This is a genomic window from Streptomyces sp. HB132, assembly GCF_016909575.1.
GTDB lineage: Bacteria > Actinomycetota > Actinomycetes > Streptomycetales > Streptomycetaceae > Streptomyces.
Genome location: NZ_JAFBGA010000025.1, coordinates 1 through 57,671 on the forward strand (window position 1 = coordinate 1; position 57,671 = coordinate 57,671).

The following is a 57,671-nucleotide window of genomic DNA, read 5'->3' on the forward strand; positions in this document are numbered from 1 at the left end:
GGGGGCGGTTTTCGGGCTGTCGGACCCCACCCCCCCCGGGGGCTGGTGTCGGCCCCCCCCGCCCGCCCCCTGCGCCCCCCCCCGCCCCCCCCCCCCCCCCCCCCCCCCCCCGAAAGACCCTAGGGCTGCGGATCGTGCGCGTCGTACCGTGCGAAGCCGCGCCAGCGCAGCCCCAGGAGGGTCACCACCAGTACGCATGCGATGCCGCCGCCGGTCACCGCCACGGCCGGTGACGTCAGGTCGGCGACGGAGCCGGCCACGAGGTCGCCGAGCCGTGGGCCGCCTGCCACGACGACGATGAACACGCCCTGCAGCCGGCCCCGCATGTCGTCCGGCACCGCCGCCTGGAGCATGGTGTTGCGGAAGACCATCGAGATCGAGTCCGCGCACCCGGCGACCGCGAGCAGCACCAGTCCCGGCCAGAGCTGCCGGGTGAGCCCGAACACGGCGATGGCCCCGCCCCAGCAGACCACGGCGATCAGCACCGCGAGTCCGTGCCGCCGGATCCGGCCCAGCCACCCGGAGAACACGCTGCCGAGCAGGGCTCCCAGCGCGATGGCGGCGACCAGGAGCCCGGTGGTCGTGGCGTCGCCGCCGAACCAGACCACCGCGACCACCGGGAAGAGGGCGCGCGGATGGGCCAGCACCATGGCACTCAGATCGGTGAAGAAGGTCATCCGCAGATTGGGCCTGGTCCCGAGGAAACGCAGCCCGTCCAGGACGGACGCCCGCCCGGCGCCCTTCTCCCCCGCCGCCCGTTCGGGCAGCATCGAGGGCAGCCGCCACATCGCGTACAGCGAGGCGGTGAAGGTGACGGCGTCGACTGCGTACGCCGCCCGGTAGCCCCACCAGCCGACGATCAGACCTCCGAGCATCGGCCCGACCAGGCTGCCGGTGGTGGACGTCATGGCGTTGAGCGCATTGGCCGCCGGCAGCTGTTCGGCCGGGAGCAGTCGCGCGATCATCGAGCTCCGGGCCGGGGAGTTGAGCGCGAAGCACACGGCCTGGAGGGCGACGACGGCGTAGAGCAGCCCCAGGTGTTCGACCCCGGCGAAGGTCACCGCGGCCAGCACCACGGAGAGCACGAACGATCCGGCCGCGCTGAGGAGCCCCAGCTTGCGCCGGTCCACGGTGTCGGCGATCGCCCCGCTGTACAGGCCGAGGAGCACCAGGGGGACGAACGAGCAGAGACCGATCAGCCCGACGGAGAACGCCGACCCGGTGATGTCGTAGACCTGGAGCGAGACGGCCAGCGCCGTCATGCCCTGCCCGATCCAGGAGACGGTGTTACCGAACCAGAGCCGCCGGTAGTCGGGGGAGGAGCGCAGCGGCGTCAGGTCGGCGAGTATGCGCGTGCGGGGTACACCTTGTTCGGCTGTTTCGGTCACACGGGATGGTAACGACCCGGCCCGAGGACGCGGGAGACGACCTCACGGCCTCACGGGCCACGGCCGTGAGGGCCTCGGGAACGAGGGTGTCGCATGACGACCGGTAGGCGTCGGGAGCGGCCACCTCGCGGTCCAGGGTCGGCGTTGTCGGACGGCGACACCTCAGGTCCCGGTCCGCCACAGCCCGGACCCTCCCCCTCGGACGGTGCGTGACCTGCGGTGTCGCGGTGTGAAGTAGGGTGACGAGCCGTACGGAGGGGGCGTCCACGTTGGCAGTTCGGGTCACCATGGCCGATGTCGCCCGAGCCGCCGGGGTGTCGACGGCGACCGTGTCCTACGTCCTCTCCGGCAAGCGAGCCGTCGCGGAGGAGACCCGGCGGGTGGTCGAGGCGGCCATCGCCCAGCTGGGATTCTCCGTCAACACGGTGGCGCGGAGCCTGCGGACCGGCCGTTCGAGCATCGTGGCGCTGATCGTGCCCGACCTGTCCAACCCCTTCTACGCCCAGCTCGCGGCCTCCCTCCAGGAAGAGCTTCGGACGCTGGGTCTCCACGTGATGGTCTGCGACACGAAGGCGGACCGGGACGAGGAGCGGGCGTACCTGCGGGAGGCCGTCCAGCAGCGGTTCGCGGGGGTCGTGATCACTCCGTTCCGGCTGGTGGCGAAGGACTTCCTGACCCTGTCGGAGGCGGGCATCCCGGCGGTCGTCAGCGCCGACCTGCCCTTCGGGGAGACGGACCTGGTGACACCGGACGCGCGGGCCGCCACGCGCGCGGCGCTGACCGCGGTGACCGAGGCGGGGCGCCGGCGCATCGCCATGATCGCGGGCCCCCGGGACGCCACCGGCGGCGACCCCCGGCTGGAACTGCTGCGAGCGCTGGCCGTCCAGTTCGGCATCACGCTCCCGGGTCGGCTGGTCGTTCGTGGCGAGCACACCCGGGAGGCGGGAGCGGCGGGCTTCGAGCACCTGATGGGGATGAAGTACCGGCCGGACGCGGTCTTCTGCGCGAACGACGCCGTCGCGATCGGCGCGATGGACAAGGCGGAGGAACTCGGCGTCGGCATCCCGGGCGATGTGGCGCTGATCGGCCATGACGACGCGTCGTTCGCCTCGTTGGTCCGTCCGCGTCTGACCACGGTCAGATACCCGGCCGCCGACGTGGGAAAGGCCGCGGCACGGCTTCTCATCGAGCGGCTCGACGGACGCGTTCCACGTAAGACCGTGCGCGTCAAGGCTGAGTTCGTCTCGCGCGGGACCGTCTGAGCCGACTCCCGCGGCACACCGGTCCGCCGCCCCTGTCCCCCGGTCTCCCGCCCCGGCCCATCCGCCCAGGCCCCGTCCGCCCACTCGCGAGCCGCACGGGGGCAGTGCTCCCCCACCCCTTTCGACGGCGGGTTCAGGGTCGCGACGAGCCCATTGCGTAATCGATTACGTCATCTTCCTCAATCGGACCGCCCCAGAGGTCGTCGGCAGCATATTCGCAGGTCAAAGAGCTTTCCAGGCCGGCGAGTCCCCCGCCTCCCCGCATCACGAAACGGCCGCATTACGTCTTGGACTTCACCAGAACTGTTGACTTTCGTTGATCTCTGTTGTGAAGGTAGCCGCCGTCGCCCTACTCGGACGTGACGCCCCCGGCTCAAAGGAGAGCAACCTCATGGCAGTTCGCAAGCGGGATTCGGTCACCCGGCGCGGTTCCGTCGTCCGGCGCGGCTTGGCCGGGAGCGTGGTTCTCACCCTCACGGCGCTGACCGCGTGCGGTGGCGGCTCGGACGACACGGACGACTCGGCCGCGAGCTCCGCCTGCGAGCCGGCCTCGGGCAAGGTCACGCTCGACTACTGGTCGTGGGTGCCCGGCATGCAGAAGGCCGTCGACGTCTGGAACAGCGAGAACCCCGACGTCCAGGTCAAGCTCAAGACGACGCCGTCCGGGAACGCCGGCACGTACCAGAACCTGTCCAACGCGCTGAAGGCGGACAAGGCACCCGACCTCGGGCAGATCGAGTACGACTCACTCGCCAGCTTCCGGCTCAAGGGCGGACTCACCGACATCGCGAAGTGCGACGGGGTCGAGGAAGCCGGCTCGAAGTTCGTCGACTGGACCTGGTCGCAGGTGGACTTCGGCGCCGGGGGCGAGGACGGCGTGTGGGCCGTGCCCCAGGACACCGGCCCGATGGCGCTCTTCTACCGCAAGGACGTCTTCGACAAGCTCGGCCTGGCCGCGCCGACGACCTGGGAGGAGTACGAGGCCGCAGCCCGGAAGATCAAGGCGGCGAAGAAGGGGCAGTACATCACCCACTTCTCGCAGACCGACCCGAACTGGTTCACCGGGCTGCTGTGGCAGAACAAGGCTCCCATGTTCGAACGCGACGCCGACAAGTGGAAGGTCACCGTCGACCGGCCCGAGAGCCGCCAGGTGGCCGACTACTGGCAGAAGCTCATCGACGACAAGCTGGTCGCCACCGACCTCCAGGGCTTCTCTCCCGCCCTGTACAAGTCGTGGAACGACGGCGAGGTCGTCACCTGGATCAGCGCGGCCTGGGGTTACAGCACCATCCGGGACAACGCCAAGGCCACCGCCGGCAAGTGGGCCGTCGCCCCCATGCCGCAGTGGGAGAAGGGCCGGCAGCAGGCGGGCAACTGGGGCGGTTCGACCACCGCCGTCCTCAAGGGGAGCGAGCACCCGGCCGAGGCCGCGAAGTTCGCGCTGTGGCTGAACACCGACGCGAAGGCGCTGGAGATCCTCAACAAGGAGGGCGGCCTCTACCCCGCTGCCCAGGCCGGTCTGGAACTGCCCGCGCTGAAGCAGCCGGTCGACTTCTACGGCAAGCAGCCGATCTTCGACGTGTTCGCGCAGGCGTCGGCGAACGTGGACACCGACTTCACCTGGGGTCCGACCATGACCGACACCTACCGCTACCTCAGCGACGGCACCGCCAGGGCCACCGGCGGCGGCAGCACGCTGGGCGACGTGCTGAAGGACACCGACGCGCAGAGCGCCGAGTCGCTGCGCAAGCAGTCGCTGGACGTGACGGACTGACACCCACGGCCGGTCTTCTCCCGCCCCGCCCCGTCGGCGGGACCCAACCCGAAAGCCACCCGTGACGACCACCCGCACCCCGGTGGCGGCGGCCTCCCGCCGCCACCGCACCCTCGCGCCGTTCGCGTTCCTCGCCCCCTTCCTGATCCCCTTCGTCCTGTTCACCCTGGTGCCGGTCGGCTACGCGTTCTGGCAGAGCCTGCACACGACCGAGCGCAAGGGCGGCACCTTCGGCCGCACGGAGACGGTCTTCGCCGGATTCCAGCAGTACGCCGACGTGATGTCCGAGCCGTTCTTCACGGACAGTCTGCTGCGCGTAGCGCTCTTCGCCCTGGTGCAGATACCCGTGATGCTGGCCCTCGCGCTGGCCCTCGCACTGCTGCTCGACTCCGCGGTGGCCCGTCTCAAGCGGTTCTTCCGCCTGGTGTACTTCGTGCCGTACGGCATCCCGGGCGTCGTGGCCGCCCTCATGTGGGCGTTCCTGTACGACCCGCGGCTGTCCCCCGTCGTCGAACTGCTCCGCTCGGTGAACGTCGACGTCGACCTCCTCGGCCCCGACGCCATCCTGTGGTCGATCGGCAACGTCGTCACCTGGACGTACACCGGCTACAACATGCTGATCATGTACGCGGCGCTGCAGGCCGTACCCGCGGACCTCGGCGAGGCCGCCCGGGTCGACGGGGCGGGAGCGTGGACGATCGCCCTGCGCATCAAGGTGCCCGTCATCCGCCCGGCGCTCGTGCTGACCGGTGTCTTCTCCCTGATCGGCACCTTCCAGCTGTTCACCGAGCCGCAGGTTTTCCGTGCCATCTCCACCAGCGTGACGAGCACGTACACACCCAATCTCGCCGCCTACTCACTCGCGGCGGGTGATCACTACAACGAGGCCGCCGCCCTGTCGGTACTCCTCGCGGTGGCCACCTTCCTGCTGTCCTTCCTGTTCCTCCGCTTCACTGCCAGGAGGCAGGGATGACCCTCCTCACCCGCACCGAGGGCGCCCACGCGCCCACTCACCCGCGTCGCGGGCCCGCCCTGTCGAGCGTGCCCGTACTCCTGTTCATGGCTCTGGTCGCCGCCTACATGCTGCTGCCCGTCTACTGGCTGCTGATCTCGGCGACCAAGAGCCAGAGCGACCTGGTCACCACGCCCGGTCTGCTTCCCGCCGACTGGCACCTGGGTGAGAACCTCACGGCGCTCCTCACCCAGCAGGACGGGGTCTACCTGCGCTGGCTCGGCAACAGCCTCGCCTACGCCGGAGCCGGCGCGGCGGTCGGCACGCTGCTCGCCGCGATGGCGGGATACGCCCTGGCCGTCTACCGGTTCAAGGGCCGGGAGGCGGTCTTCTCGGTGATCCTGGGAGGCGTCCTGGTGCCCGCCACCGCCCTCGCGCTGCCCCTGTTCCTGCTCTTCGCCGAGGTGGACGCCACCAACACCTTCTGGTCGGTCTTCCTGCCCAGCGTCGTCAGCCCGTTCGGCGTCTACCTGTCCCGGATCTTCGCCGCAGCGTCCATCCCCGACGAGGTCATCGAGGCGGCCCGCATCGACGGGGCAGGCGAGTGGACGATCTTCCGCACCATCGCGCTGCGCCTGATGTCCCCGGCCCTGGTCACCGTCTTCCTCTTCCAGTTCGTCGTGATCTGGAACAACTTCCTGCTCCCCCTGATCATGCTTCAGGACGAGCGGCTCTACCCGGTCACCCTGGGTCTGTTCACCTGGCAGTCCCAGACCAGCCGGGCGCCGGAGCTGCAGACACTGACGCTGGTCGGCGCGCTCGTCTCGGTCGTCCCCATCGTGATCACCTTCCTCCTCCTGCAGCGCTACTGGCGCGCGGGCCTGGCCGCCGGGGCGGTGAAGTCGTGAAGGACCCGATGCTCGCCCTCACGGGACGGCTCGGGGGAATCGCCTACGGGGGCGACTACAACCCCGAGCAGTGGCCCGAGGACGTCTGGCACGAGGACGTACGCCTCATGGGCGAGGCGGGGGTCAACCTCGTCACCGTCGGGGTGTTCTCCTGGTCCCGCCTCGAACCCCGCCCCGGCGTGTACGACTGGTCGCTGCTCGACACCGTCCTCGACCTGCTGCACACCGCCGGCATCGCCGTCGACCTGGCCACCCCCACCGCCGCCCCGCCGCCCTGGTTCAGCAAGGCCCACCCCGGCTCGCTCCCGCTCACCGCGTCGGGCACCCGGCTGACGCACGGCAGCAGGCAGGCGTTCTGCCCCAGCAGTCCGGACTACGCCCGGGCCGCCGACGCCATGGTGCGGGAACTGGCGAGACGGTACGCGGACCACCCCGCCGTCGTCATGTGGCACGTGCACAACGAGTGGGGCAACCACAACGCCCTCTGCTACTGCGACACGAGCGGCGCGGCCTTCCGCACCTGGCTGCGCGACCGGTACACCACGCCGGACCGGGTCAACGACGTCTGGGGGACCGACTTCTGGGGGCAGCGCTACGGCGACTGGGAGGAGATCGACCCACCCGGCGACACCACCGCCTTCCGCAACCCCGGCCAGGATCTCGACTACCGCCGCTTCTCCTCCGACGCCCTGCTCGCACGGCACCGGGCGGAGAGCGCGCTGCTGCGCGAGGCCGCCCCCGGTGTCCCGATCACGACGAACCTGCTCGGCACCCTGGAGAAGAAGGTCGACGGGCACGCCTTCGCCCGGCACTCCGACATCGTCTCCGTGGACCACTACCTGGTCGCGGCCGACCCGGGCAACCACGTCGACCTCGCCCTCAACGCCGACCTCGCGCGCGGTATGGCCGGCGGCCGCCCCTGGCTGCTCATGGAACACTCCACGTCCGCGGTCAACTGGCAGCCCGTCAACGTGCCCAAGGCGCCACGCGAGATGCGCCGCAACAGCCTGACCCACCTGGCCCGCGGCGCCGACGGCATCCTCTTCTTCCAGTGGCGGCAGTCCCGGGCGGGCGCGGAGAAGTGGCACTCCGCGATGCTTCCGCACGGCGGCACCGACACCCGCACCTGGAACGAGGTCACCGCCCTCGGCGCCGAACTCGCCGCCCTGTCCGAGGTACGCGGCACCCGCGTGCGGGCCGAGGTGGCACTGCTCTTCGACTGGCACGCCTGGTGGGCCCTGGAGCTGGAGGCCCGCCCCTCCGAACGGCTGCGGTACCTGGACACGGTCAGGGACTGGTACGGGGCCCTTTGGGACCTCGGTGTCACCTGTGACCTGGTCGCGCCCGACGCCGACCTGACCACGTACCGGGCCGTTCTCGCGCCCAGCCTGTACCTGGTGTCCGACGCGGACGCCGACGCCCTTCACGCCTACGTGCGGGGCGGAGGCCACGCCGTCCTCGGTCCCTTCAGCGGAGCCGTGGACGCCCACGACCGGGTGCGGACCGGAGGGCATCCCGGTGCGTTCCGCGACCTCCTCGGCCTGGTCGTGGACGAGTACCTCCCCCTGCGCGAGGGCGAATCGGCGCTGCTGTCGGACGGCTCCCACGCGCACCTGTGGACCGAGCGCGTCGAGGCGCGCGGCTGCTCCGCCTGGCTGCGGTTCGCGGACGGCCCCGAGGGCGGCCCGGCCCGTGGCGGCCCGGCGGTGACCCGGCACCCCTACGGCGACGGCGCCGGCTGGTACGCCGCCGCGACTCTGCCCGCGAGGTCCCTGCGCCATCTCCTCGACGCCGTGTGCCGGGAGGCCGGGGCCGCCCCGGCGGCGGCCGTACCCTCCGGGGTCGAGGCCGTACGCCGCAGCGCCGGCGACCGGTCCTACCTCTTCCTCGTCAACCACACGGACAGCGAGGTGAGCGTCCCCACCGACGGGCATACGCGGCTGGACGGCTCGGCGCTGCCGGGACACGCGAGCGTACCTGCGGGGGATGTCGTGGTCCTGCGGGAGCAGCCGGTATGTCAACGGGCACGACGACACGGGGAAGAGGACCGATGACGCACCTCGCCGAGACCGACCGCCCCTCGGGGACCGTACTCCTGCACGCGGGCGGCACCGCCTACGCGCTGCGGATCGACACGGCCGCCAACACCGTACGCCTGCTGCACTGGGGGGCGTCCCTCACGCTGGAGGACGCCCTCGCACTGGGGGAACCTGATCCGGAGGGGAGCAGCTTCCACAGTTCGCTCGACGGTACGGAAGAGCTGGCCGTCGACGGTCAGGTCCGCTTCGCACCGCCCGCCCTGGACGTACGCTACGCGGACGGCACCAGCGCGACCGAGCCCGTCGTGGACGGCTACGACCTCCGGGAGGACGGTGCCGGCGCCGAGCTGTCGGTGCGCCTCCACGACGCCGGCCGCGCCCTCGCCTGGCACCTGCACTACCGGGTGCGCAAGGACTGCCCCGTGATCGAACGCTGGACCGTGCTGCGGCACTCCGGGGCACGCGGGGATGCGCCGCTGTCGCTGCTCCGGCACTCGGCCGCGCAGTGGAACCTGCCCGTCCTCCGCGCGTACCGGATGAGCTCCGTCCACGGGCAGTGGTCGGGCGAGTTCCAGCTGCGGCGGACGCCGCTCGCCGTCGGCGAGACGACCCTCACCAGCAGGCGGGGCCACACCGGCCACCAGAGCAACCCCTGGCTGGCCCTCGACGCCGGGGACGCGACCGAGGAGAGCGGCGAGGTGTGGACCCTCGCCCTCGCCACTGCGGGCAGCTGGCGCATGACGGCCGTACGGTCCGCCGAGGGCAGGTGCAGCGTGCTGGGCGGCAGCGGTCACGAGGGGGTGGAGATCGCCCTCGCACCGGGCGAGACCTGGGTCACCCCCGTCAGCACCGGGCAGTACACGCCCGGCGGATTCGGTGAGGCCTCCAGGGCCTCCCACTCCTACATCCGGGACCACGTCCTGCCCGCGCCGGGGGAACCACGGCCGGTGCTCTACAACTCCTGGGAGGCGACGGCCTTCGACGTCACCTTCGACGGACAGCGGGAACTGGCCGAGCTGGCCGCGCGCGCCGGAGCCGAACTCTTCGTCGTCGACGACGGCTGGTTCGGAGCCCGTGACAGCGATCGGGCGGGCCTCGGCGACTGGGTCGCCCGGCCGGCCGCCTTCCCCGAGGGGCTCCGCCCGCTCTCCGACCATGTCCACGGGCTCGGCATGCGGTTCGGCCTGTGGGTCGAACCGGAGATGGTCAACCCGGACAGCGACCTGTTCCGCGAACATCCGCACTGGGTCCTGCACCTGCCCGACCGCACGGCGCACCCTCTGCGGAACCAGCTGGTGCTCGACTTCTCGCGGCCCGAGGTGACCGACTGGGCGCTCGGCTGGCTGCTCCGCACGGTCGACGCATACGGTGTGGACTTCCTCAAGTGGGACTTCAACCGGTCCTTCACGGAGGCGGGTTCCACCGGCTGCCGCCCTGACGGTCGCAGGGTCTTCGTCGAGCACGCCCTCGGGACCCACCGCGTTCTCGACCGGCTGCGCGCCGCACGGCCCGCCCTGCGCCTCGAAACCTGCTCGGGCGGCGGCGGAAGGGTGGACCTGGCGAGCCTGGCCCGTACCGACCAGGCGTGGACTTCGGACAACACGGACGCGGTCGACCGGCTGGACATCCAGTACGGCTTCTCCCAGCTCTACCCCGCCCAGGTGATGGGCGCCTGGGTCACCGACAGCCCGAACCCGTACACCCGGCGGGCCGTGCCCCTGCGGTTCCGCCTGCACAGCGCGATGGCCGGGGCACTCGGCATCGGCGGAGACCTGACGCGCTGGACGGAGGCGGAACTGCACGAGGCGGCTGCCTACGTCGCCCGCTACAAGGATGTGCGGTCCACGATCCAGAGCGGCGACCTGTACCGCCTGGGCTCCCCCGGGAACGGCTCCCACGCCGTGCAGTACGTGGCACGCGACGGCGGCGAGTGCGTGGTCCTCCAGTGGCGGGCGGGGCCGGCGGAACGCGCGGCGGTACCCCGGCTGCGACTGCGCGGGCTCGATCCGGAGGCGGTGTACGGCATCGACGACGACAGCGGGGTGCCGACGGCCGGGACCGAGCTCAGCGGCGCCGCACTGGCCGCCCACGGAGTGCCGGCGGCGCTGCCGCCCGGGGCCTACGCGAGCCGGATGCTGACGCTGCGCCGGGTGGGGTGAGCTGCCGTACCGCGTCGGCACGGAACGTACGGTGGGCCGGTGACGCACCCGGTGGCCATCGAGGTGACGCAGTCCGGCCCCCGCCTGCCGGGTCGGCCATGACCGTGAGGGGGAGGGCCACTTGGTCACCCTCCTCGCTCATGTCGCCGACGCGGCCCCACCCTTGGCCACGACTTTGCCCTCCCGCCGTCGAGCCCATCGGGAACAGCCCCCGTCGCGCGGAGCTGGAACACCGAGCCCTTCCCGGTGGGAGGACGGACGAGCCCTACCTCCCTGCCTCGGCCCCGAGTTCCGCCAGACGGGTCAGGGCGGGCAGAGCCGCGGCGATCGCCTGTCGTTCCGCGGGCGCCAGCCGGTCGATCAGCGGGATCAGGTAACGGCCCCGGTCCTCGTGCCGGGCCTGGCCGATCCTTCGGCCGCTGTCGGTGATGTGGACGAGGACGGCGCGCCCGTCCGCCGGGTCGGGGCGGCGCTCCACGAGACCGTCGCGCTCGAGCCGGGTGACCAGCTGAGTGAGTCCTGGCTGGCTGATCTGCTCGGTGCTGACGAGCGCGGTCAGCCGCTTCGGACCGCTGAAGGCCAGCGTGTCCAGCACGGACAGTGTGGTGAACGACAGCTTCTGCACCGCGGGAAGCCGGATGTAGTAACGGTTGAAGTTCTCGATCGCCCTGGTGAGATCGCCGACATCCAAGTCGGTGTTGCTGTCGCCACGCTGAGTAGAAGTCACCCTGGAAATCTATCGCAGACTTATATAAGCTCCTGATCGATCGCGTGCCGGCGCCTCGTCCAGGCGCACGGTCCGCATCGCACCTCGGCGCAACGGCGCGTCAACGGACTTGTTCGCAGAGCGCTAGGTGAGGAGCACACCAATGACTGTGCGCATCGGCATCAACGGCTTCGGACGCATCGGCCGCAACGTCTTCCGTGCGGCTGCCGCACGGGGTTCGGAGCTGGAGATCGTCGCCGTCAACGACCTCGGCGACGTGCCCACGATGGCCCACCTGCTCGCCTACGACTCGATCCTGGGGCGCTTCCCGGAGGAGATCACCGCCGAGCCGGGCGCGATCCGCGTGGGTGACCGGACGATCAAGGTCCTCGCCGAGCGTGACCCCGCCGCCCTGCCGTGGGGCGACCTGGGCGTGGACATCGTGATCGAGTCCACCGGCATCTTCACAGACGCCGCGAGGGCGCGCGCACACGTCGACGGCGGAGCCAAGAAGGTCGTCATCGCCGCTCCGGCCAGCGGTGAGGACATCACGGTGGTGATGGGCGTCAACGACGGTGACTACGACCCCGAGCACCACACCATCATCTCCAACGCCTCCTGCACCACCAACTGCCTCGCCGTTCTGGCCAAGGTGCTGCACGACGCCGTCGGCATCGACACCGGCATGATGACCACGGTCCACGCATACACCCAGGACCAGAACCTCCAGGACGCCCCGCACAAGGACCTGCGCCGGGCAAGGGCCGCGGGCCTGAACATCGTGCCCACCTCCAGCGGCGCCGCCAAGGCCATCGGCCTCGTCCTGCCGGAACTCGACGGCCGGATGGACGCCTTCGCCCTGCGGGTCCCCGTCCCCACCGGTTCGGTCACCGACCTCACGGTCACCACCCGCCGCGGCACCACCGTGGACGAGGTGAACGAGGCGTTCGCAGCGGCGGCCTCGGGGCCGTACAAGGGACTGCTGTCCTACGTGGACGCGCCGTTGGTCAGCACCGACATCGTGGGCGACCCGGCCTCCTGCGTCTTCGACGCCGGGCTCACCCGGATGTCGGGCTCGCAGGTCAAGGTCGTCGGCTGGTACGACAACGAGTGGGGCTACTCCAACCGCCTCATCGACCTGTCACTGCTCATCGGGTCGTCCTTGTAGTCACTCGCCGGCCCGGCGTCTGCACCACCCGCACGTCAGCAACGGTCGCCCGCGAAAGCGGCGGCCGCCGCTTCGGCGCGCCCGTGAACCGGCGCGCAGCGCTCCCGACGCGACCGATGCCGTCGGCGCGCACGGCTGCCCGACGAATCCCACGCGAGACGCCATGAGGACACACCAGATGAAAGAACTTCCGAGGTTACCGTTCGACAACCCAGACATACTCGGCATCGCACCCCGGATGCGCGCACTGCAGCGGGAGGGGCCGATCACCCGGGTGCGAACCGCCGGTGAGGATGCGTGGCTGGTCACCCGTTACGACGAGGTGAGGGCACTGCTCGCCGACCGCCGGCTCGGTCTCAGCAATCCCTATCCGGAGCGGTCGGTCAAGAGCGCGGCCAGAGGCTTCATGATGGCTCTGATGGCCGGCGACGACTACGACACCGAGGCCACCGGCCATCCACTGATGCGCGAGCTGCTCGTGCCACGGTTCTCCACGCGCCGGATGCGCCTGATGAAGACCCGGATCGAGCGCCATGTGGACGAGCTGCTCGACCAGTTGGCGAGCAGCACCGCGCCGGTCGACCTGCACCACGCGCTCTCGTTCCCGTTGCCGACCATGGTGGTCTGCGATCTACTCGGCGTGCCGCTGGCCGACCGGGAGCGGTTCGGGCAGTGGGCCAGAGGCACGTTCGACCAGAGCGACAACCAGCACTCGGCGAACACCTTTCAGCAGGTCGTCGACTACATGACGGAACTGGTGGCGCGCAAGCGAATCGAGCCGGGCGACGACATCCTGTCCGAGCTGATCGCCGAGAAGGGCGGCACGCTGTCCGACGCGGACATCGCCCAACTCGGCAACGCCGTACTGCTGTTCGGCTACGAGACCACCATTGTGCGCATCGACATGGGTGTCCTGCTGCTGCTGCGCAACCCGGTCCAGCGCGCCCTGCTGGCCGAGAGTCCCGAACTCGCCCCGGCCGCCGTCGAGGAGATCCTGCGCCTGAGCGTCGGCGGCAAGGGATCCAACGCGCTGATACCCCGCTACGCGCACAGCGACGTCACCGTGGGCGACACCGTGATCCGGACCGGAGACGCGGTGATGCTGGCCATCGGCGCGGCCAACATCGACGGCCGGGCGTTCCCCGACAGCGACCTGTTCGACCTGGCCCGGGTCAGGCCCAAGCCGCACTTGGCATTCGGGCACGGCACCCGGCACTGCATCGGCCGCGTGCTGGCCCGGATCGAGCTGACCGCGGTGTTCGAGCGGCTGTTCCGCAGACTGCCCGACCTGCGGCTCGCGGTCCCCGAGGAGTCGCTGCGCTGGCAGGAGCACCGGATCACCGGCGGGTTCGACGAGCTCCCCGTCACCTTCTGAACGGCAGTGCACGAGCGGAGACGCAGCCGCCCGCCGTCAGTGGTGACGGGTGGCACGTACCGCAGGAACGAAACCGTCGGCCCGCCCGGATGTTTGACGCTCCTTCCCCACGCACAGACGTCACGAGGACAAGGAACCATGACGGACACTTTCAGCGACTACGTCGACTGCACACCCCTTCTCGACGACCGTGAAGCCCTCGACCGGTTCTACGACGAGCACGGCTACCTCTTCCTGCGCGGCGCTCTGGACCGCGATCTGGTCCGGGCAGCCGCCGAGCAGATGCTCGAAGGCCTGATCGAGCTCGGCCACGCCGCCCCCGGCACCACACTCGACACCCTCACCATCGACTCCTTCGAGGCGGTCGACGAGGTGGCGATGCACGACTACGTCAGGTACGACGACCTGTGGAACCACCCCTCGACCCTCGAGGTCTGGGAGAAGGTCTTCGGGGAGCCCGTCTTCGTCTTCAAGTCGACGACGATCCGCTACTACCCCTCCGCCGCGGGCACCGAGGAGCCGAGCTTCCTGACGCCGCTGCACCAGGACGGCTTCTACATAGGCCCCAACAAGGACTTCCGCACCGCCTGGATACCGCTGCTCGCGACGACCCGCGGCACGGGCGGCGTCGCCGTCGCCGACGGCAGCCACAAGAAGGGCCCGCGCGAGCACGTGGTCACCGAGAACTTCCGCCGCTTCGGCCACGCCGTACGCGGCATCCCGGCGGAGGAGTTCGGCGCTGGGGAGCAGCTTCTCTTCTCGCCCATGGAGCCGGGTGACGTGATCATCTTCCACGCCTTCATGTGCCACAAGTCCATCCCCAACGTCTCGGTGGATCCGGCCGGCATGCGGATGTCGATGGACACCCGCATCCAGCCCGCCTCCTCGCACCGCGGGTTCAACTCCCTGACCCCCTGGCCGGAGTCCGCGAAGGACGCCTCCAAGGGAATCCTGTCGAAGATCACCGGCACCCCGACCACCACCGAGTGACGTTGTCACCCCGTCTCCGCCTCAACCGTCCCCCCACACACGCCCGGGCAGGCAGCGCATGACGAAGAGCGAGGGCCTCCCCCCTCTGAAGGAAACCGACGCGGCACCGGAGCCCTCGGCCGGTCCGGCACCGGCCGCCGCCGGGCTCAGCGGCATCGCCCTCATGGTGGTACTCACCGGATACGTCCTGTCCATCGTGGACGCCTCCATCGTCAACGTGGCGCTGAGTTCGATCAGTGACGACCTCCACGGCGGCGCCGCCGCACTGGAGCTGGTGGTGTCCGGCTACGGCCTCACCTACGCCCTCGGCCTGGTGCTGGGCGGACGGCTGGGTGACGCCTTCGGCCGACGGCGCCTGTACGCCTACGGGCTCGCCGCGTTCACCGTCACCTCGGCGCTGTGCGCACTCGCCCCGACCATCGAGTTCCTCGTCGCGGCACGGCTGTTGCAGGGCGCGGCCGCATCGATGCTCGTACCGCAGGTGCTGGCGACGATCCAGGCGGTCACCGAGGGCCAGGCGCGCGCCCGTGCGATCGGCATGTACGGGGCTACCGCAGGCGTCGGCATGGTCATCGGGCAGATCGTGGGCGGGCTGCTGGTCTCGCTGGACGTCGCCGGGATCGGCTGGCGGATGGTCTTCGTGATCAACGTGCCGATCGGCGTCGCCGCACTGCTGGCCGTCCGGCGCGTCCCCGCGACCAGGGCCGACACGAAGCCGGGCTTCGACCCGCTGGGCACCGTGCTGTTCGGCGTCACCATGGTCTGTGTTCTGGCCGTGGTCGTGGCGGGGCCCGACCTGGGCTGGCCCCTGTGGCTCTGGTCGTTGCTCGCGGTCGCCGCGGTCGGTGCGCTGGCGCTGACGCGGGTCGAACGCGGGCTGGAGGCACGAGGCGGCTCACCGCTGCTGTCCCCGTCGGTGCTGTCGCACACGGGGATGCGCAGAGGGCTGGCGGCGATGGTGCCGTTCTCGGCCGGCTTCGGCGCCTTCCTGTTCGTCTACGCGCTCATCGCGCAGGGTCACTTCGGATTCGGCGGGCTCGCCTCCGGCGGGGGGATGGCACCGTTCGCCGTGGCCTTCTTCGTGGTGGCGCAGTTCACCCCGAGGATCGCGGCGGCCCTGGGCGGCCGGATCGTCACCCTGGGAACCGTCGTCCAGGCCGCGAGCCTGCTGCTGCTGGCGCTGGTGCTCTGGGTGGGCTGGCCGCACCCCTCCCTGGCGCTCGTGCTCGTCGGGATCGGGTTCTTCGGAGCGGGCGCGGCGCTGATCGGCCCGACGCTGTTCCGGATGATCCTGGCAGACGTACCCCGCGCGCAGGCCGGCATGGGCAGCGGTGTGCTGGTGACCAGCCAGCAGATGGCGACCGCGCTGGGCGCGACCGTCGGCGGAACCCTCTATGTCTCCCTCGCCGGTTCGCTGTCGACGGTGTCGGCGGCCGTGCTCGTCCTGGCCATGCTGGTGTGTTCCTCGGTGATCGTCCTCGTCATCAGTCTCAAGCTCCCCGACCCCAGCTGACACCCGCGCCCCTCGCGCGGACCCGATCCGGACCTTCTCGCCGGCAACGGCGCGCCGTCCTCCGGCGTACCCGCGCACAGAATCGGAGACAGCCAAGTGCACTTACGGACAAGGACAGCCGTGGTGACCGGCGCGGCGAGCGGCATCGGCCTCGCCCTCAGCGCCCGCTTCGCACGGGCCGGCGCCGACGTGGTCATGGCGGACGTCGAGGGCGAAGCACTGCACCGCCGGGCCGCCGAACTCACCGCACCGGGCGTCCAGGTCACCGCCGTGACCGCTGACCTGACCGACCCGGACGCCGTAGAACGGCTCGCGGACACGGCGTTCGACGTGCTCGGCGACGTCGACGTGGTGTGCAACAACGCCGGGGTCCTCGGCCCGGTGGGGCAGCCCCTGTGGGAGGTGCCGCTGGAGCGGATGCGGCAGGTCTTCGAGGTGAACCACTGGGCGCACGTCCTGGTGGCCCGCGCCTTCGTCCCCCGGCTGCTGGAGCGCGGCCGGCCCGCCCATCTGATCCACACCGCCTCGATGTCCGCCTTCGTCGTCGGTGCCGGCAGCGCCGCCTACGCCGCCTCCAAGCACGCCGACCTCGCGGTCGCCCGCAGTCTGCGCGCCGATCTGCGGGGCACCGGGGTCCGGGTGTCGGTGCTGTGCCCCGGCCGGGTCGACACCCCGATGGTCCAGGGCCTGACGGCCCCGCGCGGTGCGGGGGGCGACACCTCCGTGAGCGCCGAGGACGTCGCCGGACTCGTCTGGGAGGCCCTCGGCTCCGACCGCTTCTACCTCTTCAGCAACTCCGACGCGCCGCTGCGGCTGCGCGATCAGTTCGACGACGTATGGCGTCATGTTTCCCTTCCGCCCCCTTCCCCCGAGGAGGAGCTGTGGCCCGCGCCGAAAGCGACGACCGTAGCGATGGATCACCGACCGTCGACCTGGAAGCCGTGAGGGAGAAATACCGGCAGGAACGCGACAAACGCAGCGTCGGTCGCACCTACCGGTTCGCGCGCGGTGACCTGGGCGGCTACGCGCGAGACCCCTACACCGAGCGGCGGGAACGCGAACCGTTCACCGACGAGGTGGACGTCGCCGTCGTGGGCGCCGGCATCGGCGGCCTGCTGACCGGAGCCCATCTGCGCAAGGAGACCGGCCTCAAGCGCATCCGGCTGATCGACGAGGCCGGCGACGTCGGTGGCACCTGGTACTGGAACCGCTTCCCCGGCGTCCGGTGCGACGTCGAGAGCTACATCTACATGCCGTTGCTCGAGGAGACCGGCACGATACCCACCGAGAAGTACTCCACCGGGCCCGAGATATTCGCCCACCTCCAGCAGATCGCCCACAGGTACGACCTCTACCGCGACGCCCTCTTCCAGACCGCCGTCACCGAGCTGCGATGGGACGAGGCGGCCGGCAAGTGGCTGGTGAGCACCGACCGCGGCGATCTGATCCGGGCCCGGTACGTGGCCATGTCGATCGGTCTGATGCACCGCCCCAAACTGCCCGGGCTACCGGGCCTGGAGACGTTCGCCGGGCACTCCTTCCACACCAGCCGCTGGGACTTCGACTACACCGGAGGCGACAGCACCGGCGGGCTGACCGGACTGCGGGACAAGAAGGTCGGCGTCATCGGCACCGGCTCGACGACCGTCCAGCTCGCCCCGCACCTCGCCGAGTGGGCCGAGGAGCTCGTCCTCTTCCAGCGCACCCCGGCCGCGGTCGACATCCGCGGCAACCGGCCCACCCCGTCCGACTGGGCCGGCAGCCTCGAGCCGGGCTGGCAGCAGCACCGGATGGAGAACTTCCACGCGCTGACCTCCGGCGTGCCGCAGGACGAGGATCTGGTCCAGGACCGCTGGACCCAGACCACGGCCGAACTGGCCGCCGCGATCCTGCCCACCGGCGACACCGGGGGCGACCCGAAGGAGCGGGCGCTCGCGGCCGAACGTGCGGACTTCCTCAAGATGGAGGAACTGCGCGCCCGCGTCGACAGCGTTGTCACCGACCCCGCGACCGCCGCCGCACTCAAGCCGTACTACCGCGTCTACTGCAAGCGGCCCTGCTTCCACGACGGCTACCTGCAGACCTTCAACCGGCCCAACGTGACCCTGGTCGACACCCAGGGGCAGGGCGTGGAGCGGCTCACCCCGGCCGGGGTGGTCGCGAACGGCCGGGAGTACCCGGTCGACTGCCTGGTCTTCGCCACCGGCTACGAGCACGAGTTCGCGGTCCCGTACACCGACCGTGCGGGTTACGACATCGTCGGACGCGACGGGGTGAAGCTGTCGGAGAAGTGGGCGGACGGGGCGCGCACCCTGCACGGACTCCAGGTGCACGGTTTCCCCAACTGCTTCGTCCTGTCCAAGGCCCAGGCCGGCCGCCACGTCAACATCGCCTACATGCTGGGCGAGCAGACCCGGCACCTCGCGCACGTCGTCAAGTGCGTGGAGGAGCGCGGTCACCAGGTCGTGGAGGCTTCCGAGGCCGGCGAGAAGGAATGGGTCGAGGAGATCCTCCGGCTCGCCACCGGCGACAGCGACTTCCTGGAGAACTGCACGCCCGGCCTCTACAACAACGAGGGCGACCCGAGCGGTCTGCCCCTGCTCAACTCCAGCTACGGCGGCGGCTCGGTGGCGTTCGTGAACATCCTCAGGCGCTGGCGCGAGGCGGGCGACCTCGCCGGTCTCGAACTGCGCTGACCGCCACGTCCCCTCTCCGAACCTCCTCTCCGAAAGGTGGCAACGCCCATGGACGTAACGCCGATACCCGGCGCCGCTCTCGGCGCCGTCGTGCACGGCGCCCATGTCACCGGTGACATGGACAAGACCCGGTTCGAGGAGATCTGGGCGGCGCTCGACGAGCATCTCGTCCTCGTCCTCCGCGGCCACGAGACCCCCTCCTACGAGCAGTTCCTGGCCTTCGGCCGCCTCTTCGGGCACATCCCGAAGACCGGTCTGACCAGCGGCGCCCACCCCGACCACAACGAGATCCTGATCGTCTCCAACCTCGTGCGGGACGGCCGCAGGATCGGTGTCGGCGACGCCGGGTGGATGGGCTGGCACACCGACTACTCCTTCCGCCCCCGCGTTTCCCAGGTCGGCTTCCTGGAGGCCGTGGAAGTGCCGTCCTCCGGGGGCGGGGAGACCCTCTTCACCGACATGTACGCCCTGTACGAGTCGCTGTCGCCCGAGGAGCGCGGGCGTCTGCACTCCTACCGGGTCCGCCACGCCCTGCGCACCGGGTACGAGGAGACCATCGCGGAGGAACTCCAGGGCGAGGTGTCCCTCGGCGAGAGCACCGAACGGATCCAGCCCGAGGACGGCACCTCCACCATCCACCCGCTGATCGCCCGCAATCCGCGCACCGGCCGCCGGTCGGTCTACATCAGCACCCTGAACACCGAGCGGATCGTGGACCTCGCCCCCGACGAAAGCCGCAGGCTGCTCGACGAACTGCTGGCGCACGCAGGCGAACCCTCGCACACCTACGCCCACACGTGGCAGCCCGGGGACATCGTCGTGTGGGACCAGCTCGGCACCGTCCACGCCAAGCAGGCCTTCGACCCGGCCGAACGGCGCGTCATGCGCCAGGTGGTCAGCATCTTCGACGACCCGACCGACCCCTGGCACACGGAGGTCGCCGCATGAGCACCGCTCCCGCCTGTCTCAGCCACAGCCGGGTCACGATCACCCCGGCGCTGCGCGCCGCCGTCGGCCGGCTCGACGACCGCTCACGTCACCAGGCGGCATACCACTTCGGCTGGATCACCGCCGGTGGTGCTCCCACCAGCGCCGATGCCGGCAAGGCCGTACGGCCGGCGCTCGCGCTGCTGTCGGCCGAGGCGGTCGGGGCACCGCCGGAGGTCGCCCTGCCCGGCGCCGTCGCCGTGGAGCTCGTGCACAACTTCTCCCTGGTGCACGACGACCTGATGGACGGGGACGAGGAGCGCCGTCACCGGCGCACGGTGTGGAAGCTGTGGGGTCCGTCCAGCGCCATCCTGACCGGTGACGCGATGCTGGCGCTCGCCCAGGAGGTGCTGCTGGACACCGGGCTGCCGACAGCGGCGCCCGCCGCCCGCCTGCTGGCGCGCACCACCCGGCATCTGATCCGCGGCCAGGTACAGGACCTGGCCTTCGAACAGCGCTCTCACGTCACGGTCGAGGAGTGCGTCGACATGGCCGCCGGCAAGACCGGAGCGCTGCTGTCGGCGAGCGCCGCGATCGGGGCCGTCCTCGCCGGAGCGCCGGAGGCGACGGTGGACGCGCTGGCGCTCTACGGCGACCAGGTCGGCGTCGCCTTCCAGGTCGTCGACGACGTTCTCGGCATCTGGGGCGATCCGGCCGTCACCGGCAAGCCGGTCCACTCCGATCTGCGCTCCCGCAAGAAGTCCCTGCCGGTGAGCCACGCACTGAATCAGGCCGGCCCGCCCAGCGACGAACTGGCCGCCTGGCTCACCACCCCCGGCGAACCCGACGAGGAGGAACTGCGGCACGTGGCCGCCCTGATCGAGAGCGCCGGCGGCCGGGACTGGGCGATGGCCGAGGCCGCCCGGCGGATGGCGCTGGCCGAGGACGCGCTGCGCGGTGCCGAGCTGGACGCGGGCGCGCGGGACGACCTCCTCGCGCTCGGCCGGTTCGTCGTCCGACGCGAGGCCTGAGACCGGGCCGGCGCCCGTACCCGTATGCCCCTCACCGACTTCCGACTCAGCGATCGGCGCAGTCCTTCCAGGCCACCACAACCCTGCCCTCCGCAACCCACCCCCAAGGATTCCCTCATGCCCCAGGACGTCGACTTCCACATACCCCTGCCGGGCCGGCAGAGCCCGGATCACGCGCGGGCCGACGCCCAGCAGCTCGACTGGCCGCGATCACTCGGTCTGATCAACTCCGAGGCGGCGGCGGCGCGTCATCTGCGCGGCAGCTACGCCGACCTGGCCTCCCGCTTCTACCCGCACGCCGCCGGCGACGATCTGGACCTGGGCGTCGACCTGATGTCGTGGTTCTTCCTCTTCGACGACCTCTTCGACGGGCCGCGCGGCGAGGATCCGGAGGAGACCGCACAGCTCACCGATGCCGTCGCGGCGGCCCTCGACGGGCCCCTCCCCGACACCGCACCCCCCATCGCCCACGGCTTCGCCGACATCTGGCGGCGCACCAGCGAGGGCATGACACCCGCTTGGTGCGCGCGCAGCGCCCGGCACTGGCGCAGTTACTTCGACGGCTACGTCGACGAGGCGGAGAGCCGCTTCCACGACACGCCGTACAACTCCGCGGCCCAGTACCTGGCCGTGCGCCGGCAGACCATCGGGGTGCAGCCGACGGTCGACCTCGCCGAGCGCGCGGGCCGCTTCGAGGTGCCGCACCGGGTCTTCGACAGCGCCGTGCTCTCCGCGATGCTCCAGATCGCCGTCGACGCCAATCTGCTGCTGAACGACATCGCGTCGCTGGAGAAGGAAGAGGCCCGCGGCGAGCAGAACAACATGGTCATGATCCTGCGCCGGGAGCACGGCTGGTCCAAGGACCGCAGCGTCGCACACATCCAGAACGAGGTGCGCGCCCGCCTGGAGCAGTACCTCCTGCTGGAATCCTGCCTGCCTCAGGTCGGCGACATCTACCGGCTCGACGAGGCCGAGCGCGAGGCCCTGGACCGCTACCGCAACGACGCCGTGCGCACGGTGATCCGCGGTTCCTACGACTGGCACCGCTCCTCGGGCCGTTACGACGCCGAGTTCGCGCGGGCCGCCGGCGCCCAGGGCTATCTGGAGGAGCTCGGCAGCACCGCCCACTAGCCGCACCGCTCACCGACACCACGCACCGGCGCCCGGCCGTCTCGGCGACACAGCTGCCGCCCGACCGGAACAGCGGTCACCAGTGCGGCGAAGAAGGGAAGTTGAGAATCCAATGACCGAGCAGACCGCCTTCTCGGCGGGGGTGGCGCCCGGGGCGCTCCCTGTCATGGGACACGCGCTCCAGATGATGCGTCACCCCGTGAACTTCATGACGTCGCTGTCGGCCCACGGCGACCTGGTCGAGATCAGGATCGGCCCCACCACGGCCTACGTCCCGACCCACCCCGAACTGCTGCGGCACGTCCTGACCAACGACCGCATCTTCGACAAGGGCGGCGTCTTCTACGACCGTGCCCGTGACATCGCCGGCAACGGCCTGGTGACCTGCCCGTTCTCCGACCACCGCCGCCAGCGCCGGCTGATGCAGTCGGCGTTCACCCGTGGTCAGCTCAAGCGGTACGCCGAGGCCATGCACGCCGAGATCGACGCCACGGCGTCGCGCTGGCAGGACGGCACGGTGGTCGACGCCTTCCAGGAGATGTACGGCATGGCCCTGCGCACGGTCGGCCGCACCCTCTACTCCACACCCGTGAGCCCCGAGCTGGCGGCGAAGGTGGAACGTTCCTTCGATGTCGTGCTCAACGGCCTGTTCCGGCAGATGTTCCTGCCGGCCTCGATCCGCCGGCTGCCCCTGCCGTCCCAGCGCCGTTACAAGAGCAACCTGGACTTCCTGCACGAGACCACCCAGCAGCTCATCGAGGACTACCGCAGTTCCGACACCGAGCGGGACGACCTGCTCGCCGCCCTGATCGCCTCCCGCGACGACGACGGCGGCCGGCTCGGTGACAAGGAGATCCACGACCAGGTCATCACCGTCATGGCGGCCGGCACCGAGACCGTCGCCGGCACCCTCACCTGGGTCTTCTACCTCCTCTCCCAGCACCCGGAGATCGAGGCCGCGCTCTACGACGAGATCGACACCGTCCTCGACGGCCGTGCCCCGCAGTGGGACGACCTGCCGAAGCTCTCCCTGGCCGACCGGATCATCTCCGAGACGCTGCGGCTGCACCCGCCCGCCTGGCTGTTCACCCGGCTCACCACCTCGCCGACCGAACTCGCGGGCCGTCAGCTGCCCGCCGGCTCCACCGTCGTCTTCAGCCCGGCCGCGGTCGCCCAGTACGAGGACGCCTTCGACGACCCCAGGACGTTCGACCCCGACCGCTGGCTCCCGGACCGTATCGCGCCGGCCTCCCGCCACGCCTACGTGCCGTTCGGCACCGGCGCCCGCAAGTGCATCGGCGACCTCTACGCACGCACCGAGGCCCTCCTGGGGCTCGCCACCATCCTCGGCCGCTGGCGGGTCACCTGCGAGCCCGGCATGGACATCCGCCCGGTCCCGCTGGCCACCATCTACCACCCGCGCCGACTGCGCCTGAGGCTGGACGCGCGCACGCCGCGCCGTACGGCCTCCGCAGCCTCCGCACCGGCCGGGGGTGACGGGACGTGAGCGAACCACCCGGCTCCCGCCGCTCGTGATCGCCCGGGGGACCCGACGCGGGCTCGTCACCATCGGAGAAGGGTGACGAGCCGAAGCTCGTTCGCGACAGGCCGAGTTGTGGGAACAGCCACCCCGACGGAGCCGCCGGGCCTTCTCGGAGGTCGAAGACCCGTTGTTGGCGAATCGTTTGATCACACGGGTATCTTGGCGCGCGAGGCCGCTGTCCATCGGTACACGGGGTGGCGATCACGCAGCCCTCCGCCCGCTGCACGCCGCCCGCACCGGCCACGCCGGTGCGGAGACCGCGATCTACGAGCGGATCGTCAAGGAATACAGCGGCCAGGACGCCCGGAAGAAGATGGGACAGCCGTAGCCGTGAACAAGAAGCACCTGGTCCTGCCCGCCGTACTCGTCGTCGCGGCAGCGGTCGTCACCACACTCGAGCTCTGGCCGACCGAGCTCAAGGAACTGCGCGAGCAGAACCTGTGCCTGGGCATGCTGACGGAGCGGACCGCCGGCCTGCTCCAGGACGGCATGGGCGGGGCCGTCCTGGTCGAAGAGTTCGTCCCGAAGAGCGCGGGGTCCGCGACCGGGCCGGCGGACCCGGTCTTCTCCACCACCTGCTTCGTCAATCGGAGGAACGCCGAGGACAGGAGCAGCATGCGGCTCCAGTACACCCTGGACGTGAGGTCCACCGACACGCCGAACGATCCCCCGGAGGGCGCCACCCCCATAGGGGAGGGCCTCACGGGCTGGGTGGGTCAGCGCCAGAGCGAGGTGCGGATGCCGGAGGGGTGCGCGAAGGAGATGAGGCGGTCCGACGCGCGGCACATCATGGTCACCCTCAAGATCTCACCGGTTGCGCTCGTGGGACGGGACTGGAACCACGCGTCGCTGATGAAGGACTCGCGCACCGTGATCCTCGAGGCCGTGGAGAACCTGACCAAGCAGTACGACTGCGCCGCCTGACCACGTCAGCGCGAAGCTGGAGTGCGTGCAGGCGATCGTCGACCGCTGCGGCTTCGACCGGAATGCCGACGGACCCCGGCCGGGAGCAGGTCTTCGACGCCCACCCGTGGCGCGGCCCAGCGCGGGACCGCCACTTCCTGTCCTCCTGGCCGCCTCCCCCTTGTGGACGGCGTCAGCAGGCGCTGTTTCGAGGACTGTGTCGAAGCCGTGCCGCACGGCCTCGACTCCCGTAGTCCGCCTCGAACTCGGTGGCCATGGGCGAGGGCACGGACAAGCCTGTTCGTCAGGCCCGGTCCGCGTGGAAGGACGGGTAGTCGGTGTATCCCTCGGCGCCGGATGTGTAGAAGAGTGCCGGGCGCGGCTCGTTCTCCGCGTGTTCGCCCTGCCAGCGCTCGACCAGGTCGGGGTTGGCCAAGGCCGCTCGGCCGACGGCCACGACGTCGGCGTGTGCGGCCTCGATCAGCCCCGCTGCTTCCTCACGCGAGGTGATCGAGGAGGAACCGCTGTTGGCCATCAGCTTGCCGCCGAAGCGCCGGCGCAACTCCTGGACCAGGCCTCCCCGCAACTCCTCGTGCAGGACGGAGAGGTAGGCCGGACCCAGCGGGCTCAGCTGGTCGAGCAGGTGGCCGTAGGTGGCCAGGACGTCGCCCCTGTCGGTCTCCAGGACGTCCTTGATGTTGCGTTCGGGCGAGATCCGCAGCCCGACCCGTCCGGCGCCGATGGCCTTCGCCACCGCGGTCACCACTTCGACGACGAAGCGGGCCCGGTTCGTCGGCGTACCCCCGTACCCGTCGGTGCGCCGGTTGGACGCCGGAGCGAGGAACTCGTGCAGCAGGTATCCGTTGGCGGCGTGGATTTCAACGCCGTCCAGACCGGCCTCGATCGCCCGGCGGGAGGCGGCGACGAAGTCATCGAGGACTGTTCGGGCCTCGGCGACGGTCAGTGCTCGTGGCACAGGGTAGGACTGCTTGCCCTTCTCCGTGTGCCCCTCGCCGCTGACCGCGATCGCACTGGGAGCCAGGACGCGCCGGCCGCCGTTGACGTCAGGGTGGGTGACACGGCCGGCGTGCACGACCTGCATCACGATGCGGCCGCCTCGAGCGTGTACCGCTTCGGCCACCCGCCGCCAGCCGGCCACTTGTTCGTCCGTGACGATGCCAGGCTGTCCCACGAAGGCCTGTGCCTCGTGGCTGGAGTAGACCCCCTCGGTGACTATCAGCCCGAGGCTCGCCCGCTGTCTGTAGTGCTCGATCATCAGGCCACCCGGGACCCCGGAGGGGCCCGAGCGCATCCGAGTCAGCGGGGCCATGACGACACGGTTCGCAAGCTCGATGTCCCCGAGGGAAACGGGCGTGAAGAGAGATGTTCCCGCGGATACCGATGCTGACGTCACTGGCGCGACTCCGTTCCGAGATGGGTGCGCGAATGGACATGGAGCCCGCACGCCGAAGTGCCGTGGCCGCACTGGGTCGCGAGCCGTCACCACCGAGACCACGGCGCCCCCTCGCGCTCGAAGGCATGATGAGCCCTCGAACCGTCCGCGGTCGTCGAACCGGGTGAAGTACCGGCTGCACAGGGCGTGGTGACGTGATGGCGCCGGGCGGTCCGCACGGCGGAGAGACGCGGGTGTGCCGCGCTGCGGCGCTCTCCCGGCGAGGGCGCCACAGCGTTCGGGCGGGCTCGGTGTGCTCGCAGGCCGGGGTCGGACCCAGGTGGGCGCGTGGTCCTCGCCGTAGCGGGCGCCGTAGCCGCCGTGCGTCAGGATCTCGTTGATCGCGGCCCCAAGTCCGCTTCGTTCGCGGTGAGATCGGCGGCACGGGTGTTCTCCTCGACGTGCTTCGGGCTGCGGGTGCCGGGGATGGGCACCCTGCGCGAGGAGCCGGGTCAGGGCCGGCCGGGAGGTCGCAGCCCCGTCGGCGGCGGCAGAACGATGCGTCGGCGGCCGTCGCCAGGGCAGGTCCCTAGATGCCCGCGAGGACGGTGGGGTCGCCTTCGGTCCAGGCGTTGTCCACGGTGACGTGCTGGATGAGCCAGACGTCGCCGTTCCTGACCAGTTCGACGTCGTAGCGGTTGGTCATGAGGACGTGGCGGGAGTGGTCCTCCCGGGGCAGATGCTGGCACGCCACGATCGCTTCGAGGTTCGCCCTGTCGCCGTCGAGGCTCACCCGCGGGTTGCTCACGGAGTGCGTGGTGTCGAGGTGACCGAGCGAGGCCGACAGGGCTGCGGCGATGGTCTCGCGGCCTTCCACCGGCGGGTACTCCTGGCCGGCCTTCTTCGTGGCCGGACCGAAATCGGCTACCGCATCGTCTGCGAACGCGGACGCGAGAAGGTCCTTGTCACGCAGATCGAGACCGGCTGCGTATCGGTAGAGCGTCTCCACCACGGCGAACTTGTCCTCGATCGCCGTGGTGGAGGTGCTGCTGTCTGTCGTCGACATGGTGCTTCCTTACGTGGCGGGTCGGTACGCCATCCACCGTAGACCACTATTCGACAGCTGTCGAATAGTGGTAGCGTCGAGAGCGAACCCGTTCGAAGGAGTGAAATGTCCGAAGTGGATCCCGGTGCTCGAATGACGGCCGTAACCGGAGGCGGCAGGGGATCGGACCCCTTCCCCGTGCCACCCGGTCGGCCGCGCGCGCCGCACGAAGGCAGGCGTGAGCCTCCTCGCCGGAGCCCGCGAGCTGTCCACGGCGTACCTGCCGACGGCCGGAGAGCGGCGGCGGCTTCGAGGCCCCCCGGGGGTGAAGCGCGGCGATCACCCGCGAAGTAGGGTGCGTCCATGGTGAGTGACCAGCCCCCGGCAACCGACGCGGACCCGCGCTTCACGCGCTCGCGACGCGCGATCGCGGACGCACTTGCCGACCTCATGCAGCGGACCGGGTCGTGCCCCTCGGTCTCCGCCCTCTCGGAAGCCGCCGGCATCCACCGCGCCACCTTCTACAACCACTTCGACTCCGTCGAAGAGGCAGCGGTGCACGTGATCGCTGACGACTTCCGCGCCCTTCACGTCCTGAACATCAACGATCGGCACATGGGCGCGGACCCCACCGCCGTGGCAGTGGCGACGCTGAACGCCATGCTCGACTCCCTCAGACAGCGCAGAAGCCTCTTCCTGCTGGCTTCGACCTGGCAATCGTCGAGCGGCCTGATGGGCATCGGCGACCTCCTCCTGGAGCAGCTCCACGCCCTGCGGCGCGACCTCGGTATCGACGAGCGGGAAACGGGCCCGCACAACTCGGTCGAGGACGTCTACACCGCCTCCGGCGTGCACGGAGTCTTCTCTGCCGCCGTCGGGGGCAACACCGACTGCGACCCGGAGGAGATCGCTGTCCGTCTGTACGCCCTCCTGCCCGACTGGATCCGTCAGCCACCGCAGTCGCCGGCAACCTGAGCCGACGGCTCGGCCGGCCGTGAGCCGGGGCAACCCCGATGCATCACCGTGCGCCCTACCGCCGGTGTGACCTTCTCACCATGGCGCGCGGGCATGCCCACCGCAGGACCGATTCGGCCCGGCAGCGCCGATTTTCGCCTCTACGCATTCATGGCCACAGCGCCCACATCGGCTTCGACGAGCCGGCCACCGATTCGGGGCCGCGCGTCGGAAGGAGACCGCACCATGAGCATTGCCCTCGTACGGAACCCGGGCGACGGCCAGGACTTCCGCTACTACGACAACGTGATCGAGCAGGTGGCGACCGACGCCGAGACCAGCGGAGCGGTCAGCGTCATGCGTCTCACCGTCGGCCGCGAGGACGCGCCCCCGCTGCACACCCACAGCCGGGAGGACGAGAGCTGGGTGGTCCTGTCCGGCCGCGTCCGGTTCTGGGTCGGAGCGACCTCGCTGGACGAGTGCGAGGTGCACGACGCCGAAGCAGGCGCCTACATCTACGTGTCCCGGCTGGTCCCGCACACGTTCCAGACGATCACCCGGACCGCCGAGGTCCTTGTCATCAACAACCCCGGAGCCGTCGAAGGCCTCTTCCACGCGGTCGGACCCGCCGCCGCGCGTGCGGACTCCGAGCACACCGACCTCGCGTCGGACTACGGGATCGTGAACCACGACGGCCCGCCGCCCGCCTGAACGCGGTGCCGCGGCGATCGCCCCCTGCGCTGCGCGTCCGACCGGAACCGCCCCTCCCCCGCCGGGAACCCGCAACTCCCCTCAGAAAAGGGACCCTCATGAGCCAGAACCTCAAGGACAAGGTCATCACCTACCTACGCGCACTGGAGAAGTCCGACTGGGAGTCCGCGCGTGCCCTGTGCGCCGAGGCAGCCACCGTCTGGCACAACGACGGCAAGGGCGATGAGACGCTCGAGGAGTACTTCGAGGGGTTGAGACGGCAGATCGACTCCTACGACTCGATCCGCTACGACATCGTCCGCCAGCTCTCCCAGCCGGGCGAGGTCCTCCAGCAGCACGTGGTGCACGTGACAGCGAAGGACGGCGGGCGAGGTGAGGTGCACGCCGCGGTCCACTTCGGCTTCGACGGTGCCGGCCTGATCACCCGCATCGAGGCGTACGCCAACTACATCCCCGTCGGTCAGGACAGCTGAGGCGGCGGCCGCGCTCACGCGCCGGCTCCCCCGGGCGCTGGGCGAGGCTCGAAAATACGCGCGCTCCGACGCCCGTGACCCGCGCCTGCAGGACGCGTGGTCGACACCATTGCCCGGGAGTGAGCGCGACCTCAGAGAGTGATGCAGAAGGGGTGACCCGCGGGGTCCAGCAGGATTCGCCGTCGGTCGGGCTGCGGTTGCACGTCCGCTTCGACGGCTCCCAGAGCGATGAGCCGGGCCTGGGCTGTGTCCAGGTCGGCCACGCCCAGTTCGAGATGAGCCTGCTTCGGCACCGAGGGGTCCGGCCAGCTGGGGGGCTCGTAGTCGTCCAAGCGGTAGAAGCCCAGCCCGGGCGAATCCTCACGGCCCAGCAGCACGAAGCCGTCAGTGGCAAGCGTGATGGGCAGGTTGAGGGCCTCACTGTAGAAGCGGGCCGATTCAGCGGGGTCGTGGCAGTCGAAGGTGACGGCCAGGTAGCGGATGGCGGGATCGGGTTCGGTGCGTGTACTCATCGGAAGACTCCCTGCTCGGCGAGGCCGGCCCGGACGGTGCTGACCTTCGCCCGAAGGCGCCGGAGGTCAGCCGGCCCAGGCCGACAGCCACCGATCGCTCGAATGCCTATGTCGTTGCCGGTATGCACGTGTGGGTGCTGAGGTGTGGTGGCATGCAACCGCACGGCGCCGCACTCATCGTGTGCGGACTTCGCCGGTCGGGAAGTCCGGGATCGGTGTGAAGACCTCGATCATGGTCGTGTCCTCGAGCGCGACCGCGGAATGGGGCACTCCACCCGGAATCCCAAGTGCCTCGCCCGGCCCCAGGACAAGCTCCTTTCCATCGACCACGTACGCCATGCGGCCCGTCAGGATGACGTCGATCTGCTCCATCGGATGAACTTCCTGCGCGCTCGGATCCGCGGCGTCGGGGATGACGGTGTCCGCCGCGATCGCTACGTGCAGCACCTGCGCCTTGTCGGCGGTCAGCGCTTTGATCATGATCCGGCTGCCGAAGTCCCCCAGCGGCGTCGGCTCGATCTCACTCCAGATCCGGTGCTGCGGTCGGCCGGGTTCGTGTGCGGAGGTCTGTTCTGTGGTCATGAAGAAGACGCTACGGCGAGACCAGGACAGGTTCGTTCCTGGTCCCGAGGCCCCCGAAAACTCTTCGGCGTTGGTCCCCCAACCGGGCAACTGGCTGCAGAGTGTGGGCGATTCGGTCTGTCGGCGGACGGATCATGCGTGTGACCGACATGGAGGCGGACGCGGACGGCGATCGTCGAGCGGGGCGCGGAAATGCAGGGCTTCCCTCCGTGCCGCGCGTCACGGTGGGTCGGTGGGGCTCAGGTCGAATTCGGCCCGTTCGGACTCGATTCCGTTGATCTGCAGGGAGATGGCGTGCGTCCCGGGGTAGTAGCGGCGTGTCGTGATCGGCCGGAACGAGTGTTCCCGCGTGACCTCGATCCGCTCGTCCGGTGCGAGGGTGCGGGTGGTGAGTTTGAAGGTCTTGCCGGTCCGGGTCCCGTCGGCCTTGCGGTGGTGCACGATGTAGTCGATCGTCAGCCGCGCCGCGGAAGCACCCACGTTGCGGATCGAGGCGGTGAGCCGGACGCTCCCGCCGAGGGGGACGACGTCCCGGTCCAGGCGGGGCCCCTCCACGTCCAGGGCGGCGGGAGGGAAGCCGAGCAGTTCCAGTGCCCCGGGGTGGCCGCGCTTGATGAGCGTGCGCAGCCCGTGCCTCGCCAGGCGTTCGGTGGTGGCGGTGGGAGTGCCCAGCCAGCGGCGTGCCGTGTCGACGACGAGGTCGGGGTGGTCGCGGCTGAGGTCGTTGAGGTGGTTGGCGACCGAGCGGCGTACGTATTCGCTCTCGTCCCGGTAGAGGGCGTCCAGAACGGGCACGGTCGCCCCCGGACGGGCCAGGATCTGTGGGATCCGTACCGCCCAGGGCAGGTAGGGACGGGTGCCTTCGGAGGCCAGCCGGCGCACGTCGACCTCAGCCGATCCGGTCCAGTCGCCGACGATGGTGCGGAGGGCCCGGTCGAGATCGTGTCGCAGCAGTGTCCTGATCGCGAACTCGGAGGAGAGGCGCCCGGTGAGGCTCGCGAGCAGCGCCATCGCGTCGTCGAAGGCGGCGGTTCCGCCCTCCTGGACGGCGCGGGTGGCGACCGCGCCGGTGACCGGCCAGATCAGCCATCCCGTGAAGTCCGGAGCCTTGTCACGGGCGGTGCGCACGGTGTGGGCGAGTGTGGCGTAGTCGCCCGGTACGTCCGTCAGCAGTGCGTCGCGCAGCAGGTCGGCGCGCTGTCGCAGGGGCAGCGGGCCGATCTGCCGCGCTGCCGCGCGCAGTGCCGCGAGGTCGGCGTCCGGAGCCGCGGCCCGGATGGCGCGTGTGAGGCTCTGCACGGTGTGGAGGCTGATGAGTTCGTCGGCGAACGGCATGCTGGTGGTCCCTCCGTCACGTGAGGTGGTGCAGCGCGGTGGTGAGCTGCCAGTCCACACTGTCCTGGTCGATCGTGGCGTGGACGGGGGAGTTCGCCATCTCGCCGGTGATGCCGGCGGCACCGGCGCGGGCGTGCGGCAGGCCGTCGTAGGCGACGATGTCGATGACGCGCCCGTCGTCGGTCTCGACGATGCGCCGCCAGAGGAAGCCGGGCTGTCGCTTCAGGTAGGCGTCGATGTCCGCGTTCGCTTTCACGAAGTCATCGGCGGTGTGGCCCGGAGCCGGCCGCAGTGTGGTGATTTCGAGCGTCTCGGTCATGGTGTGTTCCGTTCTGGTCACGTCGTGGTGCGGCCGGGGGTCAGCGGACGAAGGCATTGGCGGACAGGCCGTTGGTGGTGGTGTCTCCCTGCTGGAAACCGACCATCGACTCGATCACGTGTGCGGGTGGTCGAGGCTCGGCGCCGTGGGGGTGTCGAGCTCGGTGATCTGGGTGTCGGTGAGCGTGCCGTCGAGCGAGGCGAGATCGGTGGCCAGTTGTTCCTGCGCGGATCAGACGTCTGTTTCAGGGCGATCGGGATGCGCCCAGTGCGTGTGGAAGGCGCCCTGCCGGTCGATACGCCGGTAGGTGTGAGAGCCGAAATAGTCCCGCTGGCCCTGCAGCAGTGCGGCGGGCAGCCGGTCGGCCCGCAGTGTGTCGTAGTACGAGAGCGCCGCGGCGAATGCGGGAGCCGGGACACCACGCCGGGCGGCGGTGGCGACGACCTCTCGCCAGGGGACCTGGGCTGCGGTGATCTCCTCCGCGAACCCGGGCTCGGCCAGCAGGCTGACGAGGCCGGGGGCGGCCGCGTGCGCCGTGCGGATGCGGTCGAGGAAGGCGGCGCGGATGATGCAGCCGCCGCGCCAGATGCCGGCCACCGCTCCGAAGTCGATGTCCCAGCCGTATGCGAGCGCGGCGTCCTGGATCATCTTGAAACCCTGGTCGTAGGCGATGACCTTGGAGGCGTACAGTGCCTGCTCGACCTGCGAGGTGAAGCGTTCCGCCTCGGAGCGCGTCTTCGGTACGTGCATACCGCCGGGCAGTGGACGGTACGCGGTACGCAGTGCGGACTGTCCGGACGCCGCGCGTGCGAAGGTCGCCTGAGCGATGGTGGTGACGGGCGAGGCGAGATCGAGGGCGGTTTGCACGGTCCAGCGGCCGGTGCCTTTCTGTCCGGCGGCATCGGCGATCACGTCGACGAACGGCCTCCCGGTCTCGGCGTCCGTGTGGGAGAGCACCTCGGCGGTGATCTCGATCAGATAGGAGTTCAGTCGCCCCTTGTTCCAGGTGCGGAAGATCCCGGCGATCTCGGCCGGACTGTACTGGGCCACCTGGCGCAGCAGGTCGTAGGCTTCGGCGATGATCTGCATGTCGGCGTACTCGATGCCGTTGTGGACCATCTTCACGAAATGACCGGCGCCGTCGGACCCGACGTGTGTGCTGCAGGCCTCCCCGTCGACATGTGCGCTGATGGTCTCGAACACGGGGCCCAGGACGGCGTAGGCCGCCTTCGAACCGCCCACCATGATCGAAGGCCCGTCCAGAGCGCCCTCCTCACCGCCGGAGACGCCTGCTCCGACGAAGTGGACACCGCGTTCACGCAGGTCCGCCTCGCGACGCCGGGTGTCGGCGAAGTGGGCGTTCCCACCGTCGATGATCATGTCCCCCGGCTCCAGCAACGGGGCGAATTCGTCTATGACCGCGTCCGTGGCAGCGCCTGCCTGCACCATGATCATGAGGCGGCGGGGACTCTGCAGGGCATCGACGAGGTCCTGGGCGGTCTCGGCCGGCACGAAAGTGCCCTCGTGACCGAACTCCTCCATGAGGGTCCGGGTACGCGACGGGGTCCGGTTGTGGACGGCGACCGTGTAACCGTGGCGGGCGAAGTTGCGGGCCAGATTGCGGCCCATCACCGCGAGTCCGGTTACTCCGATGTGCGCGCGTGCGTTCATGATGATCTCTTTCTCTGCCGCCTGTACGGCGGAAAGCGAGTAGGTGGTCATGGCTGCGGCCCGACCGAGGCCGCGAGGTAGGTGAAGGCTTCGGCACTGCGACTTCCCGGGGCGGGAACTCCGACCAACAGATGCTGTCCCGGGGCGGCCGCCACGCGGTGGACGCGGTACGAGAGCTCGATGTGTCCGGCTGCGGGGTGAAACACCTTTCTGTACGCGCGGTCCAGGCCGACCGTCTCGCCGCCCTCCCGCCTCCTCCTTTCGAAGTCGGCCGACTCCGCGGACAGGCCGGCGACGAGATCCGCGATCTCGGTGTCCCGGTGCAGCCGGACGGCATTGAGACGCAGCGTGCGCAGCGAGCCGTCGACGGCCGAAGGCCATTCGGTGAAGTAGCTCCGCGCCCCGGGATGCGTGAAGAGGATCCGGAGCAGGTTCTGATCGCTACCGACGAGGGGAGACAGCAGTGCCTGGGCGTGCGCGTTGGCCGCCAGGATGTCGAAGCAGGGGCTCAGCACATAGGCCGCTGCCCGGTGAGATGCCTCCAGCATGCGCAGTAGTTCCGGGTGCACCTGCCTACGGGCGGTGTCCGGACGGAGGCTCGGGTTGAGTCCGGCGAGACGGAACAGCCGGCTTCGCGAATCCGGGGCCAACCGCAGGGCTCGGGAGAGGGATTCGGTGATCCGGGGCGAGGGGTTTCGCTCCCGGCCCTGCTCCAGCCGGCTGTAGTAGTCGGCGCTGACGTGCGCCAGGACCGCCACCTCCTCCCGGCGCAGTCCTTCCACCCGGCGGTGACGGCCGCCGGTGCCCAGGCCGACGTCCGCGGGAGTCAGCCGGGACCTGCGGGCCCGGAGGAACTCCCCCAGGGAGTTGTCCCGTGGCTCCTCGGCGTTCCCGCCGGTTCGCGCCCGGCCGATGGGCGCCATGGCCGGCACGTGCATGCGCATCCGCAGTCCTTCCCGGCTCGCGGCACCGGGGGCCGGTGTGCACGGGGCGAGCGGGCACTTCGGCGCACTTCAGGCGTCCTGCGGGGCCTTGAGGTGGTAGCGGGTGTCGCCGGTGAAGTCGATGGTGACCTCCCGCCGGGCGAAGGACCACGTCCCATCCCGCCGCTCGAAGCGGTCGCGGTACCGCCCGCCCGCCACCATCTGCAACGGCAGGAGGCCGGGCACCGCCTGGAGGATGTTGTAGTACGACCGCGCTTCGGCACTGCCGTCGTCCTCGTTCACCTCGATGAGGATGTTCGTCGTGATGTGCCGGGTACGCAGGGTCCCGTCGTCGTGCACGACGAGCATGGAGCCGATCAGGTCCTCGATGGTCTTCCCACCGCGCAGGCTCACCTCACCGGACACGAAGTCCGCGTTCTCGAAGAGTGCGCCGAACTCCGCGAAGTTGCCCTCGTCCACGAGGTGCGAGTAGCGGGCGATGAGGTTCTCGATCTGTCGGGCGCTCGGGATCGAGGAGGTGGGAGCAGACATGGCAGTGGCCTTTCACCAGGGGATTCGTTCCCCCGTGGTCGGGCGAACACCGTCAGTCTGGTCAGCCGACGGCCGGCCGGGAAGGACCTGTCTTCCTGGGTGCCGCGCACCCAGGTTCCGCTCGGCCCCCTGCCGTGAGGCGGTCGGCCGTGTGGTGCCCCTAAAGGTCCTTGATCTGCGAATCGCCGACCGCGAGGGCCAGTGCGGAGCCGTAGGCGGAGGAAGGTGACTGGAAGCCGGCCGTGAAGGAACCGGCCAGTACGCGGCGGGCGATCTCCACGGACGACAGCTGGGTGAACCGGTAGCCGGTCGGTGTCTCGATCAGGGAACGGACCACGCTGCCGTCCCGGCCGGTCACCTCCGCAACGACCTTGCTGCGTCCCACCTCCCGCTCCTGAGCGGTGGGCCCGTCAGGCAGCGCCGCGAGGTCCAGGTCGATGGGGAGCGGCTGACCGACCTGCACGTACACCTCGATCGAGGGAACACCGGTGGCGTGGTGACTGGTGATCAGGTCACCCATGGACACGGATACGCACTCCTCCGGACCGTCGTCACCGAAGTCGAACGAGGCGACCCTGGGCTCCGGCAGCGCGACGATGTCCCCGTCGCTGCGGACCAGCACGCCCAGGTCACCGATGCCCTCGGTCGCGCTGACGATGGACCCGCGGGAGAAGAGGTTCAGGCCCTCCGACTCCTCGGGGGTCGCACTGAGGAGCTTGAGCGCGAGGCGCAGGCCGACGGGCTCCGCGACACGGGCCGCGGCGTGGGCGGCCACGCAGTCGCTGGGCACCACGTCCCAGCCGGCGCCGGACATGACCATCACGCCGGCGGCCACTGCCTCGGCGTGCCGGGAGCGCGCGGTGGCGAAGACGTCGTATTCGGCGGTGGTGTCGAGGTAGTGCACACCCTTGTCGATGCAGGCGTCCATCAGCGGGCCCGCAGTGCGGTGGAAGGGGCCCGCGACGTTCAGCACCACGGCGATGCCGTCGAGCGCGTCCCGCAGAAGTGCGGGGTCGTCGACCGTGAAGGCGCGGCTTTCGACGCCGAGTTCCTCGCCGAGTACCTTGACGCGCTCCTGGTTGCGACCGGCCACGACGACGTCGAGGCCCGACTCCTTGGCGTGCTCGGCGACGAGCTTCCCGGTGTAACCGGTGGCGCCGTAGACCAGCAGGCGGGGGGTGGCTGACATGTTGTGCTCCCATGAACGGGTAAGAGGTGGGGACTGCGGGAAGGCCCGTCCGAAGCGTGACGCGCTCGGCGCTCTGTGCCTCGCATTCAGGCTAGAAGCAGATCCGGACACCTACGGTCCTGGTTTCTCACCGGTCGCTGCGTGAGCCCGCCCGGTCGTCACGAGCGGAGCGTCACTGCTGCTCATCGGCTCCCTGCCGGCCCGGTCCGTTGCCCCGGTACAGGTCGTCGAGCCGGGCGAGCAGTGCCTCGCGAACGGAGTCGGGCGACAGCACTTCCAGCCGTGTGCGCAGGCTGAGGAGGTAGCCGGCGAGCTGGTCGGGGTCGGATCCGCCGATGCTGATGACCGTCGCGTCCGGTCCGTCGGGTTCGTGGGTGGCGACGATGGGCGCCACCAGACGCCGGGCGTCGTCGTAGGACAGCGGGAGGCGGACACGGGCGAAGAAGGGGTACCCGGTGCGGGTGATGGTCTCGGAGACCAGCTGCGCGGCGTCCGGGGCGTCCGGCAGCTCGACGACCTGCCCGGTGGACTCGACCCGCACCACCCGGTCGGCACGGAACGTCCGCCAGGCCGATCGTTCGACGTCGCGGGCCACGAAGTACCAGTGGGCGCCGGTGTACACCAGGCGGTGCGGATCGACGCACCGGACCGTGGTCGTGCCGTGCATGTCACGGTAGGTGAGTGTGGTGCGCTCGGACGCCCGGCAGACGGAGGCCAGCAGCAACAGCACGTCGGCGGACGCCCGGGGGGTCTCGCAGCGCGCGGTGTGTTCGACGGTGGCGTCCAGGCCCGCCAGCCGTTTCGCCATGCGGACGGGGAGGATCTGCCGCAGCTTCAGCAGCGCCGACAGTGCTGCCGGGTCGGCACCGAGTGCCGCACCGTGTGCGGCTTCCCTGAGCGCCACGGCCACGGCGAACACCTCGTCGTCGTCCAGATTCAGCGGCGGCATACGGTTGCCCGCGCCGAAGCGGTAGCCGCCACCCGGCCCCGGTACGGACTCCACGCCGTAGCCGAGCTCACGCAGCCGGTCGATGTCCCGGCGCACCGTGCGCTCCGTGACGTCCAGTTGTCGTGCGAGCTCCGCGTTGGACCAGGTGGGCCTGCTCGACAGCAGGGACACCAGCCGAAGCAGCCGGGCAGAGGTTGCGATCATGAGAAGAACCTATTCGGGTGCCACGGCGGGCGTGGTACCGGGCGGTTCGAGGACGGCGAGCCACGTCCCGACGTCACATCCAGCCCTCACGCCGCTCCCGTCACTCACGCGGTAGCCGGTGCTGCCGTCCTGGCCGCCGCCCGCCACCCGCCACCGCAAGCACCGCGTATTTCGCTCGGTGTGCTGCCGGACGTCGAACGGGCGGGAGCCGGAACCGTCGGAGGCGGAGCGTGGCCTACGCGACTTCGTCTGACCCGACAGGCCCTGCACGAAGCCCTGCGGGGGCGCTGCCGAGGTCGGCCGTCAGGTCAGCGGTGAGCCGGACCAGATCGTCGAGGGCTGCCAGCGGGTCCGGCGCCTCCGTGTCGAGGGGAAAGACGATCCTCTCCACACCGGCTTGTTCGTACCCGCCGACGATCCCAGCTCCGGCCGGCCCCACATGCAGGACCGTCACGGGGACTTCACGGCCTGCGAGTTCGCGCAACCGCTCAATTCTCGGCTTCAACCCGTCGGGCGACTGAGGGTTGGGAAACCAGCCGTCTCCGACCTCCACCACCCGGGCGAATGCCTTTTCCCCACCGCCGACATAGACCGGGGGATGCGGGCGCTGCACAGGCTTGGGCCACGAATAGATGGGATCGAAGTCCACGAATTTACCATGAAATTCGGCCTTTTCGTGGTGCCATATTTCCTTCATCGCGAGAACATGCTCGGTCGCGATCGCGCCACGCCTGGCGGGATCCCCGCCGTGATTCGCCATTTCTTCGGCATTCCAACCGGATCCGATCCCGAAGATGAACCGACCGTGCGACAACAGGTCCAGAGATGCGATGAGCTTGGCCGTGGTGATCGGGTCCCTCTGCGCGACCAGCGCTATTCCCGTGCCGAGAAGCAGGTGATGGGTGACGCCGGCCATCGCGGTGAGTGCCACGAAAGGGTCGATAGTGTGGTAGAGGGAGGCCGGGCGATCACCGAACGGGTACGGCGACCTTTCATCAACGGGAATGTGGGTGTGCTCGGCGAGAAAAATCGAATCGAATCCTCGCTCCTCCACGGCTCGACCGTACTCGGCCGGGGACATGGTCGATCGGTCCGTGAAGGTGCAGTTCACCCCGAACTTCATCGGTGGTTCCCTTTCCGATTGTGCCGGTTCGACTGTTGCGGACTGATTCCCTCGCGACGCGGTACGAGACCGAGGGCTTTTATCATGGGCATGGTTCTTGTTCTCCCTGCGATATTGATCGACAGTGCGCGGGCTCACGCGCTTCCCTTCCGGTGCCGGCCTCCCCCGTCAGGCCCTCCAGACCTACGACGGCATCCCCTGAGGGCTGCGAGGTCGGATCGGGCCCACTCCCTCCCCCGCGCAGTGACACGCTCTCCGCCGGCACGCCGGCCCCGGCCTCTCCAGGCCTTGCCGGCCTGGGAGTCGGTGTCCGGCGGCGCCGAGCCGTGGTTCACCGGGGTTACTCGATGAGCCACTCGTCATCGCACCGGCGGCGAAGGTCGGGCCCGCAAGCCGGCGTGTGCCACCGAGCCGGGAAATTCGTCAGCTCGGCCGATGACGGCGATGCGCGGACGCGGGCGCGCTTCGCCGGAGTGCGGGCGCCAGGACCGCCCCGAGACGCACCACCCGGTCGTCTCCTGGCCTCTCCACGACGCAACCCCTCCTCCGCTGCCACCGGTTGCGCGCGAGTGAGGAACTGCCGTGCGTCACACGGAAGGGAAGGAGCCTCCGTCGATGGTGACGTCGATTCCAGTGATGTACCGGGCCCCGTCGGACACGAGGAATGCCACCAGGTCGGCGACCTCCTCCGGGCGGCCGGGCCGGCCCAGAGGGACACCACCGAGCGCATCCATGATCGCCTGGCGTGCGGCCTGGTGGTCGGTGCCGGCGCTCGCCGCCATGTCGTCCATGAAGACCTGCGTGCCGGCTGTCTCGATGAATCCGGGCTGAATACGGTTGACCCGGACGCCCGAGGAGCCGAGCTCTGTGGCCAGCGCCTTGCTGTAGTTGCCCAGGGCAGCCTTGGCTGCCGCGTAAGGGACCGTGACGACGCTGGGAAGCCTGGCCCCGAGGGACGTCACGTGCACGATGGCACCCTTGCTCCGCTGCAGGGCCGGGGTGAGCACCCTGTCGATACGGACCGGGGCCATCAGATTCAGCGCCAGGGTCTGCTCCCAGACGGAGTCGCCGAAACTCGCGGCCGGCCCCATGGGCGCATCGCTGCCCCCGGCGTTGTGGACCACGATGTCGATGCCGCCGAAAGACTCCAGCACCGCTGCGGCAACGTCCTCGGCGCCCCGCGACGTGGAGAGGTCGGCCGCGACAAACAGGTCGATGTGCGCGGGCACCCCTCCGGCGGGCTTGCTGCGGGCCGTCGTGGCGACGCGAGCGCCGGCAGCCGCCAGGCGGCGCGTGATGGCCTCTCCGATCCCCTTGGTACCGCCGGTGACCAGAGCAGTCTTCCCTGTGAGATTCTCCATGACGCAACCCGTCCAAGTGCTTCGAGGGCCGTGGACCGGCCCCGCTGCATCCGACGATCGACCTTCCTGTAAGGGGAAGGTCAAACCTGGCTGCGCCGACTGTGACGCAGGAGTCCCGCGTCACTGCTCCGCGCACCGTCACGAGTGAACGGTGCGCCGCCCTTTGCACGTGATCCCCAGCCCGCGGCCCGTCCGCGAAGGAGAAGTTGTGACGGCACGCCTCAGCATCGGCGAATTCGCTCTGATGACGCACCTGAGCAAGAAGGCGCTGCGGTACTACCACGAAGTGGGGCTCCTGGAGCCGATTCACACCGACCCGCACACCGGATACCGCCACTACGGCACGGATCAGGTCACCCAGGCGCAGATCATCCGCTGTTACCGGGGGATGGACATGCCGCTACCGGAGGTCAAGGCCGTACTGGCCGCCGAGAGAACCGAGGACCGCAACGCGATCATCGCCACACATCTGACGCGTATGGAGGACCAGCTGAAGGAGACCAGCAAGGCCGTCCGGACGCTGCGTGAGCTTCTGACCGGAAGCAGCCGGCAACTCGACGTCGAGTTCCGCACGCTGCCCCGTACGCGGGTGTGGGCCCTGACCTCGATGATCAGCCTGGACGACTATTACACCTGGTACGCAGAAGCTCTGCGGGAAATCCGCACTGCCTTGCCCCGTGCTGAGCGGGCCCCGCACGGCCCGCTGGGCGGGCTCGTCACACGAGAGCTGTTCACCGACGAGACGGGCAGGGCAACGCTCTTCGTGCCCATGGATGTCCCGCCGCCGGCCGACACCCGGCTGGTGGAGACCAGCCTGCCGGCCACCCGTTACGCCGTGGCCGTGCACACGGGTGACCGCGAAGGGGCGGACCGGGTCTGCGGGGACCTGGGAAGTTACATCATGGAGCGACAGATCGGCGTACCGGGACCCGTGCGTGAGCACTACCTGTCGATCGAAGGCTCAAGCCCCACGCACACCGAGATCTGCTGGCCCGTCACGACGGATGCTCAGTAGCCCCTGGCCGGAGTGGGATGCGGCAGCGGTGCCGCGGGAATGAAGTTGCCCGAAGCGGATGCCGGTCGGCATGACACCAGCTGCCTGGATCCGCAAACAAATGCCGATCAGGACCGGGTCCGCGATCTATGTCCGGCCTGGCTGCCCGTCATTCCGGTCTCGCGCACGACGTATCAGACCGGCGAACTTGCCCAGTGCGATCTGTGGTTCCCACCGGCCGACGTCCCGCTGGGCCATGGGCAGAGCGGACGCCCGCCAGTCCTCGTGATGGTCGCGGGCTACTCACGGATCATCGCCGCACGAATGCTGCCCACCCGAACCACCGACGCCCTGACCGACGGACACTGGAAGCTTCTGACCTGCTGGAACGGGGCCCCGTAGATGCTGGTCCGGGACAACGAGGCAGCGGTTAGGCGATCACCACACCGCTCCCCCTTCCCCTCGGTCCGCACTTCGCTGTCGACGAGCAGCACGCCGGGCTCCCGGCCGCCATCGACACCAGCCGGCCCCGTGACGTCGACAAGGCTTCACGGCCTTGTTCTCGCCGCCCACCGACAGCAGTCACGTTCCGTAGCTGTCAGAGGGTGAAGGCGCTGGTCGAGAGCCAGCCAGTGGCGGTGAAGGCGGAGCACGTGTCGGCGGCGGTAGTGACGAAGCGGGCGGCTCCCGAGAACCGTCCGGGTCGGAGCTTTTTGGGTTCCCGATAGCGGGCCAGGCCCGTCAGGGCGAGCACCGGCGTCCGGCCGCGCTGGACGATCTCCGGCCAGAGCTGGGTGGGACCTGCCGCCGCCCTGTGCGGCTACGGACAACTCGTCCGCCTCACCACGTGAGGCGCGGTCTTATAACCGTATGACGTTCTTTCCCGAAGTAACACCGCGGGTGTCGAGCAGCAGCCGCGCGCTCCTCGACAGACCCTCCCAGTCGTACGCTCGGTGTGCCTGAAGCAGAACCGTTACGTCGGCCTCCGTGGCTTCCTGCTCGGTGTCCGCCACGCTATGCAGCAGCCGCCCGCCCACACGCCACTCCGGGACGAACGGGTCGTGGTAGGAGAGATGGGCCCCCAACGCGAGGAGTCGTTCGGCGACGACCAGGCTCGGTGACTCCCGCTCGTCGGCGACATCGGCCTTGTATGTCACCCCGAGCAGCAGCACTTTCGAACCGCGCACACTGCGCCCGTCCTCGTTCAGGAGTCGCACGATGCGGTCCACGACGAAGGGAGGCATCCTGTCGTTGATCTCCTGTGCGAGTTCCACGAATCGAAACGGATACCCGAGGGAACGCACCCGGTACGAGAGATAGTTGGGATCGATGGGGATGCAGTGGCCACCCACCCCGGGGCCCGGCCGAAATGCCTGGAAACCGAACGGCTTGGTCGAGGCGGCGTCGATGGCCTCCCACAAGTCGATGCCAAGCTCGTGGCAGAACACGGACATCTCATTGACCAGTGCGATGTTGACCTGGCGGTAGGTGTTCTCCAGAAGCTTGGACATTTCCGCCACCGCCGGTGAACTGACGGGCACAACGCGGTCGACGAACCTGCTGTAGAACCGCGTAGCCACCTGGCAACATCGCCCCGTGACACCACCAACGATCTTGGGGGTGTTCCGCAAGCCGAATTGTGCGTTGCCCGGGTCGATGCGCTCGGGCGAGAAAGCGAGGTGGAAGTCGCGACCCGCACGGCGACCGCCCCGTTCCAGCAGGGGACGCAGCACTTCTTCTGTGGTACCCGGATACGTTGTCGACTCAAGTACGACGAGCGTATCCCGGCTCAGATGCTCCTCTATCGTCATGGCGGCGCGGCGTACCGCACCGAGATCGGGGACCGACTGACGTAGCGGTGTGGGAACGCAGATCAAGACTGTGTCGGCTCGGCCGATGCAGTCGGAGCCAGTCGTGGGTTCGAAGCCCAGCTCGAGGGCGTGAGCGACCTGGGCGTCGGAGATGTCGTCCACATGGCTGCAGCCGGCCAGGAGGCTGTCGACCCGGGCGGTGTTCGAGTCCAGGCCGTACACCTTGATGCCGGCCTCGGCGGCCTCCACGGCAAGGGGCAGCCCGACGTAGCCGAGACCTATGACGACAAGACAATGGTCCTGCATGTGTGTTCCTTAGAGCAGAGAGGGACTGGGACAGCGGTTCCGGCCTCGCGGAGCCGTATGAGGGTGATCAGCTCTTTCGACGCCCGGCTTCCGTCAGCCCTCCGACTTCGCGTGAGAACTGCGGTCTGCCATCGGCCAGGGAGCTGACGACGAAGGGGCTGTCAGGCGTCCGGCACCTCACCGTGGTTCGTCGACGGGTCAGATCGTCGAATGGCCACTGCCACGGAGAACGGCCCCGTCCGGACCGTCATCGACGCGGGCAGGAGAATGCGCCGGCTGGCGGCGATGAACGTCGTCGACGTGATGCCGTGGCAAGCGCGGAGCGGCAACGCCCGGGCGGACACGGAAGAACTCATCTGGGCAATGGCCGACAGCTGCGCCGCGCCGGACTGGCGGAGCTGAGTATGTGTCCGGCTCCGCTGCTGCCGAACGTCGGCCGGTTGGCCATCTCCCTGTCCGGGCGGACAGTCAGCCTGGTCGCGGGAGTGTTCGCCGGAGCAGCCAAGAGCGGCGCGAACGACGCTGCCACGAACGTCGGCACGGCGTTCGTACACCGGGGAATTCGGCCGGTGCGGCTCAAGGAACTGGTTGTCGAGCCGAGGATGCTCCCCCCGCGCCGCCCTGAACTCACCACCGGCCGAGTTGGTTTCATCAGCAGTTCGCGGAACCTGCTCAGCGGCGTTCTCCGCCACCGGCCGTCCGTCCCCGGGGTCCGCGGCCCTGGAACGTCCCACCACCGACGCGACCAGGCCAGGGGCTGCGAGTGCCAACAGGCGTTGAAGGGCTTGGACCACCACTCGATCGACCCAGGAGCGCTCCTCGGTGACCAACCGGAGGTTCACTCTCTCCCAGCCGCCCGCAGGCGGCTTGACCGGAGCATGTAGAGCCCTTCCTTGCCGCCTCGGGGCCGGTGCCGTCACCTTGACGGGGAAAAGATCCCGGTGATCGTGGTAACGGAATTCAGGCGGACACCCAGCCGAGTTCAGCAGCCAGCACATGCGGGACTGCAACACCCTGCTCGCGAGCCACCTCGGCGTGGGTGAGCTCGTACTGCTCCGGCAGGTAGGGGTGCGGTGGCGTTCCTGCGTAGCCCTCATGCACCGCATTCGCAATCACGTCTATCAAACTTGTCGTGTCCGTCGCACCGAACAACTGTGAATCGAAACCGATGAACAGCTGTGAGCATCCCATTGGAAGCTCTACCTGATGTCGTTGGCGGTTGACGAGCGGACTCACGGTTGCACCGGCCAGTACGCCGGCCAAGATTTCGATGATGAGCAGGACACCCAGCCCTTTATATCCACCGAAAACGGGCACCGAGCCCCCGTTGTCCAGGTCTTCGGGGTTTGTACTGGGCTGACCGATTGCGTCGAGCAGCCAGGTGGAAGGCACTTTCTCACCACGCAAGGCCGCCGAGCGGATCTTTCCGCAGGCGACTGTTCCTGCCGCAAAGTCTATTATGAAGGGCTTGTCGTCCGAACGGGGAACGATCAGGCACATTGCGTCGTTTCCCAGCGTCGCGTACTGCGCGCCGGGCGCGGACACACTGGGTCCCGATACATTCAGGATCAGGCCAATGACTCCACTGTCGGTGAAATATTTCCGATAGGCGGCCAGCATCCCGATGTGGTTGTTGTCGCGCACCCCCACTGCGGCCAGCCCCTGTTCGGCTGCAGCGGAAGCGCATCGACTTGCCGCCAACTCGGCTGCGAGCTGACCAAAAGCGCCGTTGCCTCGCACGAGACCCACGCTTCCGGAAACAGAAGTCCACGTCGGGCACGCCTGGGCATCAATTCCCCCGCGCCGGGCGCGCTCAAGATAAATAGGGAGCATTGCGACACCGTGTGACGGATGCCCACGCAACTCCGCGTCGACCAGCACGCGAGCCACAGCTGCCGCCGTCGAGGTGGGAGTTCCCACAGCTCTAAGAGTCCCCTCGGTCAGGTCGGTGAGTTCCGTCTCGCGGATATACAAGGCACTTCCGTGGGCCATGGCCCCCCCCTACATAGAACACGATACGCAGAAAAGAAGCGCTTGGGACAAGAGAGGGACGCAATGAAAGTAACAACATGTCGAGGGTGTCAATGAGGCCATCCAAGATTGGCCAGAAAAGGCCCATCCGACATCATCCATGGGCTTGATCGTCTCTTGTCGCGGCCTCGGTCGAAGGCTATGTTGGGTCGGTGTTACACAGTTGGCGATGCAGTGCATATGGCCAATCAGCGGAGGTTCAGCTGTGCGGTCAGGTCAACCGTTGCACGGCGCGAACTGATTGGTGTACACGAACCGTGGTTGAAGGAGGTGAATGAATATGGGCATCGACGTCAAGGAGGCCTGGTAAAGGCCGCTCAGCAGAAATCGGGGCCAGGGTTCTCTGAACCCTGGACCCGACGGCGTATCCCTCCCATCCCAAGGAAAGGCATTGCGGACGTAAGATGATTCCTCACAAGTGGTGGCACAGTCAGGCTTTGCGCGAAACGCGGGCCGTGGGGGATGGGTGGCGGATCTTTCTGGATGTGTACAACGCTGCCGCCCGGGACCCGGCAGCGCTTCAGGAGATCCGCGCCGAACGTCTGGCTCAATCCTTGGAACGGGCTGCGCAAACCGAATTCTATGCTCCGCTGCTCCAGGGCAAGGACCTCTCGATTCAAGCGGCAGCGCAAACTCTGGCAACGCTTCCAGCGCTCAGTAAGTCCGTCGTGCGGGGTTCGCCGAAGTCGTTCCTGACGGGCCTGGTTCACGAGGTGGATGAACTGCGTGTCCAAACCTCCGGGACTTCGGGCGAGCCTATGACGATCGTCCACGACGACTCGCTCCTCACCGAGGCGGCAGCGGCCGGCCTTCGCATGCTGGAAGCGTACGGATTAGCTCCGGGCTACAGGCTTCTCCGATTCACTTCTGATCCGCGGCACAAGCTGGTCGATTTCGGTGCGAGTCCATACAACTGCGCTTCCGTTGTCGTGACGGTCAACATTTCGAAGATCGACCGTGAGTCATGTGAATACGTGAACCGTATCTGTGAGGACTTCCGACCTCATGCCGTTTGGGGGCAACCCATGGAGGTTCTCCTCGCGATGCTTCGTCAGCGAGAAGGCCTACTCCGACTGCCGAAGCCGATGCGAGTGCTCACCCATGGGGACACGCTGGACCCGCAAGCGCGAAAGGCAATCTCGGAATCGTTCGGCGCGCCGCACAGTGACTTGTATGGGCTTCAGGAGTTCGGACGGGTTGCCTGGGAATGCCCGGACTCAATAGGGACGTACCATGTCGAGGAGGAGCGTATCCGTGTTGACGTCGCACAGGATGGACACCTCCTCATCACCGGTTTGGTGAACAAGGCGACGGCTTTTCTGCGTTATCAGCCCGGTGACTGTGCAGAAATCCTGCGCGGTACGTGTTCCTGTGGCCGGCCACACGCGCGACTGACGAAGCTGGAGGGGCGGCAGCGTGGGCTCGTCGTCGACGCTCACGGGCAGTTTGTGAGTGTCAAGCCTCTTCGCTTGGCACTGGAAGCCATGCCGCTCGATCGCTGGCAGGTACAACAGAACGTACCCGGCGAACTGCTCGTACGTGTCGCTCCCAGCGACATGGCCGCCGGTGAGCGAATGGCCGGTGACCTTTCGGACATCCTGGGCAAGGTCGTCGCCATGAAACAGCTGACCGTGGAGACCGTCGAGCTGGGCGAACTGGCAGCTGGCGGTGAAAAAGCCCCGCACTTCCGTCTTCTGGTGACGCAAGAATCGATGAGTGGATCTACACCGAGCGGCACGGGGCTGTGGTAGGGGTTCGGGCTGCGACACGAAACCTCACGTCCCGGTACAAAGAGATAATCCCCCCTCCCGGGCCTGGACGGCGCTTGATTCTGGGGTCACTTTGGGATTCGGTGGGCACTGGCCTGTGGCTGCCGGTCAGCATTCTCTACTTCGTCAACGAAGCCGGTCTGCCGCCCGGCCAGGTTGCTCTCGGAATGTCGATAGCAGGAATCATCGGCCTGTTCGGAAGCGTGCTGAGCAGCTGGCCGATCAAGCGCTGGGGACCACGCCGGATGCTCATCCTGTTCAGCGCATCCCAAGCTGCCCTCACTCTTACATACGCGACCGTGGATTCATTTGCCGAATATCTACCTGTTGCGATTGCATCCATGTTTGCCGCGCGCTCCGGACGGGTATGCCGCAACGTGCTCATCGGGACTTTGACGGAGAGCGAGCAGCGGATTCGTGTACGGGCGCTGACTCGAGGCGCCGGCAATACCGGAGTCGCCATGGGTACGGCGACGGCAGGCCTACTGTTACAGTCGCAGGCAGATTCGGCATATCTGATATTGCTATGTGGGAACGCCCTGTCGTTCTTCGCCACAACGATGGCAGCGTGGGGGGTGCAGCGAGACACACGAGGTCAATTCGTACAGTCCAGAACTGAAGCCAGGAAAACCAGAGTGATTGGGGATCGACCCTTTCTTTTCATCACCCTGATTACCACTGTCTTGGGTGTGCACGACGCGATACTGGTCATCGCATTGCCTCTTTGGATTACTTCGAACACTGAAGCATCGGAAGCCCTGATGGCCGTATTGCTTCTCATTAATACAGTGATGTGCGTCACCCTGCAGTTGCGTGCCAGTCGAGATACGGAATCCCTGACGGGTGGAGCTCGTGTGCTGCGTTGGAGCGGCCTGACAATTGGGATTTCCTGTCTTGTCTACTGGAGTTCAATGCTGGGAGGGCCGGTTGCGGCTGTTGTTCTGCTTCTTGTCGCGGTAACGATTCACACGTGCGGCGAGCTGTGGTTCCAAGCTGGCAGTTGGGGAATCTTCTACTCGCTGGCGCCGCCCAAACGACTGCCCGATTATCAGGCGATCTTCAGCTTGGTGAACGTTGGAAGTGACGTGCTGGGGCCCGTAGCAGTGACCATGCTCATCACTGGGTGGGGCCCACCGGGGTGGGGTGTACTCTCTGCGGTTTTCATCGCTGCTGCAATCACCTACCCCCCCTTGGCGCGATGGGCGGAAAAAGTCCGGGTCGACTCGCCGACACCGACGGAGGACGGGGAGAACGAGGATCGATGCAGAGCAGGCCGGGTAGCTTCTGAGGGGAGGCCGTAAAGGGTGAGAGGATTCCAGTGGATCATGATTGGCGCCTTCACTACGGCGCGTATCCGATTCGAGGCCGTATGAAGCGCCGGCCGGTCGAAGCCCCTGCGCCGTACATGAACGGGATTTCCGACGAGCACCAGCCCGCGACGGGCAGTGCCGCCTGCTGGCCGCTTGTCCTGTACTTCCACCATGTCCATCCTGAGATCCTCCACTACACTGCGCTCACCCCTCAGGAATTCGAACGCGGCCTGAAACGTGTCCTGGAAGAATTCGACGCATACCTTCCGTCCGGCCTCATCGCCGAGGATGGGCCACACAGGCCGGACCGCCCCACCGTCTTGATCACCTTCGACGATGGCTACCGTGACACCGTCACATATGCCCGTCCCATCCTCGACCGACTGGGCATACGGGCCGTGTTCTTCGTCTGCACCGGTCTGGTGGGGCGGCGCAGCCAGCAGCCGCGACAGGATTATCTGACGTACGCGGAATGTGACCTCCTGGCGGCCGACGGACACCTGATCGCTGCGCACACCCGTACCCACCCTCATCTTGACGAGATACCGGCGAACGAAGCCCGCGAAGAAGCTCTCGGCTCGCTCGCTGACATCGACAGCCGGTACGGATCGGGGCCGACGCGGTTGTTCGCCTATCCCTACGGGAGAATTCCCGGGGTTCCCGGCTTGCTGCCGAGCGATGTCCTGGGCTTCGGGACGGTGCGCTCACCGGCCGAGCCGTGGCCGGCAAGCCCGCATGCCATCCGGCGCACCTATCTGCCTTCCGGAGGGGCCGGCGCCTGGGACGGACTCGTCGATCACTGGCGGACGCAGTGGAGCTCCACCGCGGCTGCGGCTCGTCCTGGCTGGCCTCCGGGGGCGGCAGCGGGTGCGGGAACGGCATGGCCTGACGCGTGAGACACCTGCCGGCACGGCCGGACATCGCAACAACCAGAGAGAAGCAAGCATGAGCACTGAGCAGAGCAAAGCTGAGCAGAACACGCCCGCGTACTCCTTCGGCGGTCTCCACCACGTGCAGCTCGCCATTCCGCCGGGCGCCGAGGAGCTGTGTCGCCAGTTCTGGGGGGAGATCCTGGGCATGACCGAGCTGGAGAAGCCACCGGTGCTCGCCGCTCGCGGCGGTTGTTGGTTCCGCGGTGACGGCTTGGAGGTCCACTTGGGGGTGGAAAAGGAATTCGGGCCGGCCCGCAAGGCTCATCCAGGCATCCTCGTCCGCTCCCTGAACGGCCTCGCCAAGCGTCTGGAGGAATGCGGCCACGAGGTGACCTGGGACGACAGCTTCCCGGGCTACGACCGCTTCTACGCGTCCGACAAACTCGGCAATCGGCTCGAGTTCATGGAGCGCAGCTCCTCCTGAGGCACTCAGCCCGCCCGGACCGGCCCACCCGTACTTCGGCACTCCGATAGGAACCAGCAATGACCGACGAAGCGAGCAGGCCGGACACACTCCGCGTGGTCGACCTGATCGTAGCCAAGGGACCAAAAGGGGCCGAGGACATCATGATCGCGGGACTGACGGTCCAAGTGGCAGCCGGCGAGACCGTCGTGGTGCAAGCGGACGACCGGGCCTCGGCTGAGGCTTTGATCCAGGTTCTGGCCGGACGACGGCGAGCCCAGTACGGCGTCATCGCCGTGGGTGACCGCGGTCGCCCACGGCCGGTCGCACCAGCACCGCCAAAAGGTGTGACGATCGTTCGGCCAGAGCAGCCCCTGCCCGCCATGGGCAGCCGGTCGGCTGTGGTCGTCGACGCCACCCGTGCCGGGACCAATTTTGCCGACGCTGCGTGGGCCGAGTCGGTTCGCACCCTCGCCCGCGACGGCGGCGGCGTGCTCATCGTGACCACGGCCGCGTACCCGGCCCACGCTGCGCATCGGGTCATTCACCTCAACCGGCCGCCACAGCCATCCGCCAGGGTCGAAGTGCAGCGATCACCCTCCGGCGGAGACGCCTGATGAGCATCGGAGTCGGGATCGTCGGCTTCGGAGCCGCGGGGCGCCAGCACGTGACTGCCCTCGAGGGTCTCGACGAGGCTCACGTTGCAGCCGTGCTCGAACAGGACACGGCAATCGATACCGGGCATCTGCCCAGACTCAGTTCCTGGCAGGAGCTGCTGTCGGACCAGCACATCGCACTGGTTGCACTGTGCTTGCCGCCCGGCGGCCGGGCCGAACTCGCCGTGCAGGCCCTCGACGCGGGCAAGGCCGTCCTGTTGGAGAAGCCCCCCGCCGTGTCTGTGACCGAGATCGACCGGATAACAGCTGCCGCACGGCGGGCAGGCATGCCAGTCGGAGTGATGCTTCAGCACCGTATGCGGTTACCCGCCACCACCTCATCAGCGAAATGGGCGCTTCCGGCGGTCACCGCGGTACTGGAGGTGGCCCGGTTCCGCCCACCCGCTCACTTCCGCGGCGCCGGCTGGCGTAGTGACCCCGCCTCGGCCCTCGGTGGCATTGCGGCACACCTGGGAGTGCACTACCTCGACCTCGCCTGCCAACTACTCGGCCGACCCCGCGCCGTACGGCTCGCCCCCGCCCGAGAGCTCGCCCCCGGCATCGACACCCGGGTCACCGGTCACATCGAATTCCGGAGCGGCGCCACCCTCGCCTTCACCATGACCGCAGAGTCGCCGGCGCGGAGCGAACGACTTCAGCTCTTCGGCCCCGAAGGAAGTCTCTCTGTCGTCGACGGCACGGTGACCACACAGGTCGGCGAAACAGAACATGTCGTACCCGCCCGGCCCACGGCCGAACTGCGGCGCCGGGTCTACCAGGAGATGGCTGACGCCGTAGCCACCGGACAGTCCCCCCCGCGCTGCCACCTGGAAGGGGCCCGCCCCATCACCGAGATCCTGAGTACCATCGCCCAGAGAACGAAGTTCGAGGCATGACGGCACCCGTACCCGTGCCCCGGGTGGGAATCTCCTCGGGCTCCGCTCCTGACCACGGTGCCGCCGAACTGGCCGCACTCACATTGTCCTGCGGCGGCAGTGTCGTGGACGTCCGAGCCGGCAAGGGCCACGCCTGGGAAGGCTCCGGCGGCCTGGCCACGCTGCGAGCCGCAGGGGCTGACGTGAGTTTCGTCGGCGTGGGAACCGTACTTGGCGACCCCGCTCACCCCGCTGGCGGCTGTTCCTCCCTTCCATGGCTGGAACCAGGTCTGCCCGTGAAGGTGTTCGCGGCCGAGGGCTGTACGGCCCCCGGGCGGCTCGACCTGACGCTGGCCCAGATCCGGGCATTGACGGCCCGCGTCGGCGCGAGCCACCTCGTCCTGATCGAGACCCACCACGGATACGCGCCGGTCGACGAACTCGCCGCGCTGTGCGAGCGTGCCGGAACCGGCATTCTGCTGGACACCATGGGCCTCGCCCGCATCGCGCCGGACCCCGTGTCGGCAGCCGCCCGGCTGTCCCCCATGACTGCGTTCGTCCAGGTGAAGGGATTCGCCTGGGAGCACCCCGCCACTTCACGGCACCTACCGCTCGACTCCTGCGCCGAATCCACCCGTGAGGTGCTCGCGGCCGCGGGGCCGCTTCGCTCGATCACCGTCGAGTCGAAGGCACCCTCACTCGCCGAAGACATCGCGCTCCTCCTGGAGTGGTACGCCACCGACGTCCCCGCCGTCGGTGAGAAGAGCTCTCCATGAGACTTGCCGTCATCAATGACGAGGTGTCCCAGGACATCGATGTGGCCGCAGCCGAGGCAGCCCGACTGGGCTTCGGTGGACTGGAGATCCGGTCCTCCGGCGAGGTGCCGCCGCATCTGATGAGCGACGCACAGCTGATCGCTGTTCGCGACGCCGTGGTGGGACGGGGAATGCACATCGTTGGCTTCGACCCGCCCGCCCTCAAGTGCGGCCTGCCCCGCACCGACGCCGAGGTCATGGCTGCGCGCGCCCTGCTGGTGGAGGCGGTCCGGCAGGCCGAGCTGCTCGGCGCACCATTCGTCCGCGTCTTCACGTTCTACCGCGAAGGCCCGCCGAACCCGCGTGGCGCGGCGGCTGTCGCAAGGGAGGTCCTGGACGGAGTGCCGACCGATCAGGTGCCGCTGCTCGTGGAGACGGGCATGCGCACCAACAGCCCCACCATGCGCCATACTCTTGAGTTCCTGGATCACCTCGGTGACGACCGGCTCGGCGTCTTGTGGGACCCGGGGAACAGCGTCTTCAGCGGCTGGGATCCCGCTCCCTTCCCTCAGGACTACGCACTCGGCCGCGAACGCATTCGCCACGTCCATGTGAAGGATCCAGCCGGACGTACGGCCTACGTCCGGCTGGGTGAGGGCTGCCTGCCGTGGCCGGCGATCCTCGGCCGGCTCGGAGATGACGGGTACAAGGGCTGGGTGTCCCTCGAGACGCATTGGAGGGTCGGGCGCGTCCTGACCCAGCAGCAGCGTGATGAACCGTGGGGCGAGAAGTTCACCGCCGGTGGTTTCGAGGCCAGTTCGATCTGCATGCAGCTGCTGCGCGACATGGTTGAGACGGCTGACGCTGTGCGGGCTCCGGGGGCCGATGCGGCAGATGCCAGCACAGGCATGTCGGAGGCGGGGAGTTGAGCCCTTCACCCGTGTTCCTGCTCGGCGGCCAACGCTGCGGCACCACCGCCTTCGCGCACGCACTGAACCTGGCCTTCCACGACGCCGGCGGCCATTTCACCGTCAACGGCAAGCTGCCATACCTGCTGGACCGCTGGCTGACCCCCCAGGACCTGTCCGACCGTCATCTGCGCGCCGACGAGATCCTTCACGCTCTCGACCGCCGCCCGCCGGACGGCGTCGGCGTCGACCGCTGGCGGGCCCGGGTCGAGGAGAGCCTGCGCACCGCCGCACGCGAGGTGGCCGAAGGCTCCGCAGGGGACGACGCCACGGCGTTGGCACGGCGTATTCTCGCCGAGAGCAACCTGGACCTGCCCTGCTGGGGGGACAAGTACAACGAGTATCTGCTACAGCTGCCGTGGCTGGACGCCGCGCTCCCAGATGCGCGGTACGTGATGCTCATACGGCATCCGCTCGAAGCCGCACGGTCCATGCTGCGGTGGACCGGTGACCGGCCGTGGTTACCGGTGACCGAGGAGTCCGCACTCGCCAAGTGGGCCGCGTGGAACCGTCACTGGCTGGACTTCGCGCCGGCCATTCCGGCGGACCGTCGACTGGTGATCGAGTACCAGGCGTTGTGCCGGGGGGAGGAGAGCCGCCGCCTGGAGGAGTTCACGGGGGTGGATCTTCGGGCCCATCTCTCCGGGCTCACTCCGCGCGCTCCGGTCGCCGGCCTCGATGCCGGCCTCCCACCCGCGGCAGCCGCGGTATGGCAGGCCTTGCGGCAGGCGTCCCACCCCGACGACGCGGCACCTGCCTCCGACCTCGCGACCACCCACCAGGGGTGACCTGCGTGCCGGCCCGGCCATGTCGTCGGGTGACACGCCCGCGACGGCCGTGCCTCCTAGACCCACGCCCTTAAGGAGTACGGAAGTGCTTACAGGTACGCCCGCTCTGAACCGGAAGCGATCCAAACGAGTCTCCGTGGTGATCGCCACCCGGAATCGGCCGACCGATGCCCACCAGGTGCTGAGCGCGATAACCGGCTACGACTTCGGCGTACACGAGGTCCTGTTCGTTGACGACGCGTCCGACAGTCCCCTGCGTATCAACGCGACGTGTCCCTTCCCGGTCCGGATACTGCGCAACGAGACCCGGCGCGGCCCTGCGGCGAGCCGCAACCTGGCGGCGCAGAAGGCGACGGGGAACATCTTGGCCTTTCTGGACGACGACGCCCGTCCCCTGCCCGACTGGTTCTCCGTCCTTGATACCGCGCTGAGCAACAACCGCGCCGCGATCACGGGTCGGGTTCTGCCGTTCGACAGCGGTGTGGTGGCCCGCGCTCGCCAATATCGGTATGAAGTGCGCTACGCGCAGTATGCAGCGAACAGTCCGGTAACCTTCTTCGCCGGCGGTAACTCGGCTGTCTGGACCGAACTGTTCCTGGCCGCCGGAGGTTTTCCTGACATTGTCACTGCCAGCGACAACGCGTTCGTCGAAAGGTTGACCCAGTCGGAAGGTCAGGTATTTTTTGTTCCCGACCTCCGCGTGGCGCACCGTAACAGCAAGGGAGTCGGTGTCGCGTTCCGCGAGGCTTGGCGGGCAGGCCGTCTGGCGCAGCACAGTACGCGTGCTGCCGCGCTTACCCGCTTCGCTGCCACCGCGAGAATTCAACCATGGTCATACGATCCCATGCCTGCCGCCCTGAATCTCGGTCTCCAGACGGCCAATTCGCTGGCTACGGCGCTTCCCTCCAGGGAGTCTCAGAGCCAATGACGAGGAATTTCGGAGATGAGTGAACCTCACCAGATCCGCACGCGATCCTGAGGGTCCAGCCATAGGCCATCACCCTCGCGCGTACCAAATTCATCGTGGAACTCGCTGAGATTGCGGACAACGTTTGCCCGCAATTCGGGTGGAGAGTGTGGATCAACGGCAAGGCGTCGCCGCTCTTCTTTCTCATGGCGCTTGGTACGCCAACAAAGGGCCCAATGCAGGAATAGTCTCTGCGAATCGGTGATGCCACCCTTCTGCGGTGACGTCTCGTCGCCGAGCGCCATGAGGTACGCCCTGTGGGCGATGGCGATTCCACCGAGATCGCCGATGTTCTCCCCGACAGTGAGCTCGCCGTTTACAAATTCACCCGGAAGATTCCTTGGTGAAAGCCGATCAAACTGCTCGATCAGGGCGCTCGTTTTCTCTTCGAAAGCGATCCTGTCTTCCGCCGTCCACCAATCGTTCAGGTTTCCCCTACCGTCATACTTCGCGCCTTGATCGTCGAAGGCATGGCCAATTTCGTGAGCGATCACCGCGCCGATTCCGCCATAATTTTCTGCCAGGTCGGCCTCGAGAGAGAAGAACGGTCTCTGCAGAACTGCCGCCGGAAAACAGATTTCATTTGCGCCCGGATCGTAGTAGGCGTTCACCTTCTGCGGCAGCATGAACCACTCGTCACGGTCGACTCGTGATCCGATTTTCGCCAGCTTTCGATCCACCTCCCAAGCCGCTACTGCGTGAGCGTTTTCGAGTAGCTCACCGTATTCCACCGAGAGCTTTCCATAATTTATAAAATCCTTTGGATGCCCTATTTTTATGCGCAGCTCATCAAGCTTTTCGTGAGCTCGCCCCTTCGTCGTGTCAGTCATCCACTCCAGTTCATCGATCGCGACCCGGTACGCCCTGATGACGGTGGAGACCAATGCCTCCACCGAAGCCAGGGAACCAGGCGGAAAGTGACGCATGACATACTCTCTACCAACGGCCTCGCCCATAGCCCGCTGCACGAACCGCACAGCCTGCTTGTGACGATCCGGCAGCTTCTGAGTTCCGTTTACCGCGCGCTCGTGGAATTCGAAATCGTTCTTCACGAACTCATCCGAGAGATATGGAGCGCAGGCTTTCAGCACCCGGCACAGCAGCCAACTGCGCCATTTCTCTACCGGCACGTCGGTCATCAGCGACGACACGTGAGCGAGATAGGAGGGCTGCCGTACGCAGACCTCGGAGATAGTCTCACTCGAACAGCCGAGCCCGACGGTGTACCGGTGCCAGTCGAATGACGGAGCCAACGTCTTCAGTTCGTCCAGACCGACCAGATTGTAGGTACTGTGCGCGTTTCGAGCCGCAGCGCGTGACCAATGCCCCTCGGCTATCTTCACATCAATCGCAAGCGCACTCTCTGCCGCGGCCAGGGGACCGTCAATCCGGGCAAGTGTGAACAAGTCAACCAGATGTGCGACATGCCTTTCCCTGATGCCAGCAAACCTGTCTTCAAGATAGTACGTGCTGTCGGGGAGACTGAGCCCGCCCTGGCATATGTTGAACAGGTAGCGTTGAGAATTTCGGTCGTCGACATTCACATAAGTGCCGAACAGCCCCGAACCGCCGATCCTCTCGAGGCGACCGAGGAACTCCGAAAGATCTGAATTATCGCGCAGCTTCCAAATATCGCGGATCAGGGGCAGCACCGGGGAGAGGCCGAGGGTGGCAATTTTCTGCTCGCCCATGAAAGATGTGTACAGGGCGGCGATCTTTCGTGCATCCTCGATGTGAGTTGCGTTTGTCCAGTCTGCTGAAATCTCCTGGATGATCGCGCCAACACTCTTCTCGGTACTCTCGATCAAGTATGGGACGGTGCCCCAACTCGATCGGTCCGCGGGGATCTCCTCCTGGCTGTGCCACAGATTATTGACGTGACCGTACAGGTCATCTTGCGGGCGAATGAAATGATTCATTGACGCAAGCTTTCCAGTCGACACACGGGGTTCCCTGTCGCCGTTTGCAGAAGCTCAGCAAAGGAGCGCGTCAGGTTCTCGATGACCGTATGAGTGAACAGGTTTGCGGGGGTCTTCGAAAGTGACAGTGACGGGGGCCCTGGGCCGACAACGCTCGGGTGGCGGGACCGACGCCGAATCCAGCGAAGACTCACAACACCATCACGGCACCGGATGCCGTACCCGTGATCTCGCAGGAGAACAGGCTCGGCGCAATCAGGTTCAACTAATTGCCGTAAACGGGTACGGCATACGTGGACGCGAGTGCATGAAAGAAACGGCACGCCCTCCACTACGCCCCCTCGGCAGTAGAACGACTTATCAACCGGCCACGACTCTGCTTGATCATAACCAGTGCCGCAGGCAGGCAGGCTTGCTTTTCGGACTGGCAGCAGCGCTTCGCCGGCTTCACGGGGTGCGACTACGTAGCCGAGCTCAAGCCGTGATCGCACGTGTTGGTTCCGGGCGCCGACTGGGTTTCGATGACGACTTGAGCAGCGATCCGCTCGCACCGCTGCGCTGCCTCGACTGCGTCTGAGCCCTCTGCCAGCGCGTGCCCGGATCTGTCGTCCGATTCCCTTACCGGCTCGACACGATCACCTACCGCGACATCGAGGTGGATCTTTGCGGTGCCGTCAGCGAGTTCCGGAGCTTCGGGGATGCTGATTCGCCGGATGACACCGGGCGGTGGGGCCAGAAAGCGAACTGCTGCTCCTCGTCGCGGAGTTGACGGGATGAGGGGCATCGGCAGCCCGAGTGCGCACTGCACGGTAAGCATGACCAGGTCCACCCCGTATGCGCGGTGTACCAGCTCCCGGATCTTGTCTCCGCCGATTCGGTTGTGCGACTCGACAATGCGCGGGCCGCGGGCGGTGAGTCTGATCTCGGTGTGTGACGGCCCATCACATAACCCGACCGCATCCAGGAACTTTTGCACGAGCACGCAAACGTTGTTCCGCAGAGCATCGTCCACAGAAGCAGGTACGGTGTGCCCGAGTTCCACAAAACTGGAAGAAACGAGTTTTTCTGTAAGAGCGACGATGGTGTGACGTCCCGAGCGGGAGAATGCCTCGGCGCTGATCTCAGGCCCGTCCAAGTACTCCTCGGCGAGGGCGTCCTCGCCGCCGGCTCTGACGAATTGATGCCATGCCGATCCGGCATCGTCCGGCCCCGGGACCACAAAGACGGCATGGCTACCCGTGCCCGTGGCCGGCTTCAGGATGACCGGACCCCCAACTTCGCGGCAAAATTTACCCAAGTCAGTTTCCGAGCCCACTGGCGCAGCCCGCACGGAGCTTATCCCCCGTGCATTGAGCAGCTCTCTCATCCGCCTCTTGTCCTGCAACACCTGAACCGTACCCAGTGGTACCCCGGGTACCTGCAGGCG

53 protein-coding genes (1 of these 53 running past the window's edge) are annotated in these 57,671 nt (G+C 68.2%); 34 read left to right on the plus strand and 19 right to left on the minus strand.

Annotated features, from left to right (window positions below; translation table 11 throughout):
• Positions 1–119: 119 nt before the first annotated feature.
• Positions 120–1,388: an MFS transporter gene (locus tag JOC24_RS31680; RefSeq protein ID WP_205023895.1), complete on the minus strand. Its 1,269-nt coding sequence runs from the start codon at positions 1,386–1,388 to the stop codon at positions 120–122.
• Positions 1,389–1,657: 269 nt separating this feature from the next.
• On the opposite strand from JOC24_RS31680, the gene JOC24_RS31685 reads away from it, so the two are divergent.
• The 6 genes from JOC24_RS31685 (at position 1,658) to JOC24_RS31710 (ending at position 10,482) form a co-directional block, all read left to right on the plus strand.
• Positions 1,658–2,650, plus strand: coding sequence for a LacI family DNA-binding transcriptional regulator (locus JOC24_RS31685; RefSeq protein ID WP_239581309.1), 993 nt, complete (start codon positions 1,658–1,660; stop codon positions 2,648–2,650).
• Positions 2,651–3,041: 391 nt separating this feature from the next.
• Entirely contained in the window at positions 3,042–4,424 is a 1,383-nt protein-coding gene (locus JOC24_RS31690; protein WP_205023896.1) for an ABC transporter substrate-binding protein, read from the plus strand.
• Positions 4,425–4,485: 61 nt separating this feature from the next.
• Positions 4,486–5,397, plus strand: coding sequence for a carbohydrate ABC transporter permease (locus JOC24_RS31695; RefSeq protein WP_205023897.1), 912 nt, complete (start codon positions 4,486–4,488; stop codon positions 5,395–5,397).
• Complete coding sequence (locus JOC24_RS31700) at positions 5,394–6,284, plus strand: carbohydrate ABC transporter permease (protein WP_205023898.1); 891 nt, start codon at positions 5,394–5,396, stop codon at positions 6,282–6,284. The genes JOC24_RS31695 and JOC24_RS31700 overlap by 4 nt, the downstream gene beginning before the upstream one ends.
• An 8-nt stretch (positions 6,285–6,292) precedes the next feature.
• Complete coding sequence (locus tag JOC24_RS31705; protein ID WP_205023948.1) at positions 6,293–8,338, plus strand: beta-galactosidase; 2,046 nt, start codon at positions 6,293–6,295, stop codon at positions 8,336–8,338.
• Positions 8,335–10,482 carry an alpha-galactosidase gene (locus tag JOC24_RS31710; RefSeq protein WP_205023899.1) on the plus strand — a complete coding sequence of 716 codons (2,148 nt, stop codon included), beginning with the start codon at positions 8,335–8,337 and terminating at the stop codon, positions 10,480–10,482. The genes JOC24_RS31705 and JOC24_RS31710 overlap by 4 nt, the downstream gene beginning before the upstream one ends.
• Positions 10,483–10,747: 265 nt before the next feature.
• On the opposite strand, the gene JOC24_RS31715 is transcribed toward JOC24_RS31710, so the two are convergent.
• Entirely contained in the window at positions 10,748–11,209 is a 462-nt protein-coding gene (locus JOC24_RS31715; RefSeq protein ID WP_205023900.1) for a MarR family winged helix-turn-helix transcriptional regulator, read from the minus strand.
• 142 nt (positions 11,210–11,351) lie between these two features.
• Between JOC24_RS31715 and gap the strand changes: the two genes are divergently transcribed.
• The 12 genes from gap to JOC24_RS31775 all read left to right on the plus strand — a co-directional run bounded on the left by gap (position 11,352) and on the right by JOC24_RS31775 (position 24,486).
• Positions 11,352–12,356: a type I glyceraldehyde-3-phosphate dehydrogenase gene (gap, locus tag JOC24_RS31720; RefSeq protein WP_205023901.1), complete on the plus strand. Its 1,005-nt coding sequence runs from the start codon at positions 11,352–11,354 to the stop codon at positions 12,354–12,356.
• 178 nt (positions 12,357–12,534) lie between these two features.
• Positions 12,535–13,731, plus strand: coding sequence for a pentalenolactone synthase (gene penM / locus JOC24_RS31725; RefSeq protein WP_205023902.1), 1,197 nt, complete (start codon positions 12,535–12,537; stop codon positions 13,729–13,731).
• Positions 13,732–13,869: 138 nt separating this feature from the next.
• Positions 13,870–14,721 (plus strand): 1-deoxypentalenic acid 11-beta-hydroxylase, encoded by an 852-nt coding sequence (gene ptlH / locus JOC24_RS31730; RefSeq protein ID WP_205023903.1) that lies wholly within the window; start codon positions 13,870–13,872, stop codon positions 14,719–14,721.
• 58 nt (positions 14,722–14,779) lie between these two features.
• Complete coding sequence (locus JOC24_RS31735; protein WP_205023904.1) at positions 14,780–16,234, plus strand: MFS transporter; 1,455 nt, start codon at positions 14,780–14,782, stop codon at positions 16,232–16,234.
• Positions 16,235–16,357: 123 nt separating this feature from the next.
• Positions 16,358–17,179 carry a 1-deoxy-11-beta-hydroxypentalenate dehydrogenase gene (ptlF, locus tag JOC24_RS31740; RefSeq protein WP_205023905.1) on the plus strand — a complete coding sequence of 274 codons (822 nt, stop codon included), beginning with the start codon at positions 16,358–16,360 and terminating at the stop codon, positions 17,177–17,179.
• Positions 17,176–18,930 carry a neopentalenolactone/pentalenolactone D synthase gene (ptlE, locus tag JOC24_RS31745; RefSeq protein WP_205023949.1) on the plus strand — a complete coding sequence of 585 codons (1,755 nt, stop codon included), beginning with the start codon at positions 17,176–17,178 and terminating at the stop codon, positions 18,928–18,930. Before ptlF ends, ptlE begins: the two co-directional genes overlap by 4 nt.
• Positions 18,931–18,978: 48 nt before the next feature.
• Positions 18,979–19,878 carry a neopentalenolactone/pentalenolactone F synthase gene (gene ptlD / locus JOC24_RS31750; protein WP_205023906.1) on the plus strand — a complete coding sequence of 300 codons (900 nt, stop codon included), beginning with the start codon at positions 18,979–18,981 and terminating at the stop codon, positions 19,876–19,878.
• Positions 19,875–20,888 (plus strand): polyprenyl synthetase family protein, encoded by a 1,014-nt coding sequence (locus JOC24_RS31755; RefSeq protein ID WP_205023907.1) that lies wholly within the window; start codon positions 19,875–19,877, stop codon positions 20,886–20,888. The genes ptlD and JOC24_RS31755 overlap by 4 nt, the downstream gene beginning before the upstream one ends.
• A gap of 117 nt (positions 20,889–21,005) precedes the next feature.
• Positions 21,006–22,019: a pentalenene synthase gene (gene ptlA / locus JOC24_RS31760; protein ID WP_205023908.1), complete on the plus strand. Its 1,014-nt coding sequence runs from the start codon at positions 21,006–21,008 to the stop codon at positions 22,017–22,019.
• Positions 22,020–22,131: 112 nt separating this feature from the next.
• On the plus strand, positions 22,132–23,526 hold the full coding sequence (ptlI, locus tag JOC24_RS31765; RefSeq protein ID WP_205023909.1) for a pentalenene oxygenase: 1,395 nt from the start codon (positions 22,132–22,134) through the stop codon (positions 23,524–23,526).
• A gap of 178 nt (positions 23,527–23,704) precedes the next feature.
• Positions 23,705–23,890: a hypothetical protein gene (locus tag JOC24_RS31770; RefSeq protein ID WP_205023910.1), complete on the plus strand. Its 186-nt coding sequence runs from the start codon at positions 23,705–23,707 to the stop codon at positions 23,888–23,890.
• Between the two features lie 2 nt (positions 23,891–23,892).
• Positions 23,893–24,486, plus strand: coding sequence for a hypothetical protein (locus tag JOC24_RS31775; protein ID WP_205023911.1), 594 nt, complete (start codon positions 23,893–23,895; stop codon positions 24,484–24,486).
• Positions 24,487–24,769: 283 nt separating this feature from the next.
• Here JOC24_RS31775 and JOC24_RS31780 read toward each other — a convergent pair whose 3' ends face one another.
• Both JOC24_RS31780 and JOC24_RS31785 read right to left on the minus strand, forming a co-directional pair.
• Positions 24,770–25,879, minus strand: a complete 1,110-nt coding sequence (locus JOC24_RS31780) for an alkene reductase (RefSeq protein ID WP_205023912.1) — start codon at positions 25,877–25,879, stop codon at positions 24,770–24,772.
• Positions 25,880–26,447: 568 nt separating this feature from the next.
• A complete protein-coding gene (locus JOC24_RS31785; protein ID WP_205023913.1) occupies positions 26,448–26,924 on the minus strand; it encodes a nuclear transport factor 2 family protein in 477 nt (158 codons plus the stop codon).
• A 342-nt stretch (positions 26,925–27,266) separates the two neighbouring features.
• On the opposite strand from JOC24_RS31785, the gene JOC24_RS31790 reads away from it, so the two are divergent.
• From JOC24_RS31790 to JOC24_RS31800, 3 genes are all read left to right on the plus strand, one after another.
• On the plus strand, positions 27,267–27,878 hold the full coding sequence (locus tag JOC24_RS31790) for a TetR/AcrR family transcriptional regulator (RefSeq protein ID WP_205023914.1): 612 nt from the start codon (positions 27,267–27,269) through the stop codon (positions 27,876–27,878).
• A gap of 225 nt (positions 27,879–28,103) precedes the next feature.
• Positions 28,104–28,568: a cupin domain-containing protein gene (locus JOC24_RS31795; RefSeq protein WP_205023915.1), complete on the plus strand. Its 465-nt coding sequence runs from the start codon at positions 28,104–28,106 to the stop codon at positions 28,566–28,568.
• A gap of 98 nt (positions 28,569–28,666) precedes the next feature.
• Entirely contained in the window at positions 28,667–29,041 is a 375-nt protein-coding gene (locus tag JOC24_RS31800; RefSeq protein WP_205023916.1) for a nuclear transport factor 2 family protein, read from the plus strand.
• A 131-nt stretch (positions 29,042–29,172) separates the two neighbouring features.
• On the opposite strand, the gene JOC24_RS31805 is transcribed toward JOC24_RS31800, so the two are convergent.
• The 11 genes from JOC24_RS31805 to JOC24_RS31855 form a co-directional block, all read right to left on the minus strand.
• Positions 29,173–29,553, minus strand: a complete 381-nt coding sequence (locus tag JOC24_RS31805; RefSeq protein ID WP_205023917.1) for a VOC family protein — start codon at positions 29,551–29,553, stop codon at positions 29,173–29,175.
• Positions 29,554–29,727: 174 nt separating this feature from the next.
• Positions 29,728–30,135, minus strand: coding sequence for a cupin domain-containing protein (locus JOC24_RS31810; protein ID WP_205023918.1), 408 nt, complete (start codon positions 30,133–30,135; stop codon positions 29,728–29,730).
• A 219-nt stretch (positions 30,136–30,354) separates the two neighbouring features.
• Entirely contained in the window at positions 30,355–31,470 is a 1,116-nt protein-coding gene (locus tag JOC24_RS31815) for a DNA alkylation repair protein (RefSeq protein ID WP_205023919.1), read from the minus strand.
• Positions 31,471–31,486: 16 nt separating this feature from the next.
• A complete protein-coding gene (locus JOC24_RS31820) occupies positions 31,487–31,789 on the minus strand; it encodes a hypothetical protein (protein ID WP_205023920.1) in 303 nt (100 codons plus the stop codon).
• A 231-nt stretch (positions 31,790–32,020) separates the two neighbouring features.
• Entirely contained in the window at positions 32,021–33,460 is a 1,440-nt protein-coding gene (gene gndA, locus JOC24_RS31825) for an NADP-dependent phosphogluconate dehydrogenase (protein ID WP_205023921.1), read from the minus strand.
• 47 nt (positions 33,461–33,507) lie between these two features.
• Positions 33,508–34,404 carry a helix-turn-helix transcriptional regulator gene (locus JOC24_RS31830; RefSeq protein WP_205023922.1) on the minus strand — a complete coding sequence of 299 codons (897 nt, stop codon included), beginning with the start codon at positions 34,402–34,404 and terminating at the stop codon, positions 33,508–33,510.
• A gap of 69 nt (positions 34,405–34,473) precedes the next feature.
• Positions 34,474–34,935: a nuclear transport factor 2 family protein gene (locus JOC24_RS31835; RefSeq protein WP_205023923.1), complete on the minus strand. Its 462-nt coding sequence runs from the start codon at positions 34,933–34,935 to the stop codon at positions 34,474–34,476.
• A gap of 160 nt (positions 34,936–35,095) precedes the next feature.
• On the minus strand, positions 35,096–36,124 hold the full coding sequence (locus JOC24_RS31840; protein WP_205023924.1) for a saccharopine dehydrogenase family protein: 1,029 nt from the start codon (positions 36,122–36,124) through the stop codon (positions 35,096–35,098).
• A 172-nt stretch (positions 36,125–36,296) separates the two neighbouring features.
• A complete protein-coding gene (locus JOC24_RS31845; RefSeq protein WP_205023925.1) occupies positions 36,297–37,277 on the minus strand; it encodes a helix-turn-helix transcriptional regulator in 981 nt (326 codons plus the stop codon).
• 235 nt (positions 37,278–37,512) lie between these two features.
• Complete coding sequence (locus tag JOC24_RS31850) at positions 37,513–38,400, minus strand: LLM class F420-dependent oxidoreductase (RefSeq protein ID WP_205023926.1); 888 nt, start codon at positions 38,398–38,400, stop codon at positions 37,513–37,515.
• 587 nt (positions 38,401–38,987) lie between these two features.
• Positions 38,988–39,761, minus strand: a complete 774-nt coding sequence (locus JOC24_RS31855) for an SDR family oxidoreductase (RefSeq protein ID WP_205023927.1) — start codon at positions 39,759–39,761, stop codon at positions 38,988–38,990.
• 208 nt (positions 39,762–39,969) lie between these two features.
• Here JOC24_RS31855 and JOC24_RS31860 point away from each other — a divergent pair, with 208 nt between their 5' ends.
• Entirely contained in the window at positions 39,970–40,776 is an 807-nt protein-coding gene (locus JOC24_RS31860; RefSeq protein ID WP_205023928.1) for a MerR family transcriptional regulator, read from the plus strand.
• A 39-nt stretch (positions 40,777–40,815) separates the two neighbouring features.
• On the plus strand, positions 40,816–41,157 hold the full coding sequence (locus tag JOC24_RS31865; protein ID WP_239581313.1) for a hypothetical protein: 342 nt from the start codon (positions 40,816–40,818) through the stop codon (positions 41,155–41,157).
• Positions 41,158–41,615: 458 nt separating this feature from the next.
• On the opposite strand, the gene JOC24_RS31870 is transcribed toward JOC24_RS31865, so the two are convergent.
• Complete coding sequence (locus tag JOC24_RS31870; protein WP_205023929.1) at positions 41,616–42,872, minus strand: nucleotide sugar dehydrogenase; 1,257 nt, start codon at positions 42,870–42,872, stop codon at positions 41,616–41,618.
• A gap of 210 nt (positions 42,873–43,082) precedes the next feature.
• Between JOC24_RS31870 and JOC24_RS31875 the strand changes: the two genes are divergently transcribed.
• Positions 43,083–43,274 carry a hypothetical protein gene (locus JOC24_RS31875; protein WP_205023930.1) on the plus strand — a complete coding sequence of 64 codons (192 nt, stop codon included), beginning with the start codon at positions 43,083–43,085 and terminating at the stop codon, positions 43,272–43,274.
• A 558-nt stretch (positions 43,275–43,832) separates the two neighbouring features.
• Here JOC24_RS31875 and JOC24_RS31880 read toward each other — a convergent pair.
• The gene (locus tag JOC24_RS31880; protein WP_205023931.1) at positions 43,833–44,864 is read right to left on the minus strand and encodes an Ldh family oxidoreductase; all 1,032 of its coding nucleotides are present in this window, start codon (positions 44,862–44,864) and stop codon (positions 43,833–43,835) included.
• A gap of 443 nt (positions 44,865–45,307) precedes the next feature.
• Here JOC24_RS31880 and JOC24_RS31885 point away from each other — a divergent pair, with 443 nt between their 5' ends.
• From JOC24_RS31885 to JOC24_RS31930, 10 genes are all read left to right on the plus strand, one after another.
• Entirely contained in the window at positions 45,308–46,654 is a 1,347-nt protein-coding gene (locus tag JOC24_RS31885) for a phenylacetate--CoA ligase family protein (protein WP_205023932.1), read from the plus strand.
• A gap of 101 nt (positions 46,655–46,755) precedes the next feature.
• Positions 46,756–47,973, plus strand: a complete 1,218-nt coding sequence (locus tag JOC24_RS31890; RefSeq protein ID WP_205023933.1) for an MFS transporter — start codon at positions 46,756–46,758, stop codon at positions 47,971–47,973.
• Positions 47,974–47,990: 17 nt separating this feature from the next.
• Positions 47,991–48,878 (plus strand): polysaccharide deacetylase family protein, encoded by an 888-nt coding sequence (locus JOC24_RS31895; protein ID WP_205023934.1) that lies wholly within the window; start codon positions 47,991–47,993, stop codon positions 48,876–48,878.
• A gap of 49 nt (positions 48,879–48,927) precedes the next feature.
• On the plus strand, positions 48,928–49,338 hold the full coding sequence (locus JOC24_RS31900; RefSeq protein ID WP_205023935.1) for a VOC family protein: 411 nt from the start codon (positions 48,928–48,930) through the stop codon (positions 49,336–49,338).
• Positions 49,339–49,397: 59 nt separating this feature from the next.
• Entirely contained in the window at positions 49,398–49,934 is a 537-nt protein-coding gene (locus JOC24_RS31905) for a hypothetical protein (RefSeq protein WP_205023936.1), read from the plus strand.
• The gene (locus tag JOC24_RS31910) at positions 49,934–50,869 is read left to right on the plus strand and encodes a Gfo/Idh/MocA family protein (protein WP_205023937.1); all 936 of its coding nucleotides are present in this window, start codon (positions 49,934–49,936) and stop codon (positions 50,867–50,869) included. The genes JOC24_RS31905 and JOC24_RS31910 overlap by 1 nt, the downstream gene beginning before the upstream one ends.
• Positions 50,866–51,624, plus strand: a complete 759-nt coding sequence (locus JOC24_RS31915) for a hypothetical protein (RefSeq protein WP_205023938.1) — start codon at positions 50,866–50,868, stop codon at positions 51,622–51,624. Before JOC24_RS31910 ends, JOC24_RS31915 begins: the two co-directional genes overlap by 4 nt.
• Positions 51,621–52,532, plus strand: coding sequence for a sugar phosphate isomerase/epimerase family protein (locus tag JOC24_RS31920; RefSeq protein ID WP_205023939.1), 912 nt, complete (start codon positions 51,621–51,623; stop codon positions 52,530–52,532). The genes JOC24_RS31915 and JOC24_RS31920 overlap by 4 nt, the downstream gene beginning before the upstream one ends.
• Positions 52,529–53,359 (plus strand): sulfotransferase, encoded by an 831-nt coding sequence (locus JOC24_RS31925; protein WP_205023940.1) that lies wholly within the window; start codon positions 52,529–52,531, stop codon positions 53,357–53,359. Before JOC24_RS31920 ends, JOC24_RS31925 begins: the two co-directional genes overlap by 4 nt.
• A gap of 136 nt (positions 53,360–53,495) precedes the next feature.
• Entirely contained in the window at positions 53,496–54,287 is a 792-nt protein-coding gene (locus JOC24_RS31930; RefSeq protein WP_205023941.1) for a glycosyltransferase family 2 protein, read from the plus strand.
• A gap of 26 nt (positions 54,288–54,313) precedes the next feature.
• On the opposite strand, the gene JOC24_RS31935 is transcribed toward JOC24_RS31930, so the two are convergent.
• Positions 54,314–56,245: a M13 family metallopeptidase gene (locus tag JOC24_RS31935; RefSeq protein WP_205023942.1), complete on the minus strand. Its 1,932-nt coding sequence runs from the start codon at positions 56,243–56,245 to the stop codon at positions 54,314–54,316.
• A gap of 460 nt (positions 56,246–56,705) precedes the next feature.
• Positions 56,706–57,671, minus strand: the 3' portion of a protein-coding gene (locus JOC24_RS31940) for an ATP-grasp domain-containing protein (RefSeq protein ID WP_205023943.1). Its footprint extends 276 nt past the window's final position; the window shows 966 of its 1,242 coding nt (coding positions 277–1,242); its start codon lies beyond the right edge, outside the window; it ends in the stop codon at positions 56,706–56,708.

Excerpts from the sequence above, each read along its gene's own strand:
- gndA (WP_205023921.1), bottom strand. The coding sequence starts at position 33,460 with ATGAACGCACGCGCGCACATCGGAGTAACCGGACTCGCGGTGATGGGC.
- JOC24_RS31920 (WP_205023939.1), top strand. The coding sequence starts at position 51,621 with ATGAGACTTGCCGTCATCAATGACGAGGTGTCCCAGGACATCGATGTG.
- gap (WP_205023901.1), top strand. The coding sequence starts at position 11,352 with ATGACTGTGCGCATCGGCATCAACGGCTTCGGACGCATCGGCCGCAAC.
- JOC24_RS31690 (WP_205023896.1), top strand. The coding sequence starts at position 3,042 with ATGGCAGTTCGCAAGCGGGATTCGGTCACCCGGCGCGGTTCCGTCGTC.
- JOC24_RS31805 (WP_205023917.1), bottom strand. The coding sequence starts at position 29,553 with ATGAGTACACGCACCGAACCCGATCCCGCCATCCGCTACCTGGCCGTC.
- JOC24_RS31710 (WP_205023899.1), top strand. The coding sequence starts at position 8,335 with ATGACGCACCTCGCCGAGACCGACCGCCCCTCGGGGACCGTACTCCTG.
- JOC24_RS31845 (WP_205023925.1), bottom strand. The coding sequence starts at position 37,277 with ATGATCGCAACCTCTGCCCGGCTGCTTCGGCTGGTGTCCCTGCTGTCG.
- JOC24_RS31705 (WP_205023948.1), top strand. The coding sequence starts at position 6,293 with ATGCTCGCCCTCACGGGACGGCTCGGGGGAATCGCCTACGGGGGCGAC.
- JOC24_RS31865 (WP_239581313.1), top strand. The coding sequence starts at position 40,816 with ATGAAGTTGCCCGAAGCGGATGCCGGTCGGCATGACACCAGCTGCCTG.
- JOC24_RS31840 (WP_205023924.1), bottom strand. The coding sequence starts at position 36,124 with ATGTCAGCCACCCCCCGCCTGCTGGTCTACGGCGCCACCGGTTACACC.
- JOC24_RS31735 (WP_205023904.1), top strand. The coding sequence starts at position 14,780 with ATGACGAAGAGCGAGGGCCTCCCCCCTCTGAAGGAAACCGACGCGGCA.
- JOC24_RS31910 (WP_205023937.1), top strand. The coding sequence starts at position 49,934 with ATGAGCATCGGAGTCGGGATCGTCGGCTTCGGAGCCGCGGGGCGCCAG.
- JOC24_RS31755 (WP_205023907.1), top strand. The coding sequence starts at position 19,875 with ATGAGCACCGCTCCCGCCTGTCTCAGCCACAGCCGGGTCACGATCACC.
- JOC24_RS31915 (WP_205023938.1), top strand. The coding sequence starts at position 50,866 with ATGACGGCACCCGTACCCGTGCCCCGGGTGGGAATCTCCTCGGGCTCC.
- JOC24_RS31900 (WP_205023935.1), top strand. The coding sequence starts at position 48,928 with ATGAGCACTGAGCAGAGCAAAGCTGAGCAGAACACGCCCGCGTACTCC.
- JOC24_RS31855 (WP_205023927.1), bottom strand. The coding sequence starts at position 39,761 with ATGGAGAATCTCACAGGGAAGACTGCTCTGGTCACCGGCGGTACCAAG.
- JOC24_RS31880 (WP_205023931.1), bottom strand. The coding sequence starts at position 44,864 with ATGGCCCACGGAAGTGCCTTGTATATCCGCGAGACGGAACTCACCGAC.
- penM (WP_205023902.1), top strand. The coding sequence starts at position 12,535 with ATGAAAGAACTTCCGAGGTTACCGTTCGACAACCCAGACATACTCGGC.
- JOC24_RS31885 (WP_205023932.1), top strand. The coding sequence starts at position 45,308 with ATGATTCCTCACAAGTGGTGGCACAGTCAGGCTTTGCGCGAAACGCGG.
- JOC24_RS31815 (WP_205023919.1), bottom strand. The coding sequence starts at position 31,470 with ATGCCGTTCGCCGACGAACTCATCAGCCTCCACACCGTGCAGAGCCTC.
- ptlD (WP_205023906.1), top strand. The coding sequence starts at position 18,979 with ATGGACGTAACGCCGATACCCGGCGCCGCTCTCGGCGCCGTCGTGCAC.
- JOC24_RS31835 (WP_205023923.1), bottom strand. The coding sequence starts at position 34,935 with ATGTCTGCTCCCACCTCCTCGATCCCGAGCGCCCGACAGATCGAGAAC.
- JOC24_RS31800 (WP_205023916.1), top strand. The coding sequence starts at position 28,667 with ATGAGCCAGAACCTCAAGGACAAGGTCATCACCTACCTACGCGCACTG.
- JOC24_RS31905 (WP_205023936.1), top strand. The coding sequence starts at position 49,398 with ATGACCGACGAAGCGAGCAGGCCGGACACACTCCGCGTGGTCGACCTG.
- ptlI (WP_205023909.1), top strand. The coding sequence starts at position 22,132 with ATGACCGAGCAGACCGCCTTCTCGGCGGGGGTGGCGCCCGGGGCGCTC.
- JOC24_RS31850 (WP_205023926.1), bottom strand. The coding sequence starts at position 38,400 with ATGAAGTTCGGGGTGAACTGCACCTTCACGGACCGATCGACCATGTCC.
- JOC24_RS31795 (WP_205023915.1), top strand. The coding sequence starts at position 28,104 with ATGAGCATTGCCCTCGTACGGAACCCGGGCGACGGCCAGGACTTCCGC.
- JOC24_RS31935 (WP_205023942.1), bottom strand. The coding sequence starts at position 56,245 with ATGAATCATTTCATTCGCCCGCAAGATGACCTGTACGGTCACGTCAAT.
- ptlA (WP_205023908.1), top strand. The coding sequence starts at position 21,006 with ATGCCCCAGGACGTCGACTTCCACATACCCCTGCCGGGCCGGCAGAGC.
- JOC24_RS31700 (WP_205023898.1), top strand. The coding sequence starts at position 5,394 with ATGACCCTCCTCACCCGCACCGAGGGCGCCCACGCGCCCACTCACCCG.
- JOC24_RS31785 (WP_205023913.1), bottom strand. The coding sequence starts at position 26,924 with ATGTCGACGACAGACAGCAGCACCTCCACCACGGCGATCGAGGACAAG.
- JOC24_RS31810 (WP_205023918.1), bottom strand. The coding sequence starts at position 30,135 with ATGACCACAGAACAGACCTCCGCACACGAACCCGGCCGACCGCAGCAC.
- JOC24_RS31875 (WP_205023930.1), top strand. The coding sequence starts at position 43,083 with ATGGCCACTGCCACGGAGAACGGCCCCGTCCGGACCGTCATCGACGCG.
- JOC24_RS31820 (WP_205023920.1), bottom strand. The coding sequence starts at position 31,789 with ATGACCGAGACGCTCGAAATCACCACACTGCGGCCGGCTCCGGGCCAC.
- JOC24_RS31830 (WP_205023922.1), bottom strand. The coding sequence starts at position 34,404 with ATGCGCATGCACGTGCCGGCCATGGCGCCCATCGGCCGGGCGCGAACC.
- ptlH (WP_205023903.1), top strand. The coding sequence starts at position 13,870 with ATGACGGACACTTTCAGCGACTACGTCGACTGCACACCCCTTCTCGAC.
- JOC24_RS31790 (WP_205023914.1), top strand. The coding sequence starts at position 27,267 with ATGGTGAGTGACCAGCCCCCGGCAACCGACGCGGACCCGCGCTTCACG.
- JOC24_RS31870 (WP_205023929.1), bottom strand. The coding sequence starts at position 42,872 with ATGCAGGACCATTGTCTTGTCGTCATAGGTCTCGGCTACGTCGGGCTG.